This window comes from Cupriavidus sp. FW216-B1 (genome assembly GCF_058789195.1).
The window spans coordinates 1-57134 of record NZ_JBYTEL010000031.1; the positions used below are offsets into that span (position 1 = coordinate 1).

At 69.5% G+C, this 57134-nt stretch carries 44 protein-coding genes; 25 read left to right on the forward strand and 19 right to left on the reverse strand.

Annotation, left to right across the window (positions count from 1 at the left end; translation table 11 throughout):
* Window positions 1-47 precede the first annotated feature (47 nt).
* The 6 genes from fmdA to urtA all read right to left on the reverse strand — a co-directional run bounded on the left by fmdA (window position 48) and on the right by urtA (window position 6657).
* Window positions 48-1277: a formamidase gene (gene fmdA / locus AC3WXD_RS32725; protein WP_454730792.1), complete on the reverse strand. Its 1230-nt coding sequence runs from the start codon at window positions 1275-1277 to the stop codon at window positions 48-50.
* A 66-nt stretch (window positions 1278-1343) separates the two neighbouring features.
* Window positions 1344-2033: an urea ABC transporter ATP-binding subunit UrtE gene (gene urtE, locus AC3WXD_RS32730; RefSeq protein ID WP_020204903.1), complete on the reverse strand. Its 690-nt coding sequence runs from the start codon at window positions 2031-2033 to the stop codon at window positions 1344-1346.
* Between the two features lie 29 nt (window positions 2034-2062).
* Entirely contained in the window at window positions 2063-2806 is a 744-nt protein-coding gene (gene urtD, locus AC3WXD_RS32735) for an urea ABC transporter ATP-binding protein UrtD (protein WP_020204904.1), read from the reverse strand.
* A 16-nt stretch (window positions 2807-2822) separates the two neighbouring features.
* Window positions 2823-4022 (reverse strand): urea ABC transporter permease subunit UrtC, encoded by a 1200-nt coding sequence (urtC, locus tag AC3WXD_RS32740; protein WP_492325496.1) that lies wholly within the window; start codon window positions 4020-4022, stop codon window positions 2823-2825.
* A 61-nt stretch (window positions 4023-4083) separates the two neighbouring features.
* Window positions 4084-4998 carry an urea ABC transporter permease subunit UrtB gene (gene urtB, locus AC3WXD_RS32745; protein ID WP_029044011.1) on the reverse strand — a complete coding sequence of 305 codons (915 nt, stop codon included), beginning with the start codon at window positions 4996-4998 and terminating at the stop codon, window positions 4084-4086.
* Window positions 4999-5433: 435 nt separating this feature from the next.
* Window positions 5434-6657 (reverse strand): urea ABC transporter substrate-binding protein, encoded by a 1224-nt coding sequence (gene urtA, locus AC3WXD_RS32750; RefSeq protein WP_052165975.1) that lies wholly within the window; start codon window positions 6655-6657, stop codon window positions 5434-5436.
* 298 nt (window positions 6658-6955) lie between these two features.
* Between urtA and AC3WXD_RS32755 the strand changes: the two genes are divergently transcribed.
* The gene (locus tag AC3WXD_RS32755) at window positions 6956-10309 is read left to right on the forward strand and encodes a hybrid sensor histidine kinase/response regulator (protein WP_492325497.1); all 3354 of its coding nucleotides are present in this window, start codon (window positions 6956-6958) and stop codon (window positions 10307-10309) included.
* Window positions 10293-11201 (forward strand): response regulator, encoded by a 909-nt coding sequence (locus tag AC3WXD_RS32760; RefSeq protein ID WP_492325498.1) that lies wholly within the window; start codon window positions 10293-10295, stop codon window positions 11199-11201. Before AC3WXD_RS32755 ends, AC3WXD_RS32760 begins: the two co-directional genes overlap by 17 nt.
* A 52-nt stretch (window positions 11202-11253) precedes the next feature.
* On the opposite strand, the gene dmeF is transcribed toward AC3WXD_RS32760, so the two are convergent.
* Window positions 11254-12210 carry a CDF family Co(II)/Ni(II) efflux transporter DmeF gene (dmeF, locus tag AC3WXD_RS32765; RefSeq protein WP_492325499.1) on the reverse strand — a complete coding sequence of 319 codons (957 nt, stop codon included), beginning with the start codon at window positions 12208-12210 and terminating at the stop codon, window positions 11254-11256.
* A gap of 203 nt (window positions 12211-12413) precedes the next feature.
* On the opposite strand from dmeF, the gene chrA reads away from it, so the two are divergent.
* The gene (gene chrA, locus AC3WXD_RS32770; protein ID WP_492325500.1) at window positions 12414-13763 is read left to right on the forward strand and encodes a chromate efflux transporter; all 1350 of its coding nucleotides are present in this window, start codon (window positions 12414-12416) and stop codon (window positions 13761-13763) included.
* A gap of 25 nt (window positions 13764-13788) precedes the next feature.
* Here the strand turns inward: chrA and AC3WXD_RS32775 are convergent, their stop codons facing one another.
* Window positions 13789-14709: a LysR family transcriptional regulator gene (locus AC3WXD_RS32775; RefSeq protein WP_020204912.1), complete on the reverse strand. Its 921-nt coding sequence runs from the start codon at window positions 14707-14709 to the stop codon at window positions 13789-13791.
* A 143-nt stretch (window positions 14710-14852) separates the two neighbouring features.
* Here AC3WXD_RS32775 and AC3WXD_RS32780 point away from each other — a divergent pair, with 143 nt between their 5' ends.
* The 6 genes from AC3WXD_RS32780 to AC3WXD_RS32805 all read left to right on the forward strand — a co-directional run bounded on the left by AC3WXD_RS32780 (window position 14853) and on the right by AC3WXD_RS32805 (window position 21950).
* Window positions 14853-15872, forward strand: coding sequence for a tripartite tricarboxylate transporter substrate binding protein (locus AC3WXD_RS32780; RefSeq protein ID WP_492325501.1), 1020 nt, complete (start codon window positions 14853-14855; stop codon window positions 15870-15872).
* A gap of 68 nt (window positions 15873-15940) precedes the next feature.
* Window positions 15941-17359, forward strand: coding sequence for a 3-isopropylmalate dehydratase large subunit (gene leuC, locus AC3WXD_RS32785; protein ID WP_492325502.1), 1419 nt, complete (start codon window positions 15941-15943; stop codon window positions 17357-17359).
* Window positions 17352-18050, forward strand: a complete 699-nt coding sequence (gene leuD / locus AC3WXD_RS32790; protein ID WP_492325503.1) for a 3-isopropylmalate dehydratase small subunit — start codon at window positions 17352-17354, stop codon at window positions 18048-18050. Before leuC ends, leuD begins: the two co-directional genes overlap by 8 nt.
* Before the next feature lie 27 nt (window positions 18051-18077).
* Complete coding sequence (locus tag AC3WXD_RS32795) at window positions 18078-18962, forward strand: alpha/beta fold hydrolase (RefSeq protein ID WP_492325504.1); 885 nt, start codon at window positions 18078-18080, stop codon at window positions 18960-18962.
* Window positions 18963-19194: 232 nt separating this feature from the next.
* Window positions 19195-21015 carry a putative bifunctional diguanylate cyclase/phosphodiesterase gene (locus AC3WXD_RS32800; RefSeq protein ID WP_492325505.1) on the forward strand — a complete coding sequence of 607 codons (1821 nt, stop codon included), beginning with the start codon at window positions 19195-19197 and terminating at the stop codon, window positions 21013-21015.
* 356 nt (window positions 21016-21371) lie between these two features.
* The gene (locus AC3WXD_RS32805; protein WP_020204919.1) at window positions 21372-21950 is read left to right on the forward strand and encodes an acyloxyacyl hydrolase; all 579 of its coding nucleotides are present in this window, start codon (window positions 21372-21374) and stop codon (window positions 21948-21950) included.
* A gap of 32 nt (window positions 21951-21982) precedes the next feature.
* On the opposite strand, the gene AC3WXD_RS32810 is transcribed toward AC3WXD_RS32805, so the two are convergent.
* Complete coding sequence (locus AC3WXD_RS32810) at window positions 21983-23524, reverse strand: aminotransferase-like domain-containing protein (RefSeq protein WP_492325506.1); 1542 nt, start codon at window positions 23522-23524, stop codon at window positions 21983-21985.
* 369 nt (window positions 23525-23893) lie between these two features.
* Between AC3WXD_RS32810 and aptA the strand changes: the two genes are divergently transcribed.
* From aptA to AC3WXD_RS32825, 3 genes are all read left to right on the forward strand, one after another.
* Window positions 23894-25225 (forward strand): omega-aminotransferase AptA, encoded by a 1332-nt coding sequence (gene aptA / locus AC3WXD_RS32815; RefSeq protein ID WP_020204921.1) that lies wholly within the window; start codon window positions 23894-23896, stop codon window positions 25223-25225.
* A gap of 28 nt (window positions 25226-25253) precedes the next feature.
* Window positions 25254-26771: a CoA-acylating methylmalonate-semialdehyde dehydrogenase gene (locus tag AC3WXD_RS32820; RefSeq protein WP_020204922.1), complete on the forward strand. Its 1518-nt coding sequence runs from the start codon at window positions 25254-25256 to the stop codon at window positions 26769-26771.
* A gap of 272 nt (window positions 26772-27043) precedes the next feature.
* Complete coding sequence (locus AC3WXD_RS32825; protein ID WP_059415670.1) at window positions 27044-27487, forward strand: MarR family winged helix-turn-helix transcriptional regulator; 444 nt, start codon at window positions 27044-27046, stop codon at window positions 27485-27487.
* Between the two features lie 58 nt (window positions 27488-27545).
* Here the strand turns inward: AC3WXD_RS32825 and AC3WXD_RS32830 are convergent, their stop codons facing one another.
* Entirely contained in the window at window positions 27546-28322 is a 777-nt protein-coding gene (locus AC3WXD_RS32830) for an enoyl-CoA hydratase (RefSeq protein ID WP_492325507.1), read from the reverse strand.
* Between the two features lie 87 nt (window positions 28323-28409).
* The gene (locus AC3WXD_RS32835; RefSeq protein WP_020204927.1) at window positions 28410-29816 is read right to left on the reverse strand and encodes an aminotransferase-like domain-containing protein; all 1407 of its coding nucleotides are present in this window, start codon (window positions 29814-29816) and stop codon (window positions 28410-28412) included.
* Window positions 29817-30020: 204 nt separating this feature from the next.
* Between AC3WXD_RS32835 and AC3WXD_RS32840 the strand changes: the two genes are divergently transcribed.
* Window positions 30021-30356, forward strand: coding sequence for a DUF2917 domain-containing protein (locus AC3WXD_RS32840; RefSeq protein ID WP_020204928.1), 336 nt, complete (start codon window positions 30021-30023; stop codon window positions 30354-30356).
* A gap of 16 nt (window positions 30357-30372) precedes the next feature.
* Here the strand turns inward: AC3WXD_RS32840 and AC3WXD_RS32845 are convergent, their stop codons facing one another.
* The gene (locus AC3WXD_RS32845; protein ID WP_059415675.1) at window positions 30373-31281 is read right to left on the reverse strand and encodes a LysR family transcriptional regulator; all 909 of its coding nucleotides are present in this window, start codon (window positions 31279-31281) and stop codon (window positions 30373-30375) included.
* Between the two features lie 160 nt (window positions 31282-31441).
* Between AC3WXD_RS32845 and AC3WXD_RS32850 the strand changes: the two genes are divergently transcribed.
* A complete protein-coding gene (locus AC3WXD_RS32850) occupies window positions 31442-32449 on the forward strand; it encodes a zinc-binding alcohol dehydrogenase family protein (protein WP_059415677.1) in 1008 nt (335 codons plus the stop codon).
* Between the two features lie 140 nt (window positions 32450-32589).
* Here AC3WXD_RS32850 and AC3WXD_RS32855 read toward each other — a convergent pair whose 3' ends face one another.
* Both AC3WXD_RS32855 and AC3WXD_RS32860 read right to left on the reverse strand, forming a co-directional pair.
* Complete coding sequence (locus AC3WXD_RS32855) at window positions 32590-32877, reverse strand: helix-turn-helix domain-containing protein (protein WP_059415679.1); 288 nt, start codon at window positions 32875-32877, stop codon at window positions 32590-32592.
* A gap of 4 nt (window positions 32878-32881) precedes the next feature.
* The gene (locus AC3WXD_RS32860; protein WP_029044013.1) at window positions 32882-33196 is read right to left on the reverse strand and encodes a type II toxin-antitoxin system RelE/ParE family toxin; all 315 of its coding nucleotides are present in this window, start codon (window positions 33194-33196) and stop codon (window positions 32882-32884) included.
* A gap of 226 nt (window positions 33197-33422) precedes the next feature.
* On the opposite strand from AC3WXD_RS32860, the gene icmF reads away from it, so the two are divergent.
* The 3 genes from icmF (at window position 33423) to AC3WXD_RS32875 (ending at window position 38237) form a co-directional block, all read left to right on the forward strand.
* Window positions 33423-36728 carry a fused isobutyryl-CoA mutase/GTPase IcmF gene (gene icmF / locus AC3WXD_RS32865; protein WP_492325508.1) on the forward strand — a complete coding sequence of 1102 codons (3306 nt, stop codon included), beginning with the start codon at window positions 33423-33425 and terminating at the stop codon, window positions 36726-36728.
* 148 nt (window positions 36729-36876) lie between these two features.
* Window positions 36877-37311: an HIT family protein gene (locus AC3WXD_RS32870; protein ID WP_454730807.1), complete on the forward strand. Its 435-nt coding sequence runs from the start codon at window positions 36877-36879 to the stop codon at window positions 37309-37311.
* A gap of 71 nt (window positions 37312-37382) precedes the next feature.
* A complete protein-coding gene (locus AC3WXD_RS32875) occupies window positions 37383-38237 on the forward strand; it encodes a 3-hydroxybutyryl-CoA dehydrogenase (protein ID WP_454730808.1) in 855 nt (284 codons plus the stop codon).
* Window positions 38238-39203: 966 nt separating this feature from the next.
* Here AC3WXD_RS32875 and AC3WXD_RS32880 read toward each other — a convergent pair.
* Genes AC3WXD_RS32880 through AC3WXD_RS32890 form a run of 3 tightly spaced genes read right to left on the reverse strand, consistent with a single transcriptional unit; the run spans window position 39204 to window position 44984 of the window.
* On the reverse strand, window positions 39204-40652 hold the full coding sequence (locus tag AC3WXD_RS32880) for an AdeC/AdeK/OprM family multidrug efflux complex outer membrane factor (RefSeq protein ID WP_492325509.1): 1449 nt from the start codon (window positions 40650-40652) through the stop codon (window positions 39204-39206).
* Window positions 40649-43795, reverse strand: coding sequence for an efflux RND transporter permease subunit (locus tag AC3WXD_RS32885; protein ID WP_020206317.1), 3147 nt, complete (start codon window positions 43793-43795; stop codon window positions 40649-40651). Before AC3WXD_RS32885 ends, AC3WXD_RS32880 begins: the two co-directional genes overlap by 4 nt.
* A 40-nt stretch (window positions 43796-43835) precedes the next feature.
* Window positions 43836-44984 carry an efflux RND transporter periplasmic adaptor subunit gene (locus AC3WXD_RS32890; RefSeq protein WP_492325510.1) on the reverse strand — a complete coding sequence of 383 codons (1149 nt, stop codon included), beginning with the start codon at window positions 44982-44984 and terminating at the stop codon, window positions 43836-43838.
* 648 nt (window positions 44985-45632) lie between these two features.
* Here AC3WXD_RS32890 and AC3WXD_RS32895 point away from each other — a divergent pair.
* From AC3WXD_RS32895 to AC3WXD_RS32905, 3 genes are all read left to right on the forward strand, one after another.
* Entirely contained in the window at window positions 45633-46532 is a 900-nt protein-coding gene (locus tag AC3WXD_RS32895; RefSeq protein ID WP_029044302.1) for a LysR family transcriptional regulator, read from the forward strand.
* 219 nt (window positions 46533-46751) lie between these two features.
* Window positions 46752-47504: an SDR family NAD(P)-dependent oxidoreductase gene (locus AC3WXD_RS32900; RefSeq protein ID WP_020206314.1), complete on the forward strand. Its 753-nt coding sequence runs from the start codon at window positions 46752-46754 to the stop codon at window positions 47502-47504.
* A 62-nt stretch (window positions 47505-47566) separates the two neighbouring features.
* Complete coding sequence (locus AC3WXD_RS32905) at window positions 47567-48556, forward strand: zinc-dependent alcohol dehydrogenase family protein (protein ID WP_059410352.1); 990 nt, start codon at window positions 47567-47569, stop codon at window positions 48554-48556.
* Window positions 48557-48600: 44 nt separating this feature from the next.
* Here the strand turns inward: AC3WXD_RS32905 and pstS are convergent, their stop codons facing one another.
* Window positions 48601-49659 carry a phosphate ABC transporter substrate-binding protein PstS gene (gene pstS, locus AC3WXD_RS32910; RefSeq protein ID WP_492325511.1) on the reverse strand — a complete coding sequence of 353 codons (1059 nt, stop codon included), beginning with the start codon at window positions 49657-49659 and terminating at the stop codon, window positions 48601-48603.
* Between the two features lie 173 nt (window positions 49660-49832).
* A complete protein-coding gene (locus tag AC3WXD_RS32915) occupies window positions 49833-50501 on the reverse strand; it encodes a Crp/Fnr family transcriptional regulator (protein WP_020206311.1) in 669 nt (222 codons plus the stop codon).
* A 243-nt stretch (window positions 50502-50744) separates the two neighbouring features.
* On the opposite strand from AC3WXD_RS32915, the gene AC3WXD_RS32920 reads away from it, so the two are divergent.
* The 5 genes from AC3WXD_RS32920 to AC3WXD_RS32940 all read left to right on the forward strand — a co-directional run bounded on the left by AC3WXD_RS32920 (window position 50745) and on the right by AC3WXD_RS32940 (window position 57093).
* The gene (locus AC3WXD_RS32920) at window positions 50745-52697 is read left to right on the forward strand and encodes an AMP-dependent synthetase/ligase (RefSeq protein WP_492325512.1); all 1953 of its coding nucleotides are present in this window, start codon (window positions 50745-50747) and stop codon (window positions 52695-52697) included.
* Window positions 52698-52711: 14 nt separating this feature from the next.
* Window positions 52712-53617 (forward strand): ABC transporter ATP-binding protein, encoded by a 906-nt coding sequence (locus tag AC3WXD_RS32925; protein ID WP_492325514.1) that lies wholly within the window; start codon window positions 52712-52714, stop codon window positions 53615-53617.
* A gap of 36 nt (window positions 53618-53653) precedes the next feature.
* Window positions 53654-54568 (forward strand): branched-chain amino acid ABC transporter permease, encoded by a 915-nt coding sequence (locus AC3WXD_RS32930; RefSeq protein WP_020206308.1) that lies wholly within the window; start codon window positions 53654-53656, stop codon window positions 54566-54568.
* A gap of 29 nt (window positions 54569-54597) precedes the next feature.
* Window positions 54598-55674: a branched-chain amino acid ABC transporter permease gene (locus tag AC3WXD_RS32935; protein WP_059410355.1), complete on the forward strand. Its 1077-nt coding sequence runs from the start codon at window positions 54598-54600 to the stop codon at window positions 55672-55674.
* Between the two features lie 84 nt (window positions 55675-55758).
* A complete protein-coding gene (locus AC3WXD_RS32940; RefSeq protein ID WP_059410356.1) occupies window positions 55759-57093 on the forward strand; it encodes an ABC transporter substrate-binding protein in 1335 nt (444 codons plus the stop codon).
* Window positions 57094-57134: the final 41 nt, after the last annotated feature.

Below are 57134 nucleotides of genomic sequence, written 5' to 3' on the forward strand. Positions count from 1 at the left end.
CCCCCCCCCCCCCCCCCCACCCCCCCCCCCCCCCCGCGCTGGTTCGCTCAAACGTCCTGCGAGATCGGCAGGTCCACGTCGCCCTTGATGTGCTTGACGGGGCCGTCCGCGCTCGGGCGGATGTCGAAGTCGAAGATCTGCGTGGGCAGCCACAGCGTGGCGCAGGCGTTGGGGATGTCCACCACGCCGCTGATGTGGCCCTGCACCGGCGCCGTGCCGAGGATGGAGTAGGCCTGCGCGGGCGAGTAGCCGAACTTGGTCATGTACTCGATGGCGTTGAGGCAGGCCTGGCGGTAGGCCACGTGCACGTCGAGGTAGTGCTGCTGGCCGGCCTCGTCCACCGAGATGCCTTCGAAGATCAGGTAGTCGTTGTAGTGCGGCGTGATCGGGCTGGGCTTGAAGATCGGGTTCTTGATGCCGTACTTGGCCATGCCGCCCTTGATCAGCGACACGCGCATGTGCACCCAGCCGGCCATCTCGATGGCGCCGCAGAAGGTGATTTCGCCGTCGCCCTGCGAGAAGTGCAGGTCGCCTACCGACAGGCCGGCGCCGTCCACGTAGACCGGGAAGTACACCTTGGCGCCGCGCGACAGGTCCTTGATGTCGCAGTTGCCGCCGTGCTCGCGCGGCGGCACGGTGCGCGCGCCGTGCGCGGCGGCCTGGTCGCGCGCGTCGCCCTGCAGGCGGCCCATGTGCGCGGTGGCGGCGAAGGGCGGGTTGGCCAGCGGCGGCACGCGCGCCGGCTCGGTGGCGATGAAGTCCAGCTCGCGCTTGTTCCAGGTCTCCAGCATGGCCTTGTCGGGCAGGCAGCCGATCAGGCCCGGGTGGATCAGCCCGGCGAAGTTGACGCCCGGGATGTGGCGCGACGAGGTGTAGAGGCCGTGGAAATCCCAGATCGATTTCTGCGCGAGCGGGAAGCGGTCGGTCAGGAAGCCGCCGCCGTTCTGCTTCGAGAAGAAGCCGTTGAAGCCCCACTGGCTTTCGGCCTTGGCGCCGATGTCGAGCAGGTCCACCACCAGCAGGTCGCCGGGCTCGGCGCCTTCCACGCCGACCGGGCCGGACAGGAAGTGCACGATCGACAGGTCGATGTCGCGCACGTCGTCGGCCGAGTCGTTGTTCTTGATGAAGCCGCCGGTCCAGTCGTAGGTCTCCAGGATGAAATCGTCGCCGGGCTTGACCCAGCAGGCCATCGGGATGTCCGGGTGCCAGCGGTTGTGGACGTCGGGGTTCTCGTACGGGGATTGGGCCAGGTCGACCTTGATCAGGGTGTCCGTCATGACATGCCTCCAGTGTTGGCGTGAGGGGATGGGGTCGGAAAGCGTCGTAAAGGGTCGGAAAGCGGTCTACACCGACAGCAGTTGCCGGATGTGCTCGACGTCGGTGCTGTCGCGCTGGGTCTCGTGCACGAAGCGCCCGCCTTCGATCACCAGCAGGCGGTCGGCCACGTCGAGCGCGAAGCTGAGCACCTGCTCGGAGAAGACGATGGTGATGTCGCGCGTGCGGCGGATCTCCAGCAGCGCGCGCGCGATGTCCTTGATGATGGAAGGCTGGATGCCCTCGGTGGGCTCGTCGAGCAGCAGCACCTTGGGGTTGGCCACCAGCGCGCGCGCGATGGCGAGCTGCTGCTGCTGGCCGCCGGACAGGTTGCCGCCCTTGCGCCGGCGCATGTCGAACAGCACCGGGAACATGGCGAAGATCTCCTCGGGGATGCGGCGCGTCCTGCCCTGCTCCATGCCGGTGAGGATGTTCTCCTCCACGGTCAGGTGCGAGAAGATCATGCGGCCCTGCGGCACGTAGGCCAGGCCGGCGCGCACGCGGCGGTAGCTTTCGTCGTTGGCCACGTCGCGGCCGTCCACGCAGACCTGCCCCGAGCGCACCGGCAGCATGCCGATCATGGCCTTGAACAGCGTGGTCTTGCCCATGCCGTTGCGGCCCATGATGGCCACCGTCTCGCCCTGCGCGGCGGCGAACGACACGCCGTGCAGCGCCTCGCTCTGGCCATAGTTCACGACCACGTTGTCGACTGTGAGCATGCTGGTTTCCTCCGGTAAAGTGGCCAGCATCAGTGGCCGAGATAAACGTCGATCACGCGCGGATCGTTCTGCACCTGCTCCATCGAGCCTTCCGCGAGGATCTTGCCCTGGTGCATCACCGTGACCTTGTCGGCGATGCGCTTGACGAAGTCCATGTCGTGCTCGATCACGATCACCGCGCGCCCGCGGCTGATGCGCTTGAGCAGCTCGGCGGTCTGCTCGCGCTCGCGCACGCTCATGCCGGCGATGGGCTCGTCGAGCATCAGTAGCTGCGGCTCCTGCATCAGCAGCATGCCGATCTCCAGCCACTGCTTCTGCCCGTGCGAGAGCTGCGCGGCCTCGCGCCCGAGCGCGTCGCCCAGGCCGATCTCGGCGGCCACGTCGGCCACGCGCTGGCGCACCTCGGGCGTGGTGCGGAACATCAGCGCGCCGAACACGCCGCGCCCGCGCGGGAACGACACCGCGAGGTTCTGGAACACGCTGAGGTTTTCGTAGATGGAGGGCGTCTGGAACTTGCGGCCCACGCCGGCGCGCACGATGCGGTACTCGGCCAGTCCGGTCATCTCGCGGTTGGCGAACTTGATGCTGCCGCCGGTGGCGCGCGTCTTGCCGCAGATCAGGTCGAGCAGCGTGGTCTTGCCGGCGCCGTTGGGGCCGATGATCACGCGCAGCTCGTCGCGGTCCACGTAGAGCGTGAGGTTGTCGATGGCGCGGAAACCGTCGAAGGAAACGGTCAGGTCCTCCACCGCCAGCATGAAATCGGTATTGCTCATGGCGTCTTCCTCGCGTTCAGGCGCGCTGCCGCGCGCCGGCTTCGGTGGTCCCGGCGTCGCCGGCGGCGGCCGGCGATGCCGGTGTGGCGGCGTGATCGCGGCGCGCCATGTACTTGCGGTAGAGGCCGGCCAGCCCGTCGGGGAAGGCCACCACCACGCCGATGAACAGCGCCGCCATCAGGAACAGCCACAGGTCCGGGAAGCTCTCGGAGAAATACGTCTTGCCGAAGTTGACCAGCAGCGTGCCCCACACCGCGCCCACCAGGCTCATGCGCCCGCCCACCGCGGCGAAGATCACCATCTCGATGGACGGCACGATGCCGACGAACGACGGCGACATGAAGCCCACCTGCAGCGTGAACAGCGCGCCGCCCACCGCCGACAGCGCCGCGGCCAGGCAGAACACGAAGACCTTGAACATGGCCACGTCGTAGCCGGAGAAGCGCACCCGGTCTTCCTTGTCGCGCATGGCCAGCAGCAGCACGCCGAGCTTGCTGCGCTGGATCCAGCGGCACAGCGCGATGGCGCCGAACAGCAGCGCCACGTTGGCGAAGTACAGCGCCACCTTGGCGCCGTCGCCGCGGATGTCCCAGCCCAGCATGGTCTTGAGGTCGGTGATGCCGTTGACGCCGCCGGTGTAGCCCTGCTGGCCGATGATCAGCACCGACAGGATCAGCGCCACGGCCTGCGTGATGATGGCGAAGTAGACCCCGCCCACGCGCCGGCGGAACATGGCGAAGCTCACCACGAAGGCCAGCGCCACCGGCACCGCGATCACGCCGGCCAGCGCGAACGGAAGGTGGCGGAACGGCTCCCACCACCACGGCAGCGCGGTGATCTGGTTCCAGTCCATGAAGTCGGGGATGCCGGGCGTGGACTGGATCGCGGTGCTCTTGGGGTCGGACGCCTCGAGCTTGAGGAACATCGCCATCGCATAGCCGCCGAGGCCGAAGAACACGCCCTGGCCGAGGCTGAGCACGCCGCCGTAGCCCCACAGCATGACCAGCCCGACGGCGACGAAGGCGTAGCTGAGGTACTTGCCGACCAGGTTGAGGCGGAACACGTCGAGCGCCAGCGGCATGATGACCACCAGCACCAGCGCCAGCAGCAGGTAGCCCGAGAGCTCGCTGCGCAGCAGGCGCAGCGGCAGGGACGGGCGGCGCGGCGCCGGCGCGGCGGAGGAGGACGGAGAAGAGGAAGGGGCGGAGGGAGACATCACAAGCTCCTGGGGCGGTCCGGTTCGAGTCGGTGCGGTTCGGTGGAAGGGCGGTGGTGCGTCAGCGCCGCACCGCCGGCGCGAACAGGCCTTGCGGGCGGATCATCAGGATGGTCACGATCAGCAGCAGCGTCAGCACGCGCGCCATCGAGCCGGTCAGGAAGAACTCGCTGATCGACTGCGCCTGCGCGATGCCGAAGGCCGAGGCCACGGTGCCGAGCAGGCTGGCCGCGCCGCCGAAGGTCACCACCAGGAACGAGTCGACGATGTACAGCGAGCCGCTGGTGGGCCCGGTCGAGCCGATCGTGGTGAAGGCCGCGCCGGCCACGCCGGCGATGCCGCAGCCGATGGCGAAGGTCAGGCGGTCGGTGCGGCGCGTGTTGATGCCGGCGGCGTTGGCCATCGGCCGGTTCAGCGTGGTGGCGCGCACGCGCAGCCCCCAGCGCGAGCGGTACAGCGCCAGCCACACCATGCCGGTGACGAACAGCGTGAGCGCCATCACGAACAGGCCGTTGATGGGAATGTCGAGGCCCGCGGCCGGCGCCCACGAGCCCATCAGCCACTCCGGCAGCGTGGGGCTGACCTCCTTGGGGCCGAAGGTGGAGCGGAAGGTCTGCTGCATGCCCAGCGACAGGCCCCAGGTGGCCAGCAGCGTGTCGAGCGGGCGGCGGTAGAGATGGCGGATCAGCGCCCACTCGGCCACCCAGCCCGCGCAGAACGCCAGCACGAAGGCCGCGCCGATCGCCAGCGGGAAATAGAACGGCATCCACGACGGCGCCAGGCGCTCGGTCAGCGTGGAAGCGAGGAAGATGGTGTAGGCGCCGATCGTCATGAACTCGCCGTGGGCCATGTTGATCACGCCCATTTGCCCGAAGATGATGGCCAGGCCCAGCGCCATCAGCAGCAGCACCGAGAACAGGCTCAGGCCGGCAAAGCCCTGCATCAGGCCGATGTTCAGCATGTCGGTTAGATTCATGTCGCGCTCGCCAAGGAAAGAATGCAGAGAAGACGCCGGACGAAGGCGTCGGTTATCGGTTTTCGGGGCGCAGAACAAGCGAAGCCGATGGTCTTGTCCCGCGCGGCAGCATTGGCCGGCCTCCGCCCTCTCCCCCGGCCCCTCTCCCGCGGGCGGGAGAGGGGAGAACCCCCCGGGGCGATTGACGAAGCCGGCGAACGGGCCCACACCGCGAGAGCTGGCCCAAGCAAGGTGTCCTCCCTCTCCCCTCACGGGGAGAGGGCCGGGGAGAGGGGCGGTTTAGCAAGGAGCCACATCAAGCGGGGCCAGCGGTGTTGTCCAGCGCAGAGGCGAGAAACGAAGCCGCCGGTTTTTTCCAGCACGGCGGCATTCGCAATCTCCCGCCCTCTCCCCCGACCCCTCTCCCGCAAGCGGGAGAGGGGAGCCAACCAGGCTTTACTGATACCCCTTCGGAAACGGATTCGGCGGGATCAGCTGCGGCGACTCGGCCACCACCTTGAACTGTCCGTCGAGCTGCGCCAGGCCCACGCGCGTCTTGCTCCACAGGTGGTGGTTGGGGTCGACCTTGACGAAGCCTTCCGGCGCGGTCTTCAGCTCGATGCCGGGCGAGGCGGCCACCACCTTGTCGATGTCGAAGCTGCCGGCCTTCTCCACCGCGGCCTTCCACAGCCACGGGCCGAGATAGGCGGCCTGGGTCACGTCGCCGATCACCGACTTGGCGCCGTACTTGGCCTTGAAGGCTTCCACGAAGGCCTTGTTGTTGGGGTTGTCGAGCGACTGGAAGTACTTCATGGCCGCGTAGAAGCCGGCGATGTTCTCGCCGCCGATGCCCAGCACTTCGTCCTCGGTGACGGAGATGGTCAGCAGGAACTGCTTGTCGGCGGTGATGCCGGCGGCCTTGAGCTGCTTGTAGAAGGCCACGTTGGAGCCGCCCACCACGATGGCGTAGATGCAGTCCGGCTTGGCCACCTTGATCTTGTTGATGAGCGAGTTGAAGTTGGTGTGGCCCAGCGGGTAGTACTCCTCGCCCACCACCTTGAGCTTGAGGAAGTTCTCGATGTGCTTGCGCGCGATCTTGTTCGAGGTGCGCGGCCAGATGTAGTCCGAGCCGATCAGGAAGAAGCTCTTGGCGTTCTTCTGCTTGGCCGCCCAGTCCAGGCCCCAGATGATCTGCTGGGTGGCTTCCTGGCCGGTGTAGATGACGTTCTTGGACTGCTCCAGCCCTTCGTAGAAGGTCGGGTAGTAGAGCAGGCCGTTCTCCTTCTCGAAGATCGGCAGCACGGCCTTGCGCGAGGCCGAGGTCCAGCAGCCGAACACGGCCGCCACGCGGTCGTTGACCAGCAGCTTCTTGGATTTCTCGGCGAAGGTCGGCCAGTCGGAGGCGCCGTCTTCCTTGATGACCTTGATCTTGCGCCCGAGGATGCCGCCGGCCGCGTTGATCTGGTCGATGGCGAGCTGCTCGGCCTGGATCGAGCCGGTCTCGGAGATGGCCATCGTGCCGGTGGCGGAATGGAGCTGGCCGACCGTGACCTCGGTATCGGTGACGGCCAGCTTGGTGGTGTTGGCCACCGCGGTGGGCACCGCCGCGCGCGCCTGCATGCTCAGGCCGGACAGGCCCGCCAGCGACAGCGCCGGCAGCGAGGCCAGGCCCTGCATCATGCGCCGGCGCTGCGGCGAGATGGTGGCGCCGTCTTCGGTTTGCTGCGGTGGGAGGGACCCGTTCTTTGCTTTGTCACGCATGATCGACGCTCCTTGGAGGCGTGGTTGGATGGCGATGGAAGGCGGTGATTGACCCTGCGGCTGGATCATGGTGCAGCGCAACGCACGCTTCCATACGTCATTCGACGTACCCGCCTGCGCATGCTCGGCAGCGGCGCCGGCACGGCACAGCTCTTGCATCAGCGCAGCGCGGCCCACGCCCGGCCCGCGTCCGCACCGTCCGGAGTCATCCACCCCCATGCCCACCGCCAGCCAGCCCGTACAGCGCATCAGCAAGATCCGGCGCGACTACAACCGCTGGGTTGCCGACGAGACCCTGGAGGACTACGCGCTGCGTTTTGCACCAAGGACGTTCCGCAAGTGGAGCGCCTTCCGCGTGGCCAATACCGCTTTTGGTGCAGTGGCCTTCCTGGCGCTCGAAGCCATCGGCGCGGCCATCACGCTCAGCTACGGCTTCACCAACGCGATGTGGGCCATCGGCGTGGTCAGCCTGGCGATCTTCCTGACCGGCCTGCCGATCTCCTACTACGCCGCCCGCCACGGCCTGGACATGGACCTGCTGGCGCGCGGCGCCGGCTTCGGCTACCTGGGCTCGACCGTCACCTCGCTGATCTACGCCAGCTTCACCTTCATCTTCTTCGCGCTCGAGGCGGCCATCATGGCGCAGGCGTTCGAGCTGCTGTTCGGGCTGCCGCGCTCGTTCGGCTACCTGCTCTCGGCGCTGGTGGTGATCCCGCTGGTCACGCACGGCGTGACGCTGATCTCGCGCTTCCAGCTGTGGACGCAGCCGCTGTGGCTGCTGCTGCTGGCGCTGCCCTACGCGGCGATCGCGTGGCGCGAGCCGGGCCTGTACGCCGACTTCCTCTCGTTCAACGGCCGCCTGGCCGAGGGCGACGGTTTCTCGTGGCATGCGTTCGGCGCCGCCGCCACCGTGACCGCCGCGCTGATCGCGCAGATCGGCGAGCAGGTCGACTTCCTGCGCTTCATGCCCGAGCTGACGCGGCGCAACCGGCTGCGCTGGTGGAGCGCGCTGATCGCCGCCGGCCCGGGCTGGATCCTGCTGGGCGCGGCCAAGATGGCGGGCGGCGCGTTCCTCGCGTTCGTGGCGCTGCAGGCCGAGGTGCCGATCTCGCACGCGCTCGAGCCCACGCAGATGTACCTGGCCGGCTTCGCGCGCGCGCTCGGCGGCGCCGGCCCGGCGTGGCTGGCGGTGGCGCTGACCGGGCTGTTCGTGCTGCTGTCGCAGACCAAGATCAACATCACCAACGCCTACGCCGGCTCGCTGGCGTGGTCCAACGTGTTCGCTCGGCTCACGCACAGCCACCCGGGGCGCGTGGTGTGGCTGGGCTTCAACGTGCTGATCGCGGTGATGCTGATGGCGATGGGCGTGTTCGAGGCGCTCGAGCAGGTGCTGGCGCTGTACGCGCACCTCGCGGTGGCGTGGGTCGGGGCCATCGTCGGCGACCTCGTCATCAGCAAGCCGCTGGGGCTGTCGCCGCGCACCATCGAGTTCCGCCGCGCCTACCTGTTCGACATCAACCCGGCCGGCTTCGGCGCCATGATGCTGGCCTCGGCGCTGTCGATGCTGGTGCACCTGGGCGCGTTCGGCGAGACCCTGCGGCCGGCCTCGATCGGCGTGGGGCTGGCGCTGGCCATCGCGTTCCCGCCGCTGATCGCGTTCGCCACCCACAGCCGCTACTACATCGCGCGCGTGCCGGTGGATTTCGGCCCGCGCCACAAGCGCGTGCGCTGCACGATCTGCCGCAACCCGTTCGAGGTGGAGGACGTGGCCGCGTGCCCGGCCTACCGCGGCCCGATCTGCTCGCTGTGCTGCACGCTCGACGCGCGCTGCGGCGACCGCTGCAAGCCCGGCGCCAGCGCGCAGGAGCAGATCGCCACGGCGCTGGCGCGCGTGCTGCCGGCCGGCACGCCGCCGGTGATGGCGCGCCGCATCGGCCAGTTCTGCCTGGTGCTGGCGGGCATGGTGTTCGCGTTCGGCACGCTGCTGTGGCTGCTCTACACGCAGGAGCAGTTGTCCGGCTCGCTGTACGCGGCCATGCAGCCGCGCACCGGCCTGTTCGTCAAGATCTTCGCCGGGCTGCTGCTGTTCGCCGCGGTGGCGGCGTGGTGGCTGGTGCTGGCCAACGAGAGTCGCGCGGTGGCGCAGGAAGAGTCGGAGCGGCAGAACATGCTGCTGCAGAAGGAAATCGACGCGCACCGCCACACCGACGCGCTGCTGCAGGGCGCCAAGGAAGCCGCCGAGAAGGCCAACCTCGCCAAGAGCCGCTTCATCACCGGCATGAGCCACGAGATGCGCGCCGGCCTGAACTCCATCCTCGGCTACTCGCAGCTGCTGCTGCGCGCGCCGCAGCTGCCGGGCGCGCTGCGCGAGGACGTGCGCACCATCGGCCGCGCCGGCGAGCATCTCTCCAGCCTGGTCGACGGGCTGCTGGAGCTGTCGCGCATCGAGGCCGGCAAGCTGCGCCTGGCGCAGGAAGCGGTGGCGCTGGAGGGCCTGTTCGACGAGCTGGTGCGCATGTTCCGCCCGCTGGCCGCGGCGCGCGGGCTGGCGTTCCACTACCGCGTGGAGGGCGCGCTGCCCACGCACGTGCACGGCGACCCCAAGCGGCTGCGCCAGATCGTCATCAACCTGGTCAGCAACGCCATCAAGTTCACCGAGCAGGGCGCCGTCACGCTGTCGGTGCGGCACCAGCGCGAGCTGGCCACCATCGTGGTGAGCGACACCGGCCCCGGCATCGACGCCGCCGACCAGGCGCGCATCTTCGACCCGTTCGAGCGCGCCGGCGGCCACGACGACCGCGAGGGCATCGGCCTGGGGCTGGCCATCGTGCGGCTGCTGGCCGACCTGATGGGTGGCGAGATCCGCGTGCGCAGCGCGCCCGGCGCCGGCAGCGAGTTCGCGGTGCGGCTGTACCTGCCGGCGGTGACGGCGCCGCTGGCGCGCCGCGCCGCCGCGCCGGACAGCCCGCTGCCGGCCAACGCGCGCGTGCTGGTGGTGGACGACCGCGCCGCGCACCGCGCCGTGCTGCTCGGCTTCCTGGCACCGCTCGGCCTGGCCGTGCGCGAGGCCGGCGAGGGCGCCGCGGTGCTGCCGGCGGTGCAGCGCTGGCAGCCGCAGCTGGTGCTGCTCGACCTCAACCTGCCGGACGCCTCGGGCTGGGACCTGTGCCGCATGCTGCGCGCGCTGCCGCAGCCGCCGCTGGTGGTGATCGTGTCCGCCAACGCGCACGAGAACACCGAGGAGGCGCGCGCCACGCACGGCTATTTCGCTTTCGTCAGCAAGCCGGTGCGCGAGGCCGAACTGATCGAGGTGGTGCGGCGCGCACTGGCGGCCGCCACCGCCACTGCTTCATCGGCGCCGCACCGGGCGCCGCCCGCCGACCTGCTGCGCGAGCTGCTGCTGCTCGGCGCCACCGGGCGCCAGCGCGCGCTCGAGGCGCAACTGGCGGAGCTGGCCGAAGGCGCCGACGCCAGCGCGCCGTGGGCCGCCCGCATGCTGGCGCTGGCGCGCAGCAATGCCGACGCATTCAACCATTCCCTAGGCGAGGCGCTCCATGAATCCCGCTCCTGACCTGCAGACCCGCGTGCTGGTGGTGGACGACAACGCCGACGCGCGCGGCTTCATCGCGCGCGCGCTCGGCGGCGAGGCGATGGCCGTGCACGCCGCCCACAGCGGCGACGCCGCGCTTGCCGCGCTGGCCTTCTTCGAGCCCGACGCGGTGCTGCTCGACGTGGACATGCCCGGCATGGACGGCTTCGCCACCTGCGCCGCGCTGGTCGACCGCCATGCCGACCTGCCGGTGATCTTCATGACGGGCCTGGGCGAGACCGGCCACATCGTGCGCGGCTTCGAGGTCGGCGGCTGCGACTACGTGACCAAGCCGGTGGCGATCGCCGAGGTGGTGGCGCGCGTGCGCTCGCACGCCGCCAAGGCGCGCCTGGCGCGCAGCGCGCGCGCGGCCGTGCTGGGCAGCGCGGTGCCGATGCTGGCCGCCGGCGTGGGCGGACAACTGATGTGGATGAACGACAGCGCCGCGGCGCTGCTGCGCGCGCAGGGCCTGGCCGCGGTGCCGCCGGGGCAATTGCTGCCGGCGCCGCTGGCCTCGGCGCTGGAGTCGCTGCGCGACGATGCCGGCCCGCAGTGCGCGCGCCTGGGCGCGCTGCAGCTGCGCCGGCTGACCGGCGTGAGCGCGGGCGTGACGGTGGTGGAGCTGGCGGCTTATGCCGCGCAGGCCGCCGGGGAGGGCGGCGTGGCCGGTGTGGCCGGCTCGGCCACCGAACTGACGCCGCGCGAGGCGGAGGTGATGGTGTGGGTGGCGCGCGGCAAGACCAACCGCGACGTCGCCGAGATCCTCGGCATGAGCCCGCGCACGGTCAACAAGCATCTCGAGCACATCTACGAGAAGCTCGGCGTGGAGACGCGCACCGCGGCGGTGGCGGCGGCGCAGCGCGGCATGGCCTAGGCCGGCCGCGCCGGCGGCGCGATGCCGTGCGGTGCGGCGAGGTGCAGGCTGCCTAGTGCCCGCAGCGGTGGATTTCCACCGTCACGTGCGCGAGTTCCTCGTGCACGGACAGCGCCTCCTTCACGCGCGCCGGCGTGAGCGCGTCGTCGTGCGTCACCAGGCTGGCGATCACGGCGAACTTCTGCTTGCCCACGCGCCACACGTGCAGGTCGGCCACGCGCGTGCCTTCGGGGCCGTCGTCGAAGCCGGCCAGCACCTCGCGCACCTCGTCCACCACCGGGTGGTCCATCTCGCGGTCCAGCAGCACGGTGCCGGTCTGCCGCAGCAGGCCCAGCGCCCAGTGGCCGACCAGCGCGGCGCCGGCCAGGCCCATCACCGGGTCGAGCCAGGCCAGGCCGAGCCACCAGCCGCCGGCCAGCGCCAGCACCGCCAGCACCGAGGTGGCGGCGTCGGCCAGCACGTGCAGGTAGGCCGAGCGCAGGTTCAGGTCGTGGTGGCCGTGGTGATCGTGGCCGTGCTCGTGTCCGTGGTCATGCCCGTGGTCATGTCCGTGATGGGCGCCGCCCAGGATCAGCGCGCACGCCAGGTTGACCAGCAGGCCGGCGATGGTCACGGCCAGCGCCTCGCGGTAGTGGATGGCCTGCGGGCTGAACAGCCGCTCGACCGAGCCGTACACCATCAGCGCGGCCACGCCGAGCAGGAAGATGGCGCTGGCGAAGCCGGCCAGCACCTCGATCCTCCACGCGCCGAAGGCGAAGCGCCGGTCGCCGGCATAGCGGCGCGCCGCGGCGTAGGCGAACGCGGTCAGGCCGATGGCCAGCGCGTGCGAGCTCATGTGCCAGCCGTCGGCCAGCAGCGCCATCGAGTTGAACCACAGGCCGGCGGCGATTTCGACGACCATGGTGGCGGCGGTGATCAGCATCACCAGGCGGGTGCCGCGCTCGGCGGCGCGGTTGCCGGTGTCGAAGACGTGGCTGTGGGTCCAGCGGGAGAGATCCTGGGTATGCATGGCGGTCCTGTGCAGCTTGGAAATATCGTCGGGCGCAAGCGTAACAGCGCGCGGCGCCACCGGGGCGATTCGTCCCTGCCGGCAGCATGGGCAGGCGCGCCGGCGCGGGCTGTCACGCGTCTCTGCTATTGTTGGCGCGCTGCCCGCCGCAGGCAAGGCACAAGATAACCCACAAGACACCCTACAAGACAGCGCCACAGACGATGCATGCCTCCACCCTGACTTCCGCGGCCGCCCCGGCGCCGATCCCGCTGCGCCAGGCGTTCTGGTACTGGCTCAAACTGGGCTTCATCAGCTTCGGCGGCCCGGCCGGGCAGATCGCCATCATGCACGAGGACCTGGTCGAGCGGCGCCGCTGGATCTCCGAGAGCCGTTTCCTGCACGCGCTCAACTACTGCATGGTGCTGCCCGGCCCCGAGGCGCAGCAGCTGGCCACCTACATCGGCTGGCTGATGCACCGCACCTGGGGCGGGGTGATCGCGGGCGGGCTGTTCGTGCTGCCTTCGCTGCTGATCCTGATGCTGCTGTCGTGGATCTACCTGCGCTTCGGCGAGGTGCCGGCGGTGGCCGGCGTGCTGTACGGCATCAAGCCGGCGGTGACGGCCATCGTGGTGTCGGCGGCGTGGCGCATCGGCTCGCGCACGCTCCGGAACGGCTGGCTGTGGGCCATCGCGGCGGCGTCGTTCGTGGCGATCTTCGCGCTCGGGCTGCCGTTCCCGGCCATCGTGGTGGCCGCCGCCGTGGCCGGCCACGTGGGCGGGCGCATCGCGCCGCAGCGCTTCGCCGGCGGCGGCGGGCATGGCGCCGGCAAGGCCGGGCACGGCCCGGCGCTGATCGACGACCACACGCCCACGCCCGCGCACGCGCTGTTCTCGTGGCGGCGCTTCGCGCGCGTGCTGGCGGTGTTCCTGGCGGTATGGGCGCTGGCGCTGGGCGCGCTGGCGTGGCGCTACGGCTGGCAGGGCACGCTCACGCAGATGGGCTGGTTCTTCACCAAGGCCGCGCTGATGACCTTCGGCGGCGCCTACGCGGTGCTGCCCTATGTCTACCAGGGCGCGGTGGCGCATTTCCACTGGCTGACCGCGTCGCAGATGATCGACGGGCTGGCGCTGGGCGAGACCACGCCGGGCCCGCTCATCATGGTGGTGGCCTTCGTCGGATTCGTCGGCGGCTGGACCCACGCCGTGTTCGGCGCCCACGCGCTGGTGGCCTCGGCGGTGGCGGCGGCCGCGGTGGTGACGTTCTTCACCTTCCTGCCGTCCTTCCTGTTCATCCTGCTGGGCGGCCCGTTCGTGGAAAGCACGCACGGCAACCTGAAGTTCACCGCGCCGCTGACCGCCATCACGGCGGCGGTGGTCGGCGTGATCGTCAACCTGGCGGTGTTCTTCGCCTATCACGTGCTGTGGCCGGCCGGGCTGCAAGGCCGCTTCGACTGGCCCTCGGCGCTGATCGGGCTGGCCGCGGCGGTGGCGCTGTTCCGCTTCAAGGCCGGCGTGATCCCGGTGATCCTGGGCTGCGGGCTGGCCGGCATGGCCATCGTGCTGCTGCGCTGAGTCCGCCAGCCGCCGCTGCCAGCCGCTACCAGCCGCTGTAAGGCGCGTCCGGCGCGCGGTGTGCGGCGAAATGCCGCGCCAGGTAGTCGACGAAGGCGCGCACCTTGGCGGTGAGATGGTCGCGCGTGAGGAACACGGCGGACACGTCCGCCGGCGGCGTCGACCACTCCGCCAGCACCTGGCGCAGCCGGCCCGAGCGCAGCATCGGCGCCACTTCCCATTCCGAGCGCATCAGGATGCCGTGGCCCTGCAGGGCCCAGCCGAGCGCGACCTCGCCGTCGTTGGTGCTGGCCGGGCCGCGCACCTTGACGGTCTCCTGGCGGCTGGCCGAGCGCAGGTGCCAGGTGCCGTAGGTGGCGTCGCTCTCGCGCAGCACGATGCAGCGGTGCCGCTGCAGCTCGCGCGGCGAGGCCGGCTCGCCGTGGCTGGCCAGGTAGCGCGGCGCGGCGCACAGCAGGCGGCGGTTGTGGGCGAGCGGGCGCGCGGTCAGGCGGGCGTCGGGCAGGCCGCCCACGCGGATGCCCACGTCGAAGCCGGCCTCGGCCAGGTTGAGCGGCCGGTCGGTCAGCTCGAGCTGCACCTCCACTTCCGGGCAGGCCAGCAGGAAGGCGCCCACCGCCGGCGCCACGTGGCGCCGGCCGAAGCCGAGCGTGGCATTGACGCGCAGCAGCCCGCGCGGCGCCACGCGGCTGCCGCCCAGGCCCTGCTCCAGCTCCTCCAGCTCGGCCAGGATGCGCGCGCCCTGTTCCAGGTAGGCCTCGCCCTCCTGCGTCACGCTCAGGCGCCGCGTGGTGCGGTGGAGCAGGCGCACGCCCAGGCGCGCCTCCAGCGCGGCCAGCCGCTTGCTGGCGGCCGACGGCGTGATGCCGAACTGCTGCGCCGCGCCGGCCAGGCTGCCGCGCTTGACCAGGGTGACGAAGAAGGCGAGGTCGGAGAAGGTATCCAAACGGGAATTGGTGAACTGAAGGACCGAATGAAAGTCTGTGGATGAAATTATAGCGGCGCGTTCAATGGTTACACTGGCATCTCCATAAAACAGCGCGGCGGAAGCGGTCCCGTTTCCAAGCCGCCGGACCAAGGAGACCCACCATGCCCCGCTTTACCGCGACCCGCGCGTTGACCACCCTGGCCCGCCGCGTGCGCCGGGCCCCGGCTGCCGCGCTTGGCGCGCTCGCCCTGTGCGCCGCGCTGGCGCCCGCCGGCGCCGCCGAGACCTTCCCGGCGCGCCCGATCCGCCTGATCGTGCCGTTCGCGCCGGGCGGCAGCGTGGACATCGCCGCGCGCCTGATCACCGAAGCGTGGGGCCGCCAGCTCGGCCAGCCGGTGGTGGCGGACAACCGCGCCGGCGCCTCCGGCAACATCGGCATGGACCAGGCCGCCAAGGCCAGGCCGGACGGCTACACGCTGGCCATCAACAACGTGGCGCTGGCGGTCAATCCTTCGCTGTTCGCCAGGCTGCCGTTCGACACCGAGCGCGACCTGATGTCGGTCGGCACGATGGGCACCTCGCAGCATGTGCTGGTGGTCACCAACAGCCTGCCGGCCAAGGACGTGAAGCAGCTGATCGCGCTGGCCAAGAGCGAGCCCGGCAAGCTGAGCTTCGGCTCGGCCGGCACCGGCAGCACCCTCCACATGGCGGCGGAGCTGTTCAAGTCCGAGTCCGGCGCCAACATCCTGCACGTGCCCTACAAGGGCGGCGGCCCGGCCATGCTCGACACCATCGCCGGACAGGTGCAGATCAGCTTCCCGGTGCTGTCGGCCGCGCAGCAGCAGGTGCAGGCCGGCAAGCTGCGCGCGCTGGCGGTGACCGGGCCCAAGCGCTCGCCGCTGATGCCGGGCGTGCCGACCGTCGCCGAGGCGGGCCTGCCCAACTACACGTTCGAGACCTGGTTCATCGTCAGCGCGCCGGCCGGCACGCCCAAGGACGTCATCGCCACGCTCAACCGCACGCTGAACCAGGCGCTGTCCACGCCGGAGATGAAGGCGCGCCTGCTCAAGGAAGGCTTCGAGCCGCTCACCATGAGCCCGGCCCAGGCCGACGCCATGCTGCACAAGGAAACCCTGCGCTGGGCCGCGCAGATCAAGCAGGCCGGCATCACGCCGGAATAGCCGTGCCGCGCGGCGGCCACCGCCGCCGGCCGGCTACCCACAAACAAGCACCCACAAGCACAAGTCTCATGCCAGGCCGTACCTTTTACCGCAAGCTGGTGGATTCGCACACCGTGGCGGCGCTCGACGCCGACCACGTGCTGCTCTACGCGGATCTGCACCTGATGAACGAATACACCAGCCCGCAGGCGTTCGCCGGGCTGGCCGAGCACGGGCGCGCGGTGCCCGCGCCGGGCCAGCAGGTGGCGGTGGTGGACCACATCATCCCCACCCACGCGGAAAGTCCGCGCCGCATCCAGGACCCGGCCTCCGCCTTGCAGGCGCGCAACCTCAAGCGCAACTGCGAGCGGCACGGCATCGCGCTGTTCGACACCGACGACGCGCTGCAGGGCATCGAACACGTGATCGCGCCCGAGCACGGCATGATCCGCCCGGGCATGGTGGTGCTGTGCGGCGACAGCCATACCACCACCTACGGCGCGCTGGGCGCGCTCGGCTTCGGCATCGGCACCTCGGAGGTCGAGCACGTGCTGGCCACGCAGACGCTGGTGTACCGCGTGGCGCGGGACATGCGCATCCGCGTGGACGGCACGCTGCCGCGCGGCGCCACCGCCAAGGACCTGATCCTGCACGTCATCAGCCGCATCGGCGCGCAGGGCGCGCGCGGCTACGTGGTGGAGTTCTGCGGCAGCGCCATCGGCGCGCTGTCCGTGGAGGCGCGCATGACCCTGTGCAACATGACGGTGGAAGCCGGCGCGCGCGGCGCGCTGATCGCCCCCGACGCGCGCACCGTCGATTACGTGCTGGCGCGCGCGCCGGATATCGCCGGCGAGCTGCGCGCGCGCGCGCTGGCCTGCTGGCGCGAGCTGCATTCCGACGCCGATGCGCGCTTCGACAGCGAGCTCGCGTTCGACGCCAGCCACGTCGCGCCCTACGTCAGCTGGGGCACCAGCCCCGATCAGGCCATCGCCATCGACGCGCGCGTGCCGCTGCCCGCGGACGCCGCCGACGACGTGGCGCGCAGCGCCGCGGCGCGCGCGCTCGACTACATCGGCCTGGAGGCCGGCGCCACGCTCGAAGGGCTGCCGGTGCAGCGCGTGTTCATCGGCTCGTGCACCAACGGCCGCATCGAAGACCTGCGCGCGGTGGCCGGCATCGTGCGCGGACGCCGCGTGGCCGAGGGCGTGCGCGCGATGGTGGTGCCGGGCTCGGGCGCGGTGCGCGCCCAGGCCGAGGAAGAGGGCATCGCGCAGGTGCTGCGCGACGCCGGCTTCGAGTGGCGCAAGCCGGGCTGCTCGATGTGCTTGGCCATGAACGACGACGTGCTGGCGCCCGGCGAGCGCTGCGCCTCCACCACCAACCGCAATTTCGAGGGACGCCAGGGGCGCGCCGGGCGCACCCACCTGATGAGTCCCGCGATGGCCGCCGCCGCGGCCCTGACCGGCTGCATCACCGACGTGCGCCGCCTGGAGCAGACCGATGCCTGACAACCGTAGCGAAATCCGCACCGAAAGCCAGACCGGACACGGCGCAAGCCAGGCCGGACACGACCTGATCGCCGCCACCGGCGCGCCGCTGCCGGTGGGCAACCTCGACACCGACCAGATCATGCCCAAGCAGTTTCTGCGCATCATCGACAAGGCCGGGCTGGACCGCGGGCTGCTGTACGACATGCGCTTCGACGCCGACGGCGCGCCGCGCCCGGACTTCGTGCTCAACCAGCCGCAGTACCAGGGCGCCGGCGTGCTGGTGGCCGGGCCCAACTTCGGCTGCGGCTCCAGCCGCGAGCACGCGGTGTGGGGGCTGCAGCAGTTCGGCATCCGCGCGGTGATCGCGCCGAGCTTCGGCGAGATCTTCTACTCCAACGCCATCAACAACCGCCTGCTGCTGGTGATGCTGCCGCAGGCCGAGGTGGACGCGCTGATGGCCGCGGTGTCGGCGCCCGCGCCCGCGCGCATCGAGATCGACCTGGCCGCCATGACCGTGCGCGCCGGCGCGCTGTGCTTCGGCTTCGCGCTGGCCGAGCGCCACCGCCTGATGTTCCGCCAGGGCCTGGACATGATCGGCGCTACGCTGGCGCAGCAGGCGCGCATAGCGGAATTCGCGCGGCGCCATCACAATGCACAGCCGTGGCTGCGGGATGTCGCGGCCCGGACGATGGCGCGGCTGTCCGCCTAGGCGCGGCCGCATTCAGGAGGACCGATCGTGTTCGAAGGCTTCACCCCGCGCCGCGTGCCCTGCGGCGACGTCGAGATCCACGCCGTGGTGGGCGGGCAGGGCCCGGCCCTGCTGCTGCTGCACGGCCATCCGCAGACCCACGTGATCTGGCACAAGGTGGCCGCCGCGCTGGCGCGCCACTTCACCGTGGTCGCCACCGACCTGCGCGGCTACGGCGACAGCGGCAAGCCCGCCGGCCTGCCGGACCACGCCAACTACAGCAAGCGCGTCATGGCGCAGGACCAGGTCGCGCTCATGCACGCGCTCGGCTTCGAGCGCTTCCTGGTGATGGCGCACGACCGCGGCGCGCGCGTGGCGCACCGCATGGCGCTCGACCATCCCGGCGCGGTGCGGCGGCTGGTGACGCTGGACATCGCGCCCACGCTGGCGATGTACGAGCAGACCAGCCTGCAGTTCGCCACCGCGTACTGGCACTGGTTCTTCCTGATCCGCCCGGTGCCGTTCCCCGAGACGCTGATCGAGGCCGACCCGGCGCTCTACCTGCGCAGCACGATGGGCGCGCGCAGCGCCGGCCTGGCGCCGTTCACGGACGCGGCGATGGCCGAATACCTGCGCTGCCTCAGGCTGCCCGGCGCCGCGCACGGCCTGTGCGAGGACTATCGCGCGAGCGCTTCGATCGACCTCGAGCACGACCGCGCCGATCTCGCCGCCGGGCGCAAGGTCGAGTGCGGGATGCTCGCGCTGTGGGGCGAGCAGGGCGCGGTGGGCCGCTGCTTCGCGCCGCTGGACGAGTGGCGCAAGGTGGCGCGCGACGTGCGCGGCAAGAGCCTGCCGTGCGGCCACTACATCGCCGAGGAAGCGCCCGAGCTGCTGCTGGAAGAGACGTTGCCGTTCCTGCTGGCCGCGCACTGAGCCACACTGAGCCGCATCGAGACACATCGCGCTGCACGCAGACGCATTGCGCCGCCCGGCGCGAGTGGGGATGACGGGGGGTAGCCCGCGCGTGCATGCGCGCCACGGCCCGCGCTTTATCGCGCAATGAGGGCACAAAGCGCGGTGTTCGGGGATAAAATGCGCGCCATGCCTGCCATTTGCCGTCGTGTCCCGGTCCGGGACGCGCGGCAGCCCGGCACTTCTCTCCCCTATGGACGACACCCCGCCGCGCGCACCGATCCCGTCACCTCCCGCCACGTTCGCCGCGCCCGCAGGCGCGAGCGCGGTGGCGGGCGTGGCCGCCGCCGCCGGGCAGCCGGACCTGCTGCTCGACAGCATCGCCGATGCCGTCGTCGCGTTCGACCGCGACTGGCGCTTCACCTACGTCAACCGGCCCGCCGAGCGCCTGTTCAGGCGCAGCCGCGCCGAACTGCTGGGCCGCGCCATCCGCGACTGCTGCCCCGAGCTGGACGGCTCGCCCAGCTACCAGGCCGGCGTCGAGGCCGCCGCCAGCGGCGAGCCCCGCACCAGCACCGCGTTCCATGCGCCGCTGGCCTGCTGGCTGGAGGCGCGCGTGTTCCCGCACGCCGGCGGGCTGGCCATCCTGTTCCGCGACGTCAGCAGCGAGCGCGAGCAGTCCGCGCAGCTCGAATACCACGCCGGCCACGATTACCTGACCGGCCTGCCCAACCGCCGCCGCTGCACGCAGGTGCTGGCTGACGCGGTGGCCGAGGCGGCCGCGGCGCGCGCCGCGGCGGCGGGCGGCAGCGACGATGGCGGCGACGGCAGCGATGACGGCAGCAATGACGGCAGCGACGGCGCGCGCGACGGCGTGGCCGTGCTGTTCGTCGACCTGGACCGCTTCAAGGAAGTGAACGATGCGTTCGGCCACGCCGCCGGCGACGCCCTGCTGCGCGAAGTGGCCGAGCGCTTCCTGGCGCTGCTCGGTCCCGACGCCTTCGTCGCGCGCGTGGGCGGCGACGAGTTCGTCTTCGTGCTGCGCTGCGCCCATGCCGGCCAGGCCGAGCGCTTCGCCGGCACCATCCTGGCCGGCGTCTCGCATCCGTTCCAGGTCGAGGGCCACACGGTGCTGCTGGGCGCCAGCGTGGGCATCGCGCAATGGCCCGAGGCCGGCAGCGGCGCCGACACGCTGCTCAACCACGCCGACGCCGCCATGTACGCCGCCAAGGGCGCGGGCCGCTTCCAGTTCCGCACCTTCCACCGCGATCTCGCGCACGGCATGCGCCAGCGCCTGCAGCTGCGCGCCGACCTGCTGGCGGCACTGGCCGACGACCAGCTCGTGCTGCACTTCCAGCCGCAATGGTCGCTGCCGGACGCGCGCCTGGTGGGCGCCGAGGCGCTGCTGCGCTGGCAGCACCCGGTGCACGGGCTGCTGCTGCCGGGCGCCTTCCTCGACGTGGTGCTCGAGTCGCCGCTCGAGGCCGCGGTCGGCATGTGGGTGATGCGCGCCGTGTGCGGCCAGATCGCCGGCTGGCGCCGCGAGGGCCTGCCGGTGCCCAAGATCTCGCTCAACCTGTCGGCCCGGCAACTGGTGATGCCGGGGCTGGCCGGGGTCCTGACCGGGCTGGCGAGCGAGCACCGGGTGCCGTGCGCGCTGCTCGACGTGGAAGTCACCGAGAACGCGCTGATGACCGACCTCGACAACGCCGCCGCGGCGCTGGGCGAGCTCAAGCGGGCCGGCATCAGCGCCTCGCTGGACGACTTCGGCTCGGGCTACTCCAGCCTGGCTTACCTGACGCGCCTGCCGGTCGACACGCTCAAGGTCGACAAATCGTTCGTCGCCGCGCTGGGCCGCGCGCCCGAGGCGCTGGCGGTGATGCGCGGGGTGATCGCGCTGGCGCGCTCGCTGGGCCTGCGCAGCCTCGCCGAGGGCGTGGAGAACGAGGCCCAGCAGCGCCTGCTGGCCGACGAGGGCTGCGACGCGGCGCAGGGTTTCCTGCTCGGCCGGCCGCTGCCGCCGGCCGAGTTCGCCGCCGTGATGCGCGGCGGCGGAGCCACCGGGCGCGGATGACGCAGCGCGGCAACAACCCGCAGTCATGCCGAGCACGATGGGGCCCGGAGGTGCATAATCGCCCACCAGTACGACACGTCCTGGCCGAAGTGGTCGACCGGCTCAACATACATTCATGAATGGATGTATAATTTCGCGATTGTTCGCCTGGGAGTCCAGGCGTCTGTTGCGGAACTTGACCATGACTTACCGTTTTATTGCCGGATGCATCGGCACCTGGCTTGCGATCGCCGTGACCGCGGGCTGGGTGATGGAGCGCCTCTGGTCCTGAGTACGGGTGGTCGGCCTTGCCGCGCGGAGGTGGCAAGGTTTTCGCCAGGACTTGCCATTCTCGCGGTTTCACCACCACCTTGCACATGACCAATCAGAAGAAGAAGGCCGGCCTTGCCCGCCGGTTCGCATCGCAATTCAAGGCGCTCGGCGCCGTCGCCGCTCTGGGCGCCTGCGCTGCCGCGCACGCCGATCCCGCGGTCCACGTGGCCGTCGGCCGCGATCCCGGCCACAACATCAACAAGTACGAAGTCGGCGTCAACTGGGATTCCGGCTTTGCCTGGGGCAACCCGCAGGGCTGGCAGTTCAAGCTGCAGTGGGAAGCCGAAGTCGCCGAGTGGAATACCCTGAGCGGCACCAACCACCACAACCTGACCGAATTCGGCTTCACGCCGGTGTGGCGCCTGGAAAAGCGCGGCGGTGCCTGGGTGCCGTTCCTCGAAGCCGCGGTCGGCGTGCGCATGCTGAGCAGCAAGTACACCTCGGAAGAGCACCGTTCGGGCAGCCTGTTCCAGTTCTCGGACATGCTGGGCCTGGGCGTGGCCTTCGGCCCGAAGACCGCCTATGAGGCCGGCTTCCGCTACCAGCACGTCTCCAACGCCGGCATCAAGCAGCCCAATCCGGGCAGCGGCTTCTACACTGGCTACGTGCGTTATCGCTTCTGAGGCGAGCCGCCGGGTCTGACGCCCGGCGCCCATCAGGCCAGCCGCGCCAGCCCCGGGCGCGCGCCACGCGCGCCGCGCGCCGGGCTTTCCGCCGGCGCGGCGCGGTCCTGCCCGCCGCGCAGCGAATCGAAGAAGCGCCACAGCGCCGGCGCGTCGCTGGTGGCCACGTTGAAGCGGATCCACGGCGAATCGCCCTCGTCCGGCACGAAATACGATCCCGGCGCGAGCCAGATGCCGTGCTCCAGCGCCAGCGTGGCCAGCCGGTTGCCGGAGCGCGCGGCCTCGCCGTCGCTTCCTTCTCTTTCTCCGCTTGCCCCGTTCTTCCCGCTGTCCTCCGGCCGCACGCGCGCCCAGGCGAACATCCCGCCTTCCGGGCGCAGCAGCACTTCCAGCCCGTGCGCCTCCATCTTCTCCGTGATGCGGTCCTGCTGGCCGCGCAGCCGCTCGGCCAGCGCCGCCACGTGGCGGCCGTAGTGGCCGCTGGCCAGCACCGAGTACACCAGCCGCTCGGTCACTTCCGACGAGGTCAGCCCCACCGCCATCTTGGTGCGCGCCAGCGCCTTGGCCAGTTCCGGGCTGGCCGCGAGGTAGCCCACCCGCAGCGAGGGCGCGATGGTCTTGGAGAAGCCGTTCACGTAGATCACGTGCGACAGCCCGTCCATTGCCGCCAGCATCGGCGAGCCGGCCGGCGCCAGCTCGCGGTAGATGTCGTCTTCCACCACCAGCAGCCGGTATTGCTCGGCCAGCTGCAGCACGCGGTGCGCGTTCATGCTGGTGAGCGTGCCGCCGGTCGGGTTCTGCAGCACCGTGTTGACGAACAGCGCGCGCGGCGCGTGGGTGCGGATGGCGTGGTCGAGCGCGTCGGTGTCCAGCCCGGCCGCGGTGCGGCGCACGCCCACCACCCGCAGCCCGGCCAGGCGCAGGATCTGCAGCAGGTTGCAGTAGCAGGGATCCTCCACCAGCACCGTGTCGCCGGGGCGCAGCAGCGTGCGTACCACCAGGTCCAGCGCCTGGGTGGCGCCCTGCGTGAGCACCACCTGCTGGGCCTGCACCGGCATGCCGTACTGGCTCAGGCCGGTGGCGATATGCTCGCGCAGCGCGGCGAAGCCGTAGGGATGGCCGTAGCCCGACACCTGCGCGGCCGGCACGCGCGCGGCCGCGCGCATGGCCTGATGCAGCCCTTCCTCGTTGAGCCAGTCGCCGGGCAGCCAGCCCGCGCCGGCCTTGATCGGCACCGAGTGGTCGGCGAACACGTCCGACAGCAGCCAGGCGGCGTTGAGCCCGGGCGCTTCCCAGCGCGCCGCCGGCACCTGCCCGGCGGGCGCGTGGCGGTGCGCCACCGTGTAGCCCGAGCCCACGCGCGCGCTCAGGTAGCCCAGCGCGGTCAGGCGGCCGTAGGCCTCGGCCACGGTGAAGGTGCTGATGCTGTGCTGCTGGGCGAAGCGCCGCACCGAAGGCAGCGCCACGCCGGCGCGCAGCACGCGGCGGTCGACCAGGCTGGCGATGCCGGCCACGATCTGTTCGGTCAGGGTGTCGCCGCTGCGGCGGCCGCGCACGAGTTCCAGGTTGAGCATGCGTCACGCGCGATGGAAATGAACCTGTACAGTTTAAGCGCACCGCCCGGCCAACGGGAAGCACGGTCTCGCGGCACCTCGATGCCGCACTGCCGCGCAATGTCCGCGCGGGCGCGGATTTCCATGACGCAATGCGCAATCGCGTCGCCATCGGCCGGGCTGGCCGGCATCGGCGCCATGCTGTGATCTGTACGGTTGTTGCACTAGAACCTGTACGGTCAGGCGAGGTTTTGCCGACCGTATATTCTTCAAGACAGGCCGTACCGCTACAGTGGCCGCATTCACCAGCAGTGCCCCCGGACAACCGACCGAACAACCCGGGCGCGGCCCGCACGCCGCGCCCCTAGCCGAACCCCCTGAGGAGGACGTATGGATGCCGCCAAGACCGTGATCCCCGATCTCGACGCCCTGTGGATGCCGTTTACCGCCAACCGCCAGTACAAGGCGGCGCCGCGCCTGCTGGCCTCGGCCAGCGGCATGTACTACACCACCCATGACGGCCGCCAGGTGCTCGACGGCTGCGCCGGCCTGTGGTGCGTGGCCGCCGGCCACTGCCGCACCGAGATCACCGAAGCCGTGGCGCGCCAGATCCAGACGCTGGACTACGCGCCGCCGTTCCAGATGAGCCACCCGCTCACGTTCGAAGCCGCCACCAAGCTCGCCGGCATCATGCCCGCGGGCCTGGACCGCATCTTCTTCACCAACTCGGGCTCGGAATCGGTCGACACCGCGCTGAAGATCGCGTTGGCCTACCACCGCGCGCGCGGCGAAGGCCAGCGCACGCGCTTCATCGGCCGCGAGCGCGGCTACCACGGCGTGGGCTTCGGCGGCATGGCGGTGGGCGGCATCGGCGGCAACCGCAAGGTCTTCTCCGGCAACCTGATGCCCGGCGCGGATCACCTGCCGGCCACGCTCAACATCGCCGAGGCGGCCTACTCCAAGGGCCAGCCGCAATGGGGCGCGCACCTGGCCGAGGATCTCGAGCGCATCCTGGCGCTGCACGACCCGTCCAACGTGGCCGCCGTGATCGTCGAGCCGCTGTCCGGCTCGGCCGGCGTGCTGGTGCCGCCGGTGGGCTACCTGGAAAAGCTGCGCGAGATCACCAGCAAGCATGGCATCCTGCTGATCTTCGACGAGGTCATCACCGCCTTCGGCCGCCTGGGCGCGGCCACCGCGGCCGAGCGCTTCAAGGTCACGCCGGACCTGATCACGATGGCCAAGGCCATCAACAACGCGGCCGTGCCGATGGGCGCGGTGGCGGTGCGCCGCGAAGTGCACGACGCCGTGATCAACTCCGCCGCGCCGGGCGCGATCGAGTTCCTGCACGGCTACACGTATTCGGGCCACCCGCTGGCCGCCGCCGCGGCCATCGCCACGCTGGACATCTACAAGAACGAGGACCTGTTCGGCCGCGCCGCCGCGCTGGCGCCCGCGTTCGAGACCGCCGCGCATGCGGTGCGCGGCGCGCCGCACGTGAAGGACATCCGCAACTTCGGTCTGGTGGCCGGCATCGAGCTGGAGCCGCGCGCGGGCCAGCCCGGCGCGCGCGGCTACGAGGCCTTCCTCAAGTGCCTGGAGCGCGGCGTGCTGGTGCGCTACACCGGCGACATCCTGGCCTTCTCGCCGCCGCTGATCATCACCGAAGAGCAGATCGGCCACATGTTCGACACCGTGAAGAAGGTCCTGCAGGAATTGCAGTAACCGCGGCGACCAGACAGGGGACACCGACGTGAACATCGCAGAAAACCGGCAGATCGCCGACATCGGGCACTACATCGGCGGCACCGTGCGCGCCGCCTCCTCGGACCGCTTCGCCGATGTCTTCAACCCGGCCACCGGCGCCGTGGCCGCCCGCGTGGCGCTGGGCGGCGCGCGGGACGTTGACGCCGCCGTGGCCGCCGCGCACGCGGCGTTCCCGGCCTGGTCCGAGACCGCGCCGCTCAAGCGCGCGCGCATCCTGTTCAAGTTCAAGGAACTGCTCGACCGCCACCACGACGACCTCGCCGCGCTGATCACGCGCGAGCACGGCAAGGTGTTCTCCGACGCCAAGGGCGAAGTCACGCGCGGCGTCGAGGTGGTGGAGTTCGCCTGCGGCATCCCCAACCTGCTCAAGACCGACTTCACCGACAACATCGGCGGCGGCATCGACAACTGGAACCTGCGCCAGCCGCTCGGCGTGGTGGCCGGCATCACGCCGTTCAACTTCCCGGTGATGGTGCCGATGTGGATGTTCCCGGTGGCGCTGGCGTGCGGCAACACCTTCGTGCTCAAGCCGAGCGAGCGCGATCCGTCGCCCTCGCTGCTGATCGCCGACCTGCTCAAGCAGGCCGGCCTGCCCGACGGCGTGTTCAACGTCGTGCAGGGCGGCAAGGAAGCCGTCGACGCGCTGCTCGCGCACAAGGACGTGCAGGCGCTGTCGTTCGTCGGCTCCACGCCGATCGCCGAGTACATCTATACCGAAGGCACCAGGCACGGCAAGCGCGTGCAGGCCCTGGGCGGCGCCAAGAACCACCTCGTGGTGATGCCCGACGCCGATCTCGACCAGGCCGTGGACGCGCTGATCGGCGCCGCCTACGGCTCGGCCGGCGAGCGCTGCATGGCGATCTCGGTGGCGGTGGCGGTCGGCGACGTGGCCGACAAGCTGGTGCCGCGCCTGGCCGAGCGCGCCAGAACGCTGAAGATCCGCAACGGCATGGAAGCCGACGCCGAGATGGGCCCGCTGGTCACGGCCGCGCACAAGGCCAAGGTCGAGGGCTACATCGCCCGCGGCGTGGAAGAGGGCGCCACGCTCGTGACCGACGGCCGCGGCCACAAGGTCGACGGCCACGAAGGCGGCTTCTACGTGGGCGGCACGCTGTTCGACCACGTCACGCCGGACATGACCATCTACAAGGAAGAGATCTTCGGCCCGGTGCTGTCGGTGGTGCGCGTGAACGACCTCGCCCACGCGGTGGCGCTGATCAACGCGCACGAGTTCGGCAACGGCGTGTCCTGCTACACCAGCGACGGCGGCGTGGCGCGCGCGTTCTCGCGCCAGATCCAGGTCGGCATGGTCGGCATCAACGTGCCGATCCCGGTGCCGATGGCGTGGCACTCGTTCGGCGGCTGGAAGCGCTCGCTGTTCGGCGACCACCACGCCTACGGCGAGGAAGGCGTGCGCTTCTACACGCGCTACAAGAGCATCATGCAGCGCTGGCCGGACAGCATCGGCAAGGGCGCGGAGTTCACGATGCCGGTGGCGAAATAACACTGCCGGCGGGGGCGGGCGGCGATGTCCGCCCCTGGCCCTGGTGCTGCGAATGCCCTTCACCGGATGGTGCAAGGGCATTTTTCTTTTGCGGCTGGCGCCGCGTCGCTCCCGCGCCGTCTCTTTTCTCATCCGGGCACGGCAGGTCGAAGTGTCCTGCCGGCGTGCCCGAACGCCGCCCGGCATGATAAGGTTCGCACGCGAATCTCTTCGCGGGCCTTTCACGAGCAAGGGCAGCCACCGATTCGAGGACGACGATCGAGGACGACAAGTTGACGGTAAAGGACGATTCGGAGCGCCGCCTGGTCTACCTGCTGAACGTGGGCCAGCGCCGCCTGCAGCGCTGGACGCAGGCGCGCGCCGCGGCCGGCGGCGTGACCGCGGCGCAGGCGGGCCTGCTGTACTTCCTGGGCAAGCACAACGGCGCGCTGATGAGCGAGGCGGCCGCCGCGCTCGACATGGGCGCCCCCGGCATGAGTGGCCTGGTGGACCGCATGGCCCTGGCGGGCCTGGTGGAGCGGCGCGCCGACGCGGACGACGGGCGCGCCTCGCGCATCTGGCTGACGCCGGCGGGCCGCGCCGCGCGGGCCCGCGCCAAGGCGGGGCTGGCGCAGCTCAACGCCCGGCTGACCGAAGGCTTCAGCGAGGCGGAGATGGCCATCGTCGCGCGCTGGCTGCAGAGCCTGCAGGAGAAGTTTCCCGCCGTCGACGACTGAGCGGCCGGGCGATTGAGCGACCGGGCGACCGGGCGACTGAATGACCGAAGGCAGGCGCCTACGCGCGCGCCACCTTCGAGAAGTCGGCCGGGCGGCGCTGCGCGAACGCGCTGAAGGCTTCCCGGGCTTCGGCGCTCTTCAGGCGCGCTTCGAAGCAGGCGCTTTCCGCCTCCATCTGCGCGACCAGCGCCTGCCCGTCGCGCATCAGTCCCTTCATCGCCAGCAGCGAGCCGGCCGGCTTGGCGGCGATGCGCGCGGCCATCGCCTTGGCTTCCGCATGCAGCTGGCGCGCCGGCACGACGCGGTTGGCGAGGCCCCAGGCCAGCGCCTGCGCGGCCGCCACCGGCTCGCCGAGCGCGAACATCTCGAACGCGCGCGCGTGCCCCACGCGCAGCGGCATCAGCAGGCTGGAGGCGGCTTCCGGCACCAGCGCGAGGTTGATGAACGGCGTGATGAGCTGGGCATCGTCGGCCAGCAGCACGTAGTCGCAATGCAGCAGCATGGTGGTGCCCACGCCGACCGCCTTGCCCTGCACGGCGGCCACCAGCGGCAGCCTGGCGGTGGCGAGGCTGTGCAGGAAGCGCGTCACGTGCCGCTCGGCCGGGCCGTTGCCGGCGGCCTGGGCGGCGAATTCGCTGACGTCGTTGCCGGCGCTGAAGGTGTCGCCGGCGCCCCGGATGACGACGACGCGGATGCCGGGGTCATCCTGCGCGCCTTCGATGGCGTCCGCCAGCGCGCCGTACATGGCGTTGGTCAGCGCGTTCTTCTTGTCGGTGCGCGAGATGGTCAGCGTGAGCACGCCGCCGGCGAGGTCGGTGTCGAGTTCCGGGATCAATGCCGTCTCCTGAAATAAAGTTCGCATGCAAAGTATATCTACTTTGCATGCGAAGTAAACCCGGAGCGGGCCTGCCTTCTCTCCCGCTTATCCTCGGCGCGCGCCGGCCTCTTCCAGGAAAGCCAGCGCGCGCGGCTCCTCCACGAACGCCGAGTTGATGCGGATCCAGGCCGAGGTCTCGCCGCCGGGGCGGAAGTAGTTGCCCGGCGCCAGCGTCACGCCGTGCTGCTCGGCCAGCGTCACCAGCTCGCGCGAGTCCGCCACGCCGCGCGTGCGCGCCCACAGGAAGTTGCCGCCGGCCGGTTCGCAATAGACCTCCCAGCCCGCGCCGTGCAGGCGCCGCACCGCGCCTGCGGTGGCCTGGCGCACGCGCAGGCGCAGCCGCTCCATGTACTTGCGGTAGGCGCCGCGCTCGAGCAGCGCCGCGGTCACGGCCTCCGCGAAGTGCGAGCCGGCCACGCTGGTCAGCACCTTCACGTCCACCAGGTCCTTGACCAGCGCCTTGTCGGCCACCAGGTAGCCGATGCGCAGCGAGGCCGACACCGTCTTGGAGAAGCCGCCGATGTAGATCACGTGCTCGAGCTGGTCCAGCGTGGCGAGGCGGTCGGTGAAGTGGGTCTGGAAGTCGGAGAAGATGTCGTCCTCGACGAAGCGGAAGCCGTGCTTGCGCGCCAGCTCCAGCAGCCGGAACGCCACCGGCGGCGCCAGCGTGGAGCCGGTGGGGTTCTGCAGCACGCTGTTGGTGAAGAACAGCTTGGGCTTGTGCTCGCGCAGCAGCGCCTCGGCGGCGTCGGGGTCGGGGCCGTTGGCGGTGTGCGGCACGCCCACCAGGCGTACGCCGTGCAGGCGCAGCAGGCCGAACAGGTTGTAGTAGCCGGGGTCTTCCACGAACACCGTGTCGCCGGGCTTGAGCAGGCGGCGCACCACCAGGTCCAGCGCCTGGCTGGCGCCGCTGGTGATCAGCACCTGCGGCAGCTCGGCGGTGATGCCGAGCTGCCGCACGCGCGTGAGCACGTGCTGGCGCAGCTCCGGCAGGCCCATCGGCGTGGCGTAGTGGATCACGCTGGCCACTTCCGTGCGCGAGACCTGGCGGATGGCCTGGGTCAGGCCTTCGAGGTCGCGCCACTGCTCCGGCACGAAGCCGCCCGCCAGCTTGAGCGTGGCGCTCGGGTGGTTGAACTGCTCCAGGATGTGGTCGGAGAGATCCTCGGCCAGGCTCGGGTTGGACCAGCCGTTGGCGCCGCGCGCCAGCAGCGGGCTGTCCGCCACGAAGAAGCCCGAGCCGTGGCGCGAATCGAGCAGGCCCTGCGACACCAGCCGGTCATAGGCTTCGATCACCGGGAAGCGGCTGATGCCGTGCTCGGCGGCGAGCTGGCGGATCGACGGCAGGCGCGCGCCGGGGCGCACCTCGCTCGAGCTGATCCAGCTCTTGACCTCGTTGACGATCTGGTCGGTGATGGGCACGCCGGTGGCGGGAACGAGAGTGAGCTTCATGAGGGCGCGTGTCGGGGAAGAACGTGTGCCGGAAAAGGCAAGTGTCAGGAAAAACTACTGAACAGTGCATGGAAAACTGTTCACAACTGTTCATGGGATTGTAGTTGCCGCCGTGAATAATGGAAGGCATGCGGAGGAGGTGCCCCCGCCAGTTGGCGCGGCAGGGCATGGCGCACACCGCAATGCAGAGACAGGAGCGGCAACATGCGTGAACTACGGATCTTCGAACTGGATGAACCCGGCCGGCCGGTGGGCTGGCGCGCCCGCGAAGGGCAGACCGTCAAGGCGGTCGAAGGACGCCTGTGGCTGACGATCGAAGGCCATCACGCCGACATCTGGCTGCTGCCCGGCGCCTGCTGCGCGCTGCCGGCCGGCGCCAGGGTCTGGCTGTCCGGCGAGAGCGAGGGCGCCCGCTTCACGCTGGCCGAAACCCCGGTGCCGCTGTCGTGGCGCTGGCTGGCCATCCTCGGGCGCGCGCTGGGCCGGCGCCTGGGCCAGCGGCGCGCCGGCGCCACGCAGTGTCCGGAGCCGGGGCTGTGAGGCGCGCGCGGCCCGGTTATTTCCGTCGGTAAAGAATGTCGGCGCAGCGCGTGCGCAGGAACTCGTGCAGCCGCTGCACCGCCGGCGTGAGCAGCGTGCGGTGCGCGCTGACCAGTTGCAGCGGTGTCGGCTCGCCGTGCTCGGGCGGGAACAGTTCGACCAGGCGGCCGGCGTACAGGTCCGGCGAGACATCGATGCGCGACTTGTACACCAGCCCGTGGCCGGCCACGGCCCAGCGCCGCACCACGTCGGCATCGTCGCTGACGCGGTCGCCTTTCACGGTCACGGTTTCCACGCCGCGCGGCAGGTGGAAGGTCCAGCGCTCGTGGGTCTGGTCGCCCATCACGTAGCGCAGGCAGTTGTGCTTGCGCAGGTCCGCCGGCGAGGCCGGCGCGCCGTGGCGCTTCAGGTAGGCGGGCGAGGCGCACAGCGTGCGGCGGTTGGCCGGCGCCAGCGGCAGCGCCACCAGGCTGGAATCGGCCAGCGTGCCGTAGCGCACGCCGATGTCGAGCGGCTGGCGGAAGAAGTCCGCGGCCTGGTCGCTGATGCGCAGGTACAGCGAGACTTTCGGATGCGCCTGCTGGAACGCGTCCAGCCAGGGCAGCAGCACGTTGCGCCCCAGGTCCGACGGCGCCGACAGCCGGATCGGCCCGGCAATCTCGGCGCTGGCCTGCGCCAGCGCCTGGCGCCCGCCGTCGATGGCCGCCAGCGCCGCCTGCGCGTGCGGCAGGTAGCGCTCGCCTTCTTCCGACAAGCGCAGGCTGCGCGTGGAGCGCACGAACAGGCGCAGGCCCAGCTCCTGCTCCAGCCGCTTCATGGCGCTGCTGGCCAGCGCCGGCGTGATGTCCAGCAGCCGGGCCGCCGCGGAAAAGCTGCCCGACTCGGCGGTCCGGACAAATACCTGGAGATCGTCGAGCCTGAGCATTTTCTTCGGATCAGCGAAAGTGTTTGCTCGATTAGAGCATTTTTCGCGGAAGCCGGATAGGCGAACATCGCGGCATGCATCGGTTGTCGCTTATCGCCGCTCACCGTCGCTTACCGCCTGCCTTGTTCGCCCGATTCCCATGTCCAGGAACCTGTCCGCCATGAAAGCCATCGCCTATACCCGCAACGACCTGCCCATCACCGACCCGGCCTCGCTGGTCGACATCGAACTGCCCGTGCCCACGCCCGGCCCGCGCGACCTGCTGGTGGCGATCCGCGCCGTCTCGGTCAACCCGGTGGACACCAAGGTGCGCGCCAACTTCCCGACCGAAGCCCCGCGCGTGCTGGGCTGGGACGCCGCCGGCACGGTGACGGCCGTGGGCGCCGAGGTCACGCTGTTCCAGCCCGGCGACGCGGTCTACTACGCCGGCACGCTGGGCCGCCCCGGCACCAACGCCGAATACAGCCTCGTCGACGAGCGCATCGCCGGCCACAAGCCCGCCACGCTGAGCGATGCCCACGCTGCCGCGCTGCCGCTGACCGCGCTCACCGCCTGGGAACTGCTGTTCGACCGCCTCCACATCGCCGAAGGCGGCGGCGCGGGCCAGCACCTGCTGGTGGTCGGCGCGGCCGGCGGCGTGGGTTCGATCCTGGTGCAACTCGCGCGCAAGCTCACCGGACTGACCATCATCGGCACCGCCTCGCGCGCCGAAACCCGGCAATGGGTGCAGGACCTCGGCGCCCATCACGTCATCGACCACAGCCAGCCGCTGGCGGCCGAGCTGGCCCGCATCGGCGTCAGGCAGGTCGAGCACATCGCCAGCCTGACCCATACCGACGCGCACTACGCCGCGCTGGTCGAAGCGCTGGCCCCGCAAGGCCAGTTCGCGCTGATCGACGACCCCGCCACGCTGGACGCCATGCCGCTCAAGCGCAAGTCGGCCTCGCTGCACTGGGAATTCATGTTCGCCCGCTCCATGTTCGAGACCCCGGACATGATCCGCCAGCACGAGATCCTCGACCGCGTGGCCAGGCTGATCGACGACGGCACGCTCAAGACCACCTTCGGCGAGCACTACGGCACCATCGACGCGGCCAACCTGCGCCGCGCGCATGCCTTGCTGGAAAGCGGCCGCGCGCGCGGCAAGATCGTGCTCGAGGGGTTCTGAGCGCCGCCGGGCGCCAGGTGCCGTCAGGATTGTTGATTTGCAAAAGGGCGCTTCGGCGCCCTTTTTGCGTTTGGAATGACCGGCGCGAAACGCCGCGTCATGCGCGGTGCCGGCATGGCCGGCTCCGGGTCCGGTCCCGGTTATGCCGCCTCGATTTCCAGGCGCGGATGCAGCCCCGAGCGCACCACCAGCGACACCAGCATGTCGAGGCTGAACTTGTCCCACTTGCCGCGCACCAGATCGGAGACGCGCGGCTGGCTGATGCCCAGCGCGTCCGCCGCCTGGGCCTGGGTCCATCCGCGGGCGTCGATGACCTGACGCAGCGAGGCCATGAGATCGGCCCGCAGCTTGAGCAGGGTGGCTTCCTCGTCGGAGAAGCCGAGGTCGGCAAACACGTTGCCGCCCGATTCGGTGATGATGTCTTTCATGAGGTCACTCTTCAATCTGTCTGTAGCGGCGGGCAGCGAGCTCGATATCGGCCTTGGTGGTCTTCTGCGTGCGCTTGGGAAAGGCGTGCAGCACATAGACCGCATCCGCAAACTTCGCCACGTAGATGACGCGCCACTCGCCCTCCACGTGAATGCGCACCTCATAGGCTCCGGGGCCGACCGTCACCATCGGCTTGAAGTCGGGCGGCATCATGCCGCGCTGGATCGCATCCAGCGCGAAGCCGGCATGGCGCCTGGCCTCGGCAGGGAAATTGCGCAAATCGTCCAGGGCCGAGCCCACGAAGCGAAGGGATTTCATGGCACTGGATTATATAAGAATTTATATATCCGGTGCCGCCCTCCGGCAAGCCGCGGCGGAGCACCTTCCCGTCAAGAGCAGATAGCAGTACCCTCGATGCATCTCATCCCATCGCACCCGGCTGCTTTCCCAACGGGAAAACCACGCGGGTAGCCAGAACAGAAAAGGGAGAGAAAACTACCCGTAAATCCTTGCCCGCGAGGATTTCACGTCTTAGGTGGAGACAATGACCGATCTTTCCGACGTGCAAAAGGGCGCGCAACCGGGCGCGCAACCGGGCGCCGCCCATCCGGCGCAGGGACCGAAGGGTCCCGTCAACAAGGTGCGCTTCGTCACCGCGGCCTCGCTGTTCGACGGCCACGACGCTTCGATCAACATCATGCGGCGCATCCTCCAGTCCTCGGGCTGCGAGGTGATCCATCTCGGGCACAACCGCTCGGTGCAGGAGGTGGTCGGCGCGGCGCTGCAGGAGGACGTGCAGGGCATCGCGATTTCCAGCTACCAGGGCGGCCACGTCGAGTATTTCAGGTACATGGTCGACCTGCTGCGCGAGCGCGGCGGCGAGCGCATCCAGGTGTTCGGCGGCGGTGGCGGCGTGATCGTGCCGGAGGAGATCCGTGAGTTGCAGGCCTACGGTGTGGCGCGCATCTTCAGCCCGGAGGACGGCCAGCGCATGGGTCTGGCCGGCATGATCGCGGACATGGTGCGGCGCTGCGACATCGACCTCGCGCGCTACGCGCCCGCCACGCTCGACGCGGTCAGGGGCGGCGACCGCCGCGCGCTGGCGCAGCTGATCACGGCGCTGGAGAACGGCAAGGCCGCGCCGGGGCTGGCCGAGGCGCTGCGCGCTGAAGCGGCGGGCATGAAGACGCCCGTGCTGGGCATCACGGGCACCGGCGGCGCCGGCAAGTCGTCGCTGACCGACGAGCTGATCCGCCGCTTCCGGCTCGACCAGCGCGAGGCGCTGTCGATCGCGGTGATCTCCATCGATCCGTCGCGCCGCAAGTCGGGCGGCGCGCTGCTGGGCGACCGCATCCGCATGAACGCGATCGATCATCCGAACATCTTCATGCGCTCGCTGGCCACGCGCGATGCCGGCTCGGAGATCTCGCAGGCGCTGCCGGACGTGCTGGCCGCATGCAAGGCGGGCGGCTTCGACCTGATCGTGGTGGAGACCTCGGGCATCGGCCAGGGCGACGCGGCCATCGTGCCGCACGCGGACCTGTCGCTGTACGTGATGACGCCCGAGTTCGGCGCGGCCAGCCAGCTCGAGAAGATCGACATGCTGGACTTCGCCGATTTCGTCGCCATCAACAAGTTCGACCGCAAGGGCGCGCAGGATGCCTGGCGCGACGTGGCCCGGCAGGTGCAGCGCAACCGCGAGCAGTGGCACGGCAAGCCCGAGGACATGCCGGTCTACGGCACGCAGGCCTCGCGCTTCAACGACGACGGCGTCACCATGCTGTACCAGGGCCTGCGCGATGCGCTGCACGCGCGCGGCATGCGCGTGGCCGAAGGCACGCTGCCGCGGCTGGCCGGGCGCATCTCCACCGGCCACAACGTGATCGTGCCGCCGGCGCGCAGCCGCTACCTGGCGGAGATCGCCGACACCGTGCGCGCCTACCACCGCCGCGTGGCGGCGCAGAGCCGGCTGGCGCGCGAGCGTCAGCAACTGCGCGAGGCGCGCCGCATGCTGCTGGCCGCGCACGGGCAGGATGGCGGCGACGCCCTGCAGGCGCTGGCCGGCGAGCGCGACGCCGCGCTCGGCGCGCACGAGCGCAAGCTGCTGGCGATGTGGCCCGAGATGCGGCGCGCCTACGGCGGCGACGAATACGTGGTGAAGATCCGCGACAAGGAACTCCGCACCGCGCTCACCGGCAAGACCCTGTCCGGCACCACCATCCGCAAGGTGGTGCTGCCGCGCTTTGAGGACGACGGCGAGGTGCTGCGCTGGCTGATGCGCGAGAACGTGCCCGGCAGCTTCCCGTACACCGCCGGCGTGTTCGCCTTCAAGCGCGAGAACGAGGACCCCACGCGCATGTTCGCCGGCGAGGGCGATGCGTTCCGCACCAACCGCCGCTTCAAGCTGGTGTCCGAGGGCATGGACGCCAAGCGCCTGTCCACCGCGTTCGACTCGGTCACGCTGTACGGCGAGGACCCGCACACGCGCCCGGACATCTACGGCAAGGTCGGCAACTCGGGCGTGTCCATCGCCACGCTGGACGACATGAAGGCGCTCTACGACGGCTTCGACCTGACCAGCCCGTCGACCTCGGTGTCGATGACCATCAACGGCCCCGCGCCGACCATCCTGGCGATGTTCATGAACACCGCCATCGACCAGCAAGTGGACAAGTTCCGCGCCGACAACGGCCGCGAGCCCAGCGCCGGCGAGGAAGCCAAGATCCGCGCGTGGGTGCTGCAGAACGTGCGCGGCACGGTGCAGGCCGACATCCTCAAGGAAGACCAGGGCCAGAACACCTGCATCTTTTCCACCGAGTTCTCGCTCAAGGTGATGGGCGACATCCAGGAATACTTCGTGCACCACCAGGTGCGCAATTTCTACTCGGTGTCGATCTCGGGCTACCACATCGCCGAGGCCGGCGCCAACCCGATCTCGCAGCTCGCCTTCACGCTCTCCAACGGCTTCACCTACGTGGAGGCGTATCTCGCGCGCGGCATGCACATCGACGATTTCGCGCCCAACCTGTCGTTCTTCTTCTCCAACGGCATGGACCCCGAATACAGCGTGCTGGGCCGCGTGGCGCGCCGCATCTGGGCGGTGGCCCTGCGCGACAAGTACGGCGCCAACGAGCGCAGCCAGAAGCTCAAGTACCACATCCAGACCTCGGGCCGCTCGCTGCACGCGCAGGAGATCGACTTCAACGACATCCGCACCACGCTGCAGGCGCTGATCGCCATCTACGACAACTGCAACTCCCTGCACACCAACGCCTACGACGAAGCCATCACCACGCCCACCGGCGAATCGGTGCGGCGCGCGCTGGCCATCCAGCTCATCATCAACCGCGAATGGGGCGTGGCCCGGTGCGAGAATCCCAACCAGGGCAGCTTCCTGGTCGAGGAGCTGACCGACCTGGTGGAAGAGGCGGTGATGCAGGAGTTCGAGCGCATCGCCGAGCGCGGCGGCGTGCTCGGCGCGATGGAGACCGGCTACCAGCGCGGCAAGATCCAGGAAGAGTCGCTGTACTACGAGCAGCGCAAGCACGACGGCACGCTGCCCATCATCGGCGTGAACACTTTCCGCAACCCGGATGGCGACCCCACGCCGCAGGCGCTGGAACTGGCGCGCTCCAGCGACGCGGAAAAGCAGAGCCAGCTTGCCCGCCTGGCGGACTTCCACGCGCGCCACGCCGGCGCCGCGCCCGCCGCGCTGGCGCGCCTGCGCCAGGCCGTGATCGACGACGGCAACGTGTTCGCCGTGCTGATGGACGCGGTGCGCACCTGCTCGCTGGGGCAGGTCACGCACGCGCTGTTCGAGGTGGGCGGCCAGTACCGCCGTAATATGTGACGGCGGCGTGGCAGCCGTGGGGTTTGGCGTGACGCTGCGCTGCGTTAAACTTCAAGGCTGCGCCTGCCACGGCCCGCCACGGCATGCCGTCGAGCGCCGTGGTGCGCCGCAGCGCACCGCGGCCCGCCCAACAGCAACGAGACCAGACATGAGCAACGCTTCTTACGATCCCAACAACGTCTTCGCCCGCATCCTGCGCGGCGAGCTGCCGTGCAACAAGGTCTACGAAGACGACGACACCATCGCCTTCATGGACATCATGCCGCAGTCCGACGGCCACACCCTGGTGGTAACCAAGGAAGCCGCCGCCGAGATCTTCGACCTGTCCGAAGCCGCCGCCGGCGCCGCCATCCGCACCACGCAGCGCGTCGCGCGCGCCGTGCGCGCCGCGTTCAGCCCGGACGGCATCTCGATCGGCCAGTTCAACGGCGCCGCCGCCGGCCAGACCGTGCCGCACGTGCATTTCCACATCGTGCCGCGCTATGCCGACCGCCCCCTGCGCGGCCACGGCAGCGACATGCAGGACCCGGCCGTGCTGGCCGGGCACGCCGAGCGCATCATCGCCGCGCTGCGCGAGGCCTGAGCACCGCATCCGCGCGCGCCGCCCGCGCGGCGCGCCAATCCCATCAAGCAACCAGCAACAAGGAAGACAAAATGGCAATCAGGACAGTGGGCATCGTAGGCGCCGGCACGATGGGCAACGGCATCGCGCAGGCGTGCGCCGTGGCGGGCCTGGACGTGGTGATGGTGGACATCAGCGACGCCGCCGTGCAGAAGGGCATCTCCACCGTGGCCGGCAGCCTGGACCGCCTGATCAGGAAGGACAAGATCAGCGAAGCCGACAAGGCCGCGGCGCTCGCGCGCATCAAGGGCTCGACCGCCTACGACGACCTCAAGGCCGCCGACATCGTGATCGAGGCCGCCACCGAGAACTTCGACCTCAAGGTCAAGATCCTCAAGCAGATCGACGCCATCGTCGGCGACGACGTGGTGGTGGCCTCCAACACCTCCTCGATCTCGATCACCAAGCTGGCCGCCGTCATCAGCCGCCCGGCCAACTTCATCGGCATGCACTTCTTCAACCCGGTGCCGATGATGGCCCTGGTCGAGCTGATCCGCGGCCTGCAGACCAGCGACAACACGCACGCGCTGGTCGAGGCGCTGTCGAAGGAACTCGGCAAGTACCCGATCACGGTCAAGAACAACCCGGGTTTCGTGGTCAACCGCATTCTCTGTCCGATGATCAACGAAGCGTTCTGCGTGCTCGGCGAGGGCCTGGCTTCGCCCGAGGAAATCGACGAAGGCATGAAGCTCGGCTGCAACCACCCGATCGGCCCGCTGGCGCTGGCCGACATGATCGGCCTGGACACCATGCTGGCGGTGATGGAGGTGCTGTACACCGAATTCGCCGACCCGAAGTACCGGCCGGCGATGCTGATGCGGGAGATGGTGGCGGCGGGTTATCTGGGGCGGAAGACGGGTCGTGGGGTGTATGTTTATAGTAAGTAGGTGGGGGTGGTTGAAATAAAAAAACCGGCGACGGGGGTGCCCCGTTGGCCGGTTTTTTTGTTTATTTGGGGGGGAAGTTGATTTTATGGGGGGTGTTGGAGGCAAAGGCTTTAAAGGCCTAAAGTCGAAGGCTTTAACTTTAAAAGCTTTAACTTCAAAGTCAAAGGCTTAAAGTCAAAGTCAAAGGCTTTCGCTCCTCCGGAGCGACCTACTTTCTTTTGTCCGAAAAGAAAGTAGGCCAAGAAAGCGGACTGCCTGGCCGGCAGGGGCAGAAACGTTGGGGTTTCTATTGTTTCTGGTTTCGTCGTGGGGTTTGTGGTTCTGCTGGCATCCTGCCGGTACCGGTGCGGGCGGCCACGATTCTGCTGGTGGCGTTGGTTTCGGGGTCAGACCTATGATGGCGAGCGCACTGCTGGTTCGGCCATCTGCCGTTACCGGTTTGGGCGGCCACGGCGTAGCATCCTCGTGTTTTCGTGGTGGGCGCGGTGGACCGGGGCGCGGATGTCGGCGGGGGGCCACCACGCCCACCACGAAACCAGCACCGTTCCTATGACGCACCCATCCGCCCCGGTCGCGGCAGCAGCCTGAAGGGCCTGGGCCACCGCCATCATGCAGCGCCACCACGAATCCAATTTCGTTTGCGACGCCGCAGGCGGGCAAGCCGGTAGCGTCAGCAGTCTCATCGAAGCCAACGCCCGCACCACGAAACCACCACCAACCATAAAGTCTGAGCGCCCAGCCCCCCTGCAAGGGGTCTGCTTTCTTTGGTTACTTTCTTTTCAGACAAAAGAAAGTGACTGGCAGCCCCGCGCAGCGGGGATGTCATACAGCCTTTGGGTTCAAGCACCAAAACCGCCCGAGCCTAAAGACCCACGAAAGCTAGAACAAGGACCCCAAGCTCGAACCACCAATCAAGCCCGAGCCGCCAGGCCCACAGCAGCTAGAACAAGGAACCCAGCCTCCCCCCTACGAAGCCGGCGTCCCGGCCCCCCCAACCACATCCTTCCACCCACCTCCAAGCGCCTTGTACAGATTGACCTCGCTGCTCAACTGGTTGAGCCGGTCGCCAATCAGCACCTGCTGCGCGCTATACAGCTGGCGCTGCGCGTCGAGCACGGTCAGGTAATTGTCGACCCCGGTGCGGTAACGCTGCTCGGCCAGCTTGTAGTAGTCCTGCGTGGCGTCGACCAGCCGCGTCTGCGCCTGGAGCTGCTCGCTGAACGTGCCGCGCGCGGCCAGCCCGTCGGCGACTTCGCGGAAGGCGGTCTGGATGGTGCGTTCGTACTGCGCCACGTTGATGTCCTTCTGGATGCGCGCGTAGTCCAGGCTTGCCGACAGGCTGCCCGCGGTAAACAGCGGCAGGTTGATGTGCGGCTGGAACAACCAGGTGCCCGAGCCCGCCGAGAACAGGTCGGAGAGCTGGTTGCTGGCCGTGCCGGCGGAGGCGGTCAGGCTGATGCTGGGGAAGAACGCCGCGCGCGCCGCGCCGATGTCGGCGTTGGCCGACAGCAGCTGGTGCTCGGCCGAGAGGATGTCGGGCCGGTTCTGCAGCAGGTCGGACGGCAGGCCGGCCGGGACTTCGGCCAGCAGTTTCTGGTCGAGGTCCAGCCCAGGCGGCAGGTCGGCCGGCATGCTGGCGGTGCCGAGCAGCACCAGCAGCGCGTTCTCGTCCTGCGCGACCTGGCGCGTGTAGCGTGCCAGGCTGGCGTGCGCGGTTTCCACGCTGGTCTGCGCCTGGCGCAGGTCCAGGCGCGAGGCCACGCCTTCGTCGTAGCTGCGCTTGGTCAGGCGGTAGCTGCGCTCGTAGGTGCCGAGCGTGTCGCGCGTGAGCTTCAGCAGCGCCTCGTCGGCGCGCAGCGTCAGGTAGGCGTCCGCCACGCTGGCCACCAGCGCGACATGGGTGCCGCGCATGGCTTCCTGGCTGGCGAAGTAGCGCTCCAGCGTGGCGGTGCTCAGGCTGCGCACGCGCCCGAACAGGTCGAGCTCCCACGCGGTGGTGCCGAGCGACACGCCGTAGCTGCTGCTGATGACGCGCTGGCCGGTGGTGGACAGGTCGGCCGGCACGCGCTGGCGCGAGCCCGAGCCGCTGGCGTCCACCTCGGGGAACAGCTCGGCGCGCTGGATGCGGTACTGCGCGCGGTAGGCCTCGACGTTGAGCGCGGCCACGCGCAGGTCGCGGTTGTTGTCGAGCGCCGTCTCGATGAGGCGGCGCAGGCGCGGGTCGGCGAAGAAATCGCGCCAGCCGAGTTCGGTCGCCTGCGGCGCCTGGGCGGGGGCGGCCTGCGGGTAGGCCGGGCCCTGCGGGTAGGCGCCCGCCACCGGCGCGGCCGGGCGCTCGTAGTGCGGAATCAGGCTGCAACCGGACAGCGCAGCGAGCGCCGCCGCGGCGGCCAGGCCAATCACGTGTTTTTTCATTGGAGCGCTTCCGTTTTGATGGGGGCGGCGTCGTCGTGGGGCTTGCGCTTGAACAGCGCGCCCACCGCGACGAAGAACAGCGGCACCCAGAAGATGGCCAGGACCGTGGCCGTCACCATGCCGCCGATCACGCCCGTGCCGATCGCGTGCTGGCTGCCGGCGCCGGCGCCGCTCGATACCGCCAGCGGCGCCACGCCCAGCATGAACGCGAGCGAGGTCATGATGATCGGGCGCAGCCGCATGCGGCAGGCCTCGACCGCGGATTCGACCAGGCCCTTGCCCTGCTCATGCAGCTCCTTGGCGAATTCCACGATCAGGATCGCGTTCTTGGCCGACAGGCCGACCGTGGTCAGCAGGCCCACCTGGAAGAACACGTCGTTGGACAGCCCGCGCAGCAGCGTGGCCAGCAGCGCGCCGATCACGCCCAGCGGCACCACCAGCATCACCGAGAACGGGATCGACCAGCTTTCGTACAGCGCGGCCAGGCACAGGAACACCACGAGCAGCGACAGCGCGTACAGCGCCGGCGCCTGCGAGCCCGACAGCCGCTCTTCATACGACAGGCCGGTCCACGCATAGCCGATGCCCGGCGGCATCTGCTTCATGATTTCCTCGACGGCGGCCATCGCCTCGCCCGAGCTGCGGCCCGCGGCCGGCTCGCCGAGCACTTCCACCGCCGGCACGCCGTTGTAGCGCTGCAGCTTGGGCGAGCCGTAGCCCCAGCGGCCGGTGGCGAAGGCCGAGAACGGCACCATCGTGCCCTTGTCGTTGCGCACGAACCACTTGTCCACGTCGTCCGGGTTCATGCGCGAGTTGGGCTGGCCCTGCAGGTAGACCCGCTTGACGCGGCCGCGGTCGATGAAGTCGTTGACGTAGCTCGAGCCCCACGCGATCGACACCGTGTTGTTGATGTCCGACAGCGACAGGCCCAGCGCGCGCGCCTTCTCGTCGTCGATCTCCAGCATGTACTGCGGCTGGTCGTTCAGGCCGTTCGGACGCACGCGCTGCAGCACCGGGTTCTTCGACGCGAGCTGCAGGAACTTGTCGCGCGCGTTCATCAGCGCCTGGTGGCCCAGGCCCGCCTGGTCCTGCATGTAGAGGTCGAAGCCGGTGGCGTTGCCGAGCTCCTGCACCGCGGGCGGCGCGAACGCGAACGACAGCGAATCGCGGAACGAGGCGAACTTGCGCTGCGCGCGCTGGGTCAGGTCGAACACGCTGGTGTTCTCGCCGCTGCGCTCTTCCCACGGCTTGAGCAGGATGAACGCCAGGCCCGAGTTCTGGCCGCGGCCGGCGAAGTTGAAGCCGTTGACCGTGAACAGCGAGTCCACCACCTTGCCTTCGTCCTTGAGCAGGTACTCGCGCATCTGGTCAAGCACCTTCTGCGTGCGCTCGGCGGTCGCGCCCGGCGGCGTCTGCACCTGGGCATACAGCACGCCCTGGTCTTCTTCCGGCAGGAACGAGGTCGGGATGCGCGTGAACAGGAAGGCCATCGCCGCGACGATCGCCACGTAGAGCAGCAGGAACGGAATGCGCCGGCGCAGGATGCCCTGCACGCTGCGCTCGTAGCTCTGCGTGGTGGAGATGAACTTGCGGTTGAACCAGCCGAAGAAGCCGCGCTTGTGCTCGCCGTGGTCGCCCTTGTCGATCGGCTTGAGCATGGTCGCGCACAGCGCCGGCGTCAGCACCAGCGCCACCAGCACCGACAGCACCATCGACGAGACGATGGTGATCGAGAACTGGCGGTAGATCACGCCGGTCGAGCCGCCGAAGAATGCCATCGGCAGGAACACCGCCGAGAGCACCATCGCGATGCCCACCAGCGCGCCCTGGATCTGCCCCATCGACTTGCGCGCGGCCTCCTTGGGCGACAGCCCTTCCTCGGCCATCACCCGCTCGACGTTCTCCACCACCACGATGGCATCGTCCACCAGCAGGCCGATCGCCAGCACCATGCCGAACATGGTCAGCGTGTTGATCGAGTAGCCGAACGCCGCCAGCACGCCGAACGTGCCCAGCAGCACCACCGGCACGGCGATGGTCGGGATCAGCGTGGCGCGCACGTTCTGCAGGAACAGGTACATCACCAGGAACACCAGCACGATGGCTTCGAGCAGCGTCTTCACCACCTCGTGGATGGAGCCCGAGATCACCGGCGAGGTGTCATACGGGTACACCACCTTCATGCCCTGCGGGAAGAACGGCTGCAGCTGGTCCAGCGTCTGGCGGATCGCCTTGACCGTCTCCAGCGCGTTGGCGCCGCTGGCCAGGCGCACGGCGATGCCGGAAGCCGGCTGGCCGTTGTAGAGCGCGTTGATGTTGTAGTCCTGGCCGCCCAGCTCCACCTGCGCCACGTCCTTCAGGCGCACCTGCGAGCCGTCCGGGTTGACCTTGAGCAGGATGTTGCCGAACTGCTCGCTGGTCTGCAGGCGGGTCTTGCCGATCACGCTGGCGTTGAGCTGCTGGCCCTTGACCGCCGGCAGCCCGCCCAGCTGGCCGGAGGCCACCTGCACGTTCTGCGCCTTGATGGCGTTGCTGACGTCGAGCGGCGCGAGCTGGAAGCTGTTGAGCTTGGCCGGGTCGATCCACACGCGCATCGCGTACTGCGAGCCGAACACCTGGAAGTCGCCCACGCCATAGGTGCGCGACAGCGGATCCTGGATGTTCGAGACGATGTAGTTCGACAAGTCCTCGCGCGTCACCTTCGGATCGGTCGAGATCAGGCCCACGATGAGCAGGAAGTTGCGCACCGACTTGGTCACGCGGATACCCTGCTGCTGGACTTCCTGCGGCAGCAGCGGCGTGGCCAGCTGCAGCTTGTTCTGCACCTGCACCTGCGCGATGTCGGGGTTGGTGCCCTGCTCGAAGGTCACGGTGATGGTCATGCTGCCGTCGGAATTGCTTTCCGACGAGATGTAGCGCAGGCGGTCCAGGCCATTGAGCTGCTGCTCGATGACCTGCACGACCGTGTCCTGTACCGTCTCGGCGGAAGCGCCGGGGTAGTTGACCGAAATGGCGATGGTCGGCGGCGCGATCGCCGGGTACTGGCTGATCGGCAGTGCCCGGATCGACAGCACGCCGGCGAGCATGATGACCAGCGCGATCACCCACGCGAAGATCGGGCGATCGATGAAGAATTTAGACATGGAGGATTCCTTATCCCTTGTTCCTTGCTCGGGCGCGTGCTCAGGACTTGGCCGGTGCGGCGGCGGCCGGCGCGTTGCCGGAAGCCTGCGCGGCCGCCGGCACCGCCTTGACCTTGGCGCCCGGGCGCACGAACTGCAGGCCCTCGACGATGACGCGGTCGCCGGCGTTCAGGCCGCTGCTCACCAGCCACTTGTCGCCGACCGCGCGCTCGGTGGTGAGCGTGCGCAGTTCGACCTCGTCCTTGGCGTTGACCACCAGCGCGGTGGCCTGGCCCTTGAGGTCGCGCGTGACGCCGACCTGCGGCGCCAGGATCGCGTTGGCCTTGACGCCTTCGCTCAGGCGCGCGTGCACGAACATGCCCGGCAGCAGCACGTGGTTCGGGTTCGGGAACACCGCGCGCAGCGTCACCGAGCCGGTGCCCTGGTCCACCGACACCTCGGAGAACTCGAGCCGGCCGGTCTCGGGGTAGGTCGTGCCGTCCTCCAGCCGCAGGTTCACCTTGGCCGCGTTGGCGCCGGCGCCGTCGAGCTTGCCGTCGGCCAGCTCGCGGCGCAGGCGCAGCAGCGTGGACGAGGGCTGCGTCACGTCGACGAAGATCGGGTCGATCTGCTGCACCGTGGCCAGCGCGGTGGCCTGCCCGTTGACCGCCAGCGCGCCCTGGGTCACGCTGGAGCGGCCGATGCGCCCGGAGATCGGCGCCAGCACCTTGGTGTAGCGCAGGTTGATCTCGGCGCGCTGCACGGCGGCCTGCGCCTGCAGGAACGACGCCTTGGCCTCGGCCGCGGCCTGCTTGCTGACCGCCTCGTCGGCGACCAGCTTGCCGTAGCGCTCGGACAGCAGCCGGCTCGATTCCAGCGTGGCCTGCGCGCTCTTGTAGGCGGCGTCGTAGGTGGACGGGTCGATCTGGTACAGCTGCTGACCCTGCTTGACGTCGCTGCCTTCCTTGAACAGCCGGTGCTGGATGATGCCGTCGACCTGCGGCCGCACTTCGGCGACGAGGTAGGCGGTGGTGCGGCCCGGCAGCTCGGAGTCCACCATGACCGACTCCGGCGCCAGCGTGACCACCCCGACCTGCGGCGGCTGCGGTGCCGCGGCCGCCTGTTCTTTCTTGCCGCATCCGGCGAGCGCGGCCAGGGCAATCCCCGGCACGCCCAGAATCAAAGCACGCGTGATGCGCGATCGTTGCATTGCGATTTCCTAGAAGATTGAAAGACTGCGAGACCCGCTCGACCGCCGGACCGTCCATTCTGCGGTCGCGTGGGTCAGCCGATACGGTTGAGTGAGAGCGCCCGCCAGCAGGCGCCTACGCCGGAAGTCCGGCGGCAATTGCGATTGTGGATGCGAAGATAGCTGACAGGTCAGATGATTACAAGAGGATGATAGGGAAATGAAATACCGGGCAACGAACGCTCAGGCAGCCTGCGCCGGAGTTTGGTTCCTGGCGCGGGGCACGAGGCAGCCCGGTGTCGGGCGTTTCGGGACGGTGGCAGTCATGCCGCAGAAGCGAGCAAGGAACGTGCCGCCGGGGCCTCACGATGCGTGACGTGAGTGCGCCTACCGATACGCAGATAGGTGATTCTATCCCGGCTACGCAGGGTTTTCCCGACATTGTCCGGGCGAAATATTTCAAACGATTAATGCGGTGCCCGATGCGGCGCTGTCACCTGCGGCATGTTGTCGCAGTGGCGGCGCGGCAATGATCCATTCTGGTGCGCGAGTCCGCACAAAAAACCGCACGAAAGAGCGCACGCGAAGCCGCGTCCCTCCCGCGCGCGGGCAATGAACGAAAATGGCGCGCGCCGGCAACTTTCAGATCTCAGACAGGACAAGGCAAGCATGAATATGTTCGAAGCGATGGGAATCTTCGTCCAGGTGGTCGACCACGGCAGCTTCGCGCGCGCCGCGCAGGCCAATCAGTTCCATCGCCCCGCCGTGACCAAGGCCATCCAGCAGCTCGAGCGCGAGCTGGGCGTGCAACTGCTCCACCGCACCACGCGCAAGCTGAGCATGACCGAGGAAGGCGAGGAGTTCTACCAGCGCTGCACCCAGCTGCTCGGCGATTTCGCCGACACGCTCGCGCTGTTCTCGCCGACGCGCCCGCCCAAGGGCAAGCTGCGCCTGGACATGCCCACGGCGGTGGCCAAGGCCATCATCGTGCCGGCGCTGCCCGACTTCCGCCGGCGCTATCCCGCCATCGAGCTCGTGCTGCGCTCATCCGACCACCACGTCGACCTGATCGGCGAAGGCGTGGACTGTGCCGTGCGCCTGGGCGAGCTGGCCGATTCCAGCCTGGTGGCGCGCCGCATCGGCACCATCCCGATGGTGACGTGCGGCTCGCCCGGCTACCTGGCCCGGCACGGCACGCCGGCCTCGCTCGACGACCTCGACCGCCACGTCGCGGTCAACTTCCTGGTCCAGCACGGCCGGCGCACGCTCGAATGGCAGTTCGACGCGGGCGACCGCATCGTCACCAGGCAGGTGCCCAGCGACATCGTGGTGGACGACTCCGAAGCGTTCCACGCCTGCGGGCTGGCCGGACTCGGCCTGCTGCAGGGCCTGCGGCCCGCGCTGCAGCCCTACATCGACGCCGGCCAGCTGGTCGAGGTCCTGCCGCACTGCAAGCCGGTGCCCAGGCCGATCTCCGTGGTCATGACGCAGCGCCGCCACCGGCCGCCCAAGGTCGACGCGTTCATCGGCTGGCTGGAGGCGCTGTTCGTCGAGCGCGGGCTGGCCTGAGCGCCGGCCGCGCGCCATTGTTATTGCCACGGCAATAGTCAAGTTCGCCGGCGCGCGTTTATCGGCGCGGGCATTGCGCGTAGATTCCCGCCGCGGGCAGTGCCGGTCCTTGCTGGTCTTCGCGTGCCTTCGCATGCCACGGCCGGGCGACGAGGTCGGCGCCTGCGCCCGCCTGCCAATCGCATTTGCCGCCCACGCGGCACCGAACCGGGAAACAAGATGGACCTGCAGCTCAGCGGCAAGACCGCCGTCGTCACCGGCGCCAGCCAGGGCATCGGCCGCGCCATCGCCAGGACGCTGGCCGCCGAGGGCGCCAGGGTGCTGGCGACCGCGCGCGACGAAGCGCTGCTCGCCAGCCTGGCCGACGAGATCGTCGCCGCCGGCGGCGCCGACCCCGTCCTGCTGGTGCAGGACTTCGTCGCCGACGACGGCCCGCGCCGCATCGCCGACGCCGCGCTGGCGCGGCTCGGCCACGTCGACATCCTCGTCAACAACGCCGGCGGCAGCCGCCCGATGGGCGTGGACGCGCCCGAGGCGCAATGGCTCGAAGGCATGACGCTCAACTTCGACCGCCACCGCCAGCTCACCCAGGCGCTGCTGCCCAATTTCCTCGAACGCAAGTCGGGCGCCATCGTCAGCCTGTCCGGCAACCTCGAACCGGAAGTGGTCAACGCCGCGATGGTGGCCAAGGCCGGCCTCGTGGTCTGGTCCAAGGGCCTGTCCGAGCAGCTCGGCCAGCACGGCATCACGGTCAACTGCGTGCAGCCCGGCCTGATCGACACCGCGCAGATCCGCCGCCTGTACCCCGGCGACGAGCGCCGCAAGTTCGCCGAGCGCGAGATCGCGCTGCGCGACTTCGGCGAGCCCGAGGACGTGGCCAACGCGGTGGCGTTCCTGGTGTCGCCGCGGGCGCGCTACATCACCGGCACGGTGATGCTGGTCGACGGCGGCATGCGCCGCTACGCGTTCTGACCGCCGTTCCCCGCTCCGCCTCATTTTCAGACAACCGCCAGATTCGCCAAGAGAACGACGCAATGCCAAAGGTCTATCAGTTCAACCGCACCGGCGGTCCCGAGGTGCTGGAGCTGCATGAAGTGGAGGTGGCCGCGCCCGGCGCCGGCGAAGTGCGCATCCGCGTCAAGGCGATCGGCCTGAACCGCGCCGAAGTGATGTATCGCAGCGGGCAATACGTGATCGAGCCGCGCTTTCCGGCCCGCCTGGGCTATGAAGCCGCCGGCGTGGTCGATGCGGTCGGCGCCGGCGTGGCGGGCTTCGCGCCCGGCGACGAGGTCAGCGTGGTGCCCGCCTTCTCGTTCGCCGACTACGGCATGTACGGCGAGCTCGTCAACGCGCCCGCGCATGCGGTGGTGAAGCACCCGCGCGGCCTGTCGTTCGTCGATGCCGCCGCGGCGTGGATGATGTTCGTCACCGCCTACGGCGCGCTGGTCGAACTCGGCAACCTGCGCGCCGGCGAGACCGTGCTGGTGCGCGCGGCCTCCAGCAGCGTGGGCCTGGCCGCGATCCAGATCGCCAGGATGGCGGGCGCGGTGCCGGTGGCGCTGACGCGCGGCAGCGGCAAGCGGCAGGCGCTGCTGGACGCCGGCGCGGCGCACGTCATCGCCACGCAGGAGCAGGATCTCGTTGCCGAGGTGGCGCGCATCACCGGCGGCGCCGGCGCGCGCATGGCGTTCGACCCGGTCGGCGGGCCGGAAGCCGCCAGGCTGTTCAAGGCGCTGTGCGCGGGCGGCATCTTCTTCCAGTACGGCGCGCTCGACACCGGCGACATCCCGGTGCCGGTGATGGACCTGCTCGGCAAGCACCTGACGCTGCGCGGCTACGAGCTGTTCGAGATCACCACCGATCCGGAGCGGCTCGGCAAGGCCCGCGACTTCGTCAACGCCGGGCTCGCCTCCGGCCAGCTGCGCCCGGTGGTGGACAAGACCTTCGCCTTCGAGGACATGGCCGCGGCGCACCGCTACATGGAGTCCAACGCGCAGGTCGGCAAGATCGTCGTCACCTTGTAGTCGTCACCCCGTGGTCGCCGCCCGGCAGCGGGGCGGCCCGCGCGTCAGCGGCCCGGCGCGCCGATGCTGCTCAGGCCGATCGGCGCGCCCGAGCGGTCGGTCACGCGCGCCAGCTCGCGGTAGGCGCGCGCCTGCACGCGCTCGGGCAGCGGCACGAACTTCGCCTCGCGCGCCAGGTCGTCGCCGCGCAGGTAGCCCCAGGTGACGAACTTCAGCGCATCGAGCGTGCGCGCGCCGCTCTGGCTGACCGCCGGCACCACGATGAAGGTGCCCATCGTGATCGGCCACGCGTTGGCGCCCGGCTGGTTCACCAGGCTCGCGGTGAAGTTGCCTTTCTGGTTCCACTCGCTCTGCACCACCGCCTCGCGGAAGTTGTCGACCTGCGCCGGCACGAAGCGCCCGGCCGCGTTGCGCAGCTGCACGGCGTTGAGGCCGGCGTCGAGCACGTAGTTGTAGTCCACGTAGCCGATGGTGCCGGCCGAGCCCTGCACGGCGCCGACCACCTCGCTGCTGCCGCGCGCGGCGGTGAAGGACGACGGCCACGGCAAGGTGGACTGGGTGCCGTAGGTGGCCTTCCAGTCCGCGCTGACCGCGCTCAGGTAGCTGCTGAAATGGTAGGTGGTGCCCGAGCCGTCGGCGCGCACCACCGGGCGGATCGGCAGGCGCGGCAGCGCGACGCCGGGGTTGAGCGCGCGGATCTCCGGCGCGTCCCACGCCGTGAGTTTGCCCAGGAAGATCGCCGCCAGCACCTCGCCGGTGAGCTTGAGCCTGCCCTGCGGCACGCCGGGCAGGTTGACCACCGGCACCGCGCCCGTCACCACCGACGGCACGAACACCAGCCCGGCCTTCTTCGCTTCCGCCTCCGGCATGGGCACGTCCGACGCGCCGAAGTCCACCTGCCCGGCGCGCACGCGCTTGAGGCCCTCGCCGGAGCCGACCGCGTCGTACTGGAGCGTGACGCCGGTGGCGGCCTTGTAGCCGTCCGCCCAGACGCGGTAGATGGGCGCGGCGGCGGTGGAGCCCGCGCCGCGGATCTCGGTGGCGGCCAGCGCGGACGCGCCGCAGGTCAGCGCCGCCAGGGCGGCCAGGAAAGCCTTTCGCATGATGGGGATACTTGTCGGAGGACGCTGGGAGACGAGGCGCGATTGTATAGGAGCGGCGTGACGCGCATGCCCGCCGGATGCGGCCCTGTCGCGCGGCGCGCATCGGCCCGCCGCCGTCATCATCCTGACGCACGGCGGCGGTAGCCGGCGCCGCGGGGAAGCAACCCGGAGCGTTACTCTCCGTACTGCCGCAGCCCCTCCAGGTCCAGCACCTCGATCACGCCGTAGTCCACCTTCACCAGCCCCTGCTGCTCCAGCACCTTGAGCGCCTGGTTGGCGCGCTGGCGCGAGATGCCCGCCAGCAGGCCGATCTCCTCCTGCGAGATTTCCAGCGTGGTGCCCAGTCCCGGATACAGGTGCTCGTTGAACAGCGACGACACCGCGCGCGCCACGCGCGAGTCGATGTCGAGCAGGCGCTCGTATTCCACCGCGGCGATGAACTGCCCGAGCCGCTCGTTGAACTGCGTGAGCAGGAAGCGCGTGAACGGCAGGCTGGTATCGAGCAGCCACTGGAAGGTGTCGAGCGGCAGGAAGGCGATGCGCGAGCGGCGCAGCGCCATCACGTCGTACTTGCGGATCTCGCGCTTGAGCACCGCGCCCTCGCCGAACCAGCCGCCGGTGGGCACGCCGGTGAACGTCACCGACTTGCCCGAGGGCGACACCGTGGTGATCTTGACGATGCCTTCGAGCACGCCCAGCCAGTGCTCGGCCACGTCGCCCTTGTGGCAGACGTAGTCGCCCTGGCTGTACTCGCGCACGCACATCGCGCGGCGCACGCGGTCGCGCTGCTCGGGCGTGAGGTCGGCCGCCCACACGCAGCGGTCCACGAAATCGTTAAGCATTAGCTGAAAACCCTTCCCGTAGGGATTAACCCCGAATTGTCACCGGCGTGACAACCGGGGGAAATGGCATGAACTATCTTACGATCACCACGAACCGCGAGTGCGCGCCAGGACAGGCGCGGCGGGCTTGTTGCGACGCGGCAGCCGCAGGGCCGCCGGCGGGCAAAACAGGCCAAGTATAACCAGCGGAAGCAGGCTTGACACCGGCCGCGGAGCCCCGCCGCCGAGGGAAAGGAGACAGCGATGCAGGAACCGTCGGCGACGACCTTCCCGCGCCTGCTGCTGGCGCATGCCCAGCAGCGGCCCGGAAGCCCGGCCTACCGCGAGAAGGACCTCGGTATCTGGCAGACCTACAGCTGGGCGCAGGCCGCGCAGGAGGTGCGCGCGCTCGCCTGCGGGCTGGCCGCGCTCGGTTTTGCGCGCGGCATGAACCTCGCGGTGGTGGGCGACAACCGCCCGCGCCTGTACTGGGCCATGAGCGCCGCGCAGGCGCTCGGCGGCGTGCCCGTGCCGCTGTACCAGGACGCCATCGGCGGCGAGATGGTCTACGTGCTCGACGACGCCGAGATCGACTTCGCCATCGTCGAGGACCAGGAGCAGGTCGACAAGCTGCTCGAAGTCCAGGCGCAGCGCGCCGTGCGCCACATCGTCTACGAAGACCCGCGCGGGCTGCGCGGCTACGACCATCCGGCGCTGATGTCGTATGCGCGCCTGCAGGAGATCGGCCGCGAGTTCGACCGCGCCAACCCCGGTTTCTTCGATGCCGCGGTCGAGGCCGGCTCGCCCGAGGACACCGCCATCATCCTCTACACCTCCGGCACCACCGGCAAGCCCAAGGGCGTGTGCCATTCGCACCGCGGCCTGATCGGCGCGGCGCGCAACGGCTGCGCGTTCGACGGCCTCGTGCCCGGCGACGACGTGCTGTCCTACCTGCCGATGGCGTGGGTCGGCGACAACCTGTTCTCCTACGCGCAGGCGCTGGTGGCCGGTTTCACGGTGAACTGCCCCGAGTCGCGCGACACCGTGATGACCGACCTGCGCGAGATCGGCCCCACGTATTACTTCGCGCCGCCGCGCATCTACGAGAACCTGCTTACGCAGGTGATGATCCGCATGGAGGACGCGGGCTGGGCCAAGCGGCGCCTGTTCCACTGGGCCATGAACGTGGCGCGCCGCTGCGGCACCGACATCCTCGACGGCCGCCCGGTGCCGTTGGCCGAGCGCCTGCGCTACGCCGCCGGCGAAGCGCTGATCTACGGGCCGCTGCGCAACGTGCTCGGCATGAGCCGCATCCGCGTGGGCTACACCGCCGGCGAGGCCATCGGCCCGGACCTGTTCCGCTTCTACCGCTCCATCGGCGTCAACCTCAAACAGTTCTACGGCCAGACCGAGACCTGCGCCTACGTCTGCCTGCAGCCCGACGGCAAGGTCAAGTTCGACTCGGTCGGCCCGGCCGCGCCCGGCATGGAGATCCGCATCGCCGACAACGGCGAGGTGCTGGTGCGCGGGGTGGGCCTGCTCAAGTCCTACTACAAGCGCGACGACGCCACCCGCGAGGCCATCAACGACGAAGGCTATTTCATGACCGGCGACGCCGGCGTGATCGACGCCGACGGCCACCTCAAGATCATCGACCGCGCCAAGGACGTGGGCAAGCTCGCCGACGGCGCGATGTTCGCGCCCAAGTACATCGAGAACAAGCTCAAGTTCTTCCCCTACATCAAGGAAGCGGTGGCCTTCGGCACCGGGCGCGAGCGCGTCTGCGCGTTCATCAACATCGACTTCGACGCGGTGGGCAACTGGGCCGAGCGGCGCCACCTGCCGTATGCCGGTTATATCGACCTGGCCGCGCAGCCCGAGGTGATCGCCATGATCGGCGAGTGCGTGGCGCAGGTGAACGCGGACCTCGCGGCCGACGCCATGCTGGCCGGCTCGCAGGTGGCGCGCTTCCTGATCCTGCACAAGGAGCTCGACCCCGACGACGACGAGCTCACGCGCACGCGCAAGGTGCGGCGCGGCTTTATCGCGGAGAAATACGCCGCGCTGGTCGATGCGCTGTTCGCCGGCCGCGGCGAGCAGTTCATCGAGACGCGCGTGAAGTTCGAGGACGGACGCGAAGGCAGCGTCTCGGCCACCCTGAAGCTGGTCGATGTGAAGCGCTTCCCGCCGGCCGCCGGCGCGGCGCGCGCGGCATGAGCGGGGACGCAAGGATGACGCAGATGGCATGGCAAGGCGTAGCGCGCGGCGGCGATGGCCAGCCCGCATGGAGCGGCGCGTCCGCCGCGGCGATCGCGGCGGCGTCTCCGCGGGAGGATGCGCAGGCCGCGCAGGCGCACGCGCGCCAGGCCGGCGACGTGATCCTGGACCTGCAGAACATCTCGCTCTCGTTCGGCGGGGTGAAGGCGCTCACGGACATCTCGTTCGACGTGCGCGAGCACGAGATCCGCGCCATCATCGGCCCCAACGGCGCGGGCAAGAGTTCCATGCTCAACGTCATCAACGGGGTCTACCACCCGCAGCAGGGCCGCATCGTCTTTCGCGGCGAGGAACGCCGCAAGATGCATCCGACCGAGGCCGCGCGCCAGGGCATCGCGCGCACCTTCCAGAACATCGCGCTGTTCAAGGGCATGACCGTGCTCGACAACATCATGACCGGGCGCAACACCAAATTCCGCAGCGGCCTGCTGGCCAACGCGCTGTGGTGGGGTCCGGCGCGCAACGAGGAAACGCGGCACCGCCGCAAGGTCGAGGAAGTGATCGACTTCCTGGAGATCCAGGCCATCCGCAAGACCCCGGTGGGGCGCCTGCCCTACGGCCTGCAAAAGCGCGTGGAACTCGCGCGGGCGCTGGCGGCCGAGCCGTCCATGCTGCTGCTCGACGAACCGATGGCCGGCATGAACGTGGAAGAAAAGCAGGACATGTGCCGCTTCATCCTCGACGTGAACCACCAGTTCGGCACCACCATCGTGCTGATCGAGCACGACATGGGCGTGGTGATGGACATCTCCGACCGCGTGGTGGTGCTCGACTACGGCAAGAAGATCGGCGACGGCACGCCCGACGTGGTCAAGGCCAACCCGGACGTGATCCGCGCCTACCTCGGCGCCGGGCACTGACGCGCGGGATCCAGGTAACAGGGAACAAGGAACACCATGACGTTCTTCTTCGAGATCCTGATCGGCGGCCTGCTGTCGGGACTGATGTACTCGCTGGTGGCGCTCGGCTTCGTGCTGATCTACAAGGCCTCGGGCGTGTTCAACTTCGCCCAGGGCGCGATGGTCTACTTCGCCGCGCTCGCGGTGGTGGGGCTGATGGACAAGGGCCTGCCGATGTGGGCCGCGGTGATCGGCGCGTTCGGCGTGATGCTGGTGGTGGGCATCAGCACCGAGCGCTTCGTGCTGCGCAAGCTGGTCAACCAGCCGCCCATCACGCTGTTCATGGCCACCATCGGCCTGTCGTTCTTTCTCGAAGGGCTGGGGCCGCTGCTGTTCGGCAACGAAGTGCGGCCGATCAACCTCGGCATCGTCGACGAGCCGATCGAGGCCATCCTCACGCGCTTCAACATCGTGCTGTCCAAGTTCGACCTCGCCGCGGCGGCCATCGCCGGCATCCTGGTCGGCGCGCTGGCGCTGTTCTTCCAGTTCACCAAGGTCGGCCGCGCGCTGCGCGCGGTGGCGGACGACCACCAGGCGGCGCTGTCGCTGGGGATTCCGCTGCAGCACATCTGGGCCATCGTGTGGGGCGTGGCGGGGTTCGTCGCGCTGGTGGCGGGCATGCTGTGGGGCTCGCGCAATGGCGTGCAGTTCGCGCTGACGCTGACGGCGCTCAAGGCGCTGCCGGTGCTGATCCTGGGCGGCTTCACCTCGGTGCCGGGCGCCATTGTCGGCGGGCTCATCATCGGCGCGTCGGAGAAGCTGGCCGAGATCTACATTCCGCCGGTGTTCCAGTCCGCGTTCGGCGGCAACTTCGGCGGCATCGAAGGGTGGTTCCCCTACGTGTTCGCGTTGCTCTTCCTGCTGGTGCGGCCCGAGGGGCTGTTCGGCGAGAAACACATCGACCGCGTCTGAGCGGCACGGCCCCAACAGGAGACAACCCCATGTTCTATCGTGAAGCCGGCCAGTTCAAGACCACCTACGAGGCCGACAGCCAGGTATTCCCGATCCGCCAGGACCGCATCGGCTTCGCCGTGCTGATGGCGGTGGCCTTCGTGGCGATTCCGTTCACCGCGTCGGAATACTGGTTCTCCGCCATCCTGATCCCGTTCCTGATCTTCGCGCTGGCCGCGCTCGGCCTCAACATCCTGACCGGCTACGCCGGCCAGCTCTCGCTCGGCACCGCCGCGTTCATGGCGGTGGGCGCCTACGCCGCGTACAACTTCCAGCTGCGCATCGAAGGGCTGCCGGTGCTGCTCACGTTCATCCTGGCGGGGCTGTCCGCCGCGCTGGTCGGCGTGGCGTTCGGCCTGCCGTCGCTGCGCATCAAGGGCTTCTACCTCGCCGTGGCCACGCTGGCCGCGCAGTTCTTCGTGGTGTGGGCGCTGACCAAGTTTCCCTGGTTCTCCAACAACAGCTCCTCCGGCGTGATCACCGCGCAGAAGCTCGCGCTGTTCGGCATCGCCATCGACACGCCCGTGAAGAAATACCTGTTCGTGCTGGCGCTGGTGACGGTGCTGGCGGTGGTGGCCAAGAACCTGGTGCGCTCGTCCACGGGGCGCGCGTGGATGTCGGTGCGCGACATGGACGTGGCCGCCGAGGTGATCGGCATCCCGCTCATGCGCACCAAGCTGCTGGCGTTCGCCGTCAGCTCGTTCTACTGCGGCGTGGCCGGCGCGCTCTATGCGTTCTGCTACCTCGGCTCGGTGGAGCCGGACGGCTTCTCGCTGGACCTGTCGTTCCGCGTGCTGTTCATGATCATCATCGGCGGCGTGGGCAGCATCCTCGGCGCCTTCCTCGGCGCGGCCTTCATCCTGCTGCTGCCGATCTTCCTGGACAACGTGCTGCCGCCGCTGGCCGCGCTGCTGCACCTGCCGTTCACCAACGCGGCGGTGTCGCATATCCAGCTGATGGTGTTCGGCGCGCTCATCATCTTCTTCCTGGTGGTGGAGCCGCACGGGCTCGCGCGGCTGTGGCAGATCGCCAAGGAAAAGCTGCGGCTGTGGCCGTTCCCGCATTGAGACATTGACGAGATTTCGAGGTCGGACCAAGCAAAACGGGTATTCCATAACAAACACACACCTGCCAAGGTGAAGGAGACTGTCATGACCATCCTGATTCGCAACCTGCGGCGCATCGCCGTGGCCGCGGGCGCGTGCGCCGCGCTGCTGGCGCCGCCGGCCGCGCAGGCCCAGAGCGGCGAGCAGTTCGTGGCGCTGCCCAGCTACCGCGTGGGGCCGTACGGCGCCAACGGGCAGTCCTTCTACGGCGGCTTCATCGACTACCTCAACTACGTCAACCTCAAGGACGGCGGCGTCAACGGCGTCAAGCTCTCGTGGGAAGAATGCGAGACCGAGTACAACAACGCCAAGGGCGTGGAATGCTATGAGCGCCTGAAGTCCAAGAGCGCGGCCAGCAAGGGCACCGCGTACCACACCATGTCCACCGGCATCTCCTACGCGCTGGTGGACAAGACCTCGGCCGACAAGGTGCCGCTGGTGATGATGGGCTACGGCCGCACCGACGCGGTGGACGGCTCGGTGTTCCCCTATGCCTTCCCGCTCGTGACCACCTACCAGATGCAGGTCTCGGCCATCGTCAAGTTCCTGGCCGGCAAGAACGGCGGCTCGCTCGCCGGCAAGAAGATCGTCTACCTGTACCACGACTCCGCCTACGGCAAGGAGCCGATCGTCGCGCTGGAAGCCGAGGCCAAGCTCGGCAAGTTCAACCTGGTCGAGATCCCGGTGGCGCACCCCGGCAACGAGCAGGGCGCGCAGTGGCTCAAGATCCGCCAGGAAAACCCCGACTACGTGATCTTCTGGGGCTGGGGCGTGATGAACCAGACCGCGCTCAAGGCCGCGCAGAAGGTCGGCTACGCGCGCGACAAGATGATCGGCTCGTGGTGGGCCGGCTCGGAGGAAGACACCGTGCCCGCTGGCGACGCCGCCAAGGGCTACATGAGCGCCACCTGGAACGTGGCCGGCAAGACCGTGCCCGTCATCGCCGACATCGACAAGGTGGTCTACGGCGCCGGCAAGGGCAACATGCAGGACCGCAACAAGGTCGGCTCCGTGCTCTACAACCGCGGCGTGTCCGCCGCCGTGGTCACGGTGGAAGCCATCCGCGTGGCCCAGGCCAAATACGGCAAGGGCAAGGTCATGAGCGGCGACGACATGCGCTGGGCCTTCGAGAACCTCAACCTCACCAGCGCGCGCCTGCAGCAGCTCGGCGCCACCGGCCTGCTGCCCGAGATCAAGACCAGCTGCGACAACCACGAAGGCTCCGGCAAGGTGAAGATCCAGCAATGGGACGGCACCAGGTGGACCGTGGTGTCCGACTGGATCGAAGGCAACAAGAACCTGATCCACCCGCTGTTCAAGGCCACCGCCGCGCAGTTCGCCAAGGAGAAGGGGATCACGCCGGGGTGCATGAAGTCGTGATGGTGTTGGTTTGCTCCCCTCTCCCATGAAGTGGGAGAGGG

What these genes read in the sequence shown, in the direction of transcription:
- fmdA (WP_454730792.1), bottom strand. Translation starts at nt 1,277, where the DNA reads ATGACGGACACCCTGATCAAGGTCGACCTGGCCCAATCCCCGTACGAG.
- urtE (WP_020204903.1), bottom strand. Translation starts at nt 2,033, where the DNA reads ATGCTCACAGTCGACAACGTGGTCGTGAACTATGGCCAGAGCGAGGCG.
- urtD (WP_020204904.1), bottom strand. Translation starts at nt 2,806, where the DNA reads ATGAGCAATACCGATTTCATGCTGGCGGTGGAGGACCTGACCGTTTCC.
- urtC (WP_492325496.1), bottom strand. Translation starts at nt 4,022, where the DNA reads ATGTCTCCCTCCGCCCCTTCCTCTTCTCCGTCCTCCTCCGCCGCGCCG.
- urtB (WP_029044011.1), bottom strand. Translation starts at nt 4,998, where the DNA reads ATGAATCTAACCGACATGCTGAACATCGGCCTGATGCAGGGCTTTGCC.
- urtA (WP_052165975.1), bottom strand. Translation starts at nt 6,657, where the DNA reads ATGATGCAGGGCCTGGCCTCGCTGCCGGCGCTGTCGCTGGCGGGCCTG.
- AC3WXD_RS32755 (WP_492325497.1), top strand. Translation starts at nt 6,956, where the DNA reads ATGCCCACCGCCAGCCAGCCCGTACAGCGCATCAGCAAGATCCGGCGC.
- AC3WXD_RS32760 (WP_492325498.1), top strand. Translation starts at nt 10,293, where the DNA reads ATGAATCCCGCTCCTGACCTGCAGACCCGCGTGCTGGTGGTGGACGAC.
- dmeF (WP_492325499.1), bottom strand. Translation starts at nt 12,210, where the DNA reads ATGCATACCCAGGATCTCTCCCGCTGGACCCACAGCCACGTCTTCGAC.
- chrA (WP_492325500.1), top strand. Translation starts at nt 12,414, where the DNA reads ATGCATGCCTCCACCCTGACTTCCGCGGCCGCCCCGGCGCCGATCCCG.
- AC3WXD_RS32780 (WP_492325501.1), top strand. Translation starts at nt 14,853, where the DNA reads ATGCCCCGCTTTACCGCGACCCGCGCGTTGACCACCCTGGCCCGCCGC.
- leuC (WP_492325502.1), top strand. Translation starts at nt 15,941, where the DNA reads ATGCCAGGCCGTACCTTTTACCGCAAGCTGGTGGATTCGCACACCGTG.
- leuD (WP_492325503.1), top strand. Translation starts at nt 17,352, where the DNA reads ATGCCTGACAACCGTAGCGAAATCCGCACCGAAAGCCAGACCGGACAC.
- AC3WXD_RS32800 (WP_492325505.1), top strand. Translation starts at nt 19,195, where the DNA reads ATGGACGACACCCCGCCGCGCGCACCGATCCCGTCACCTCCCGCCACG.
- AC3WXD_RS32805 (WP_020204919.1), top strand. Translation starts at nt 21,372, where the DNA reads ATGACCAATCAGAAGAAGAAGGCCGGCCTTGCCCGCCGGTTCGCATCG.
- AC3WXD_RS32810 (WP_492325506.1), bottom strand. Translation starts at nt 23,524, where the DNA reads ATGCTCAACCTGGAACTCGTGCGCGGCCGCCGCAGCGGCGACACCCTG.
- aptA (WP_020204921.1), top strand. Translation starts at nt 23,894, where the DNA reads ATGGATGCCGCCAAGACCGTGATCCCCGATCTCGACGCCCTGTGGATG.
- AC3WXD_RS32835 (WP_020204927.1), bottom strand. Translation starts at nt 29,816, where the DNA reads ATGAAGCTCACTCTCGTTCCCGCCACCGGCGTGCCCATCACCGACCAG.
- AC3WXD_RS32840 (WP_020204928.1), top strand. Translation starts at nt 30,021, where the DNA reads ATGCGTGAACTACGGATCTTCGAACTGGATGAACCCGGCCGGCCGGTG.
- AC3WXD_RS32845 (WP_059415675.1), bottom strand. Translation starts at nt 31,281, where the DNA reads ATGCTCAGGCTCGACGATCTCCAGGTATTTGTCCGGACCGCCGAGTCG.
- AC3WXD_RS32850 (WP_059415677.1), top strand. Translation starts at nt 31,442, where the DNA reads ATGAAAGCCATCGCCTATACCCGCAACGACCTGCCCATCACCGACCCG.
- AC3WXD_RS32855 (WP_059415679.1), bottom strand. Translation starts at nt 32,877, where the DNA reads ATGAAAGACATCATCACCGAATCGGGCGGCAACGTGTTTGCCGACCTC.
- AC3WXD_RS32860 (WP_029044013.1), bottom strand. Translation starts at nt 33,196, where the DNA reads ATGAAATCCCTTCGCTTCGTGGGCTCGGCCCTGGACGATTTGCGCAAT.
- icmF (WP_492325508.1), top strand. Translation starts at nt 33,423, where the DNA reads ATGACCGATCTTTCCGACGTGCAAAAGGGCGCGCAACCGGGCGCGCAA.
- AC3WXD_RS32870 (WP_454730807.1), top strand. Translation starts at nt 36,877, where the DNA reads ATGAGCAACGCTTCTTACGATCCCAACAACGTCTTCGCCCGCATCCTG.
- AC3WXD_RS32875 (WP_454730808.1), top strand. Translation starts at nt 37,383, where the DNA reads ATGGCAATCAGGACAGTGGGCATCGTAGGCGCCGGCACGATGGGCAAC.
- AC3WXD_RS32880 (WP_492325509.1), bottom strand. Translation starts at nt 40,652, where the DNA reads ATGAAAAAACACGTGATTGGCCTGGCCGCCGCGGCGGCGCTCGCTGCG.
- AC3WXD_RS32885 (WP_020206317.1), bottom strand. Translation starts at nt 43,795, where the DNA reads ATGTCTAAATTCTTCATCGATCGCCCGATCTTCGCGTGGGTGATCGCG.
- AC3WXD_RS32890 (WP_492325510.1), bottom strand. Translation starts at nt 44,984, where the DNA reads ATGCAACGATCGCGCATCACGCGTGCTTTGATTCTGGGCGTGCCGGGG.
- AC3WXD_RS32895 (WP_029044302.1), top strand. Translation starts at nt 45,633, where the DNA reads ATGAATATGTTCGAAGCGATGGGAATCTTCGTCCAGGTGGTCGACCAC.
- AC3WXD_RS32900 (WP_020206314.1), top strand. Translation starts at nt 46,752, where the DNA reads ATGGACCTGCAGCTCAGCGGCAAGACCGCCGTCGTCACCGGCGCCAGC.
- AC3WXD_RS32905 (WP_059410352.1), top strand. Translation starts at nt 47,567, where the DNA reads ATGCCAAAGGTCTATCAGTTCAACCGCACCGGCGGTCCCGAGGTGCTG.
- pstS (WP_492325511.1), bottom strand. Translation starts at nt 49,659, where the DNA reads ATGCGAAAGGCTTTCCTGGCCGCCCTGGCGGCGCTGACCTGCGGCGCG.
- AC3WXD_RS32915 (WP_020206311.1), bottom strand. Translation starts at nt 50,501, where the DNA reads ATGCTTAACGATTTCGTGGACCGCTGCGTGTGGGCGGCCGACCTCACG.
- AC3WXD_RS32920 (WP_492325512.1), top strand. Translation starts at nt 50,745, where the DNA reads ATGCAGGAACCGTCGGCGACGACCTTCCCGCGCCTGCTGCTGGCGCAT.
- AC3WXD_RS32925 (WP_492325514.1), top strand. Translation starts at nt 52,712, where the DNA reads ATGACGCAGATGGCATGGCAAGGCGTAGCGCGCGGCGGCGATGGCCAG.
- AC3WXD_RS32930 (WP_020206308.1), top strand. Translation starts at nt 53,654, where the DNA reads ATGACGTTCTTCTTCGAGATCCTGATCGGCGGCCTGCTGTCGGGACTG.
- AC3WXD_RS32935 (WP_059410355.1), top strand. Translation starts at nt 54,598, where the DNA reads ATGTTCTATCGTGAAGCCGGCCAGTTCAAGACCACCTACGAGGCCGAC.
- AC3WXD_RS32940 (WP_059410356.1), top strand. Translation starts at nt 55,759, where the DNA reads ATGACCATCCTGATTCGCAACCTGCGGCGCATCGCCGTGGCCGCGGGC.